55 protein-coding genes and 2 pseudogenes (1 of these 57 only partly in view) are annotated in these 56,162 nt (G+C 65.4%); 26 read left to right on the forward strand and 31 right to left on the reverse strand.

Annotated elements, in window-relative coordinates:
• Positions 1-904: the 5' portion of an NAD(P)/FAD-dependent oxidoreductase gene (locus BLS52_RS07560; protein ID WP_090585612.1), read on the reverse strand. It extends 317 nt beyond the left edge of the window; the window shows 904 of its 1,221 coding nt (coding positions 1-904); it begins with the start codon at positions 902-904; its stop codon lies off the left edge, out of view.
• 145 nt (positions 905-1,049) lie between these two features.
• On the opposite strand from BLS52_RS07560, the gene BLS52_RS07565 reads away from it, so the two are divergent.
• Genes BLS52_RS07565 through BLS52_RS07575 form a run of 3 tightly spaced genes read left to right on the forward strand, consistent with a single transcriptional unit; the run spans position 1,050 to position 4,329 of the window.
• Positions 1,050-2,093 carry an NAD(P)-dependent alcohol dehydrogenase gene (locus tag BLS52_RS07565; RefSeq protein WP_026544579.1) on the forward strand — a complete coding sequence of 348 codons (1,044 nt, stop codon included), beginning with the start codon at positions 1,050-1,052 and terminating at the stop codon, positions 2,091-2,093.
• Between the two features lie 41 nt (positions 2,094-2,134).
• A complete protein-coding gene (locus BLS52_RS07570; RefSeq protein WP_090585613.1) occupies positions 2,135-2,749 on the forward strand; it encodes a hypothetical protein in 615 nt (204 codons plus the stop codon).
• The gene (locus tag BLS52_RS07575; protein ID WP_090585615.1) at positions 2,746-4,329 is read left to right on the forward strand and encodes a GMC family oxidoreductase; all 1,584 of its coding nucleotides are present in this window, start codon (positions 2,746-2,748) and stop codon (positions 4,327-4,329) included. Before BLS52_RS07570 ends, BLS52_RS07575 begins: the two co-directional genes overlap by 4 nt.
• A 91-nt stretch (positions 4,330-4,420) precedes the next feature.
• On the opposite strand, the gene BLS52_RS07580 is transcribed toward BLS52_RS07575, so the two are convergent.
• Both BLS52_RS07580 and BLS52_RS07585 read right to left on the reverse strand, forming a co-directional pair.
• On the reverse strand, positions 4,421-5,215 hold the full coding sequence (locus BLS52_RS07580) for an IclR family transcriptional regulator (protein WP_090585617.1): 795 nt from the start codon (positions 5,213-5,215) through the stop codon (positions 4,421-4,423).
• A 112-nt stretch (positions 5,216-5,327) separates the two neighbouring features.
• Complete coding sequence (locus BLS52_RS07585) at positions 5,328-5,651, reverse strand: putative quinol monooxygenase (protein WP_090585619.1); 324 nt, start codon at positions 5,649-5,651, stop codon at positions 5,328-5,330.
• Between the two features lie 169 nt (positions 5,652-5,820).
• Here BLS52_RS07585 and BLS52_RS07590 point away from each other — a divergent pair, with 169 nt between their 5' ends.
• Positions 5,821-6,975, forward strand: a complete 1,155-nt coding sequence (locus BLS52_RS07590) for a glycerol dehydrogenase (RefSeq protein WP_090585621.1) — start codon at positions 5,821-5,823, stop codon at positions 6,973-6,975.
• A 34-nt stretch (positions 6,976-7,009) separates the two neighbouring features.
• Complete coding sequence (locus BLS52_RS07595; protein WP_090585623.1) at positions 7,010-9,817, forward strand: FAD-binding and (Fe-S)-binding domain-containing protein; 2,808 nt, start codon at positions 7,010-7,012, stop codon at positions 9,815-9,817.
• An 84-nt stretch (positions 9,818-9,901) separates the two neighbouring features.
• Here the strand turns inward: BLS52_RS07595 and BLS52_RS07600 are convergent, their stop codons facing one another.
• The 4 genes from BLS52_RS07600 to BLS52_RS07615 form a co-directional block, all read right to left on the reverse strand.
• Complete coding sequence (locus BLS52_RS07600; RefSeq protein WP_175460112.1) at positions 9,902-10,756, reverse strand: nuclease-related domain-containing protein; 855 nt, start codon at positions 10,754-10,756, stop codon at positions 9,902-9,904.
• 208 nt (positions 10,757-10,964) lie between these two features.
• Positions 10,965-11,639 carry a haloacid dehalogenase type II gene (locus tag BLS52_RS07605; protein WP_090585874.1) on the reverse strand — a complete coding sequence of 225 codons (675 nt, stop codon included), beginning with the start codon at positions 11,637-11,639 and terminating at the stop codon, positions 10,965-10,967.
• 160 nt (positions 11,640-11,799) lie between these two features.
• Positions 11,800-13,005 (reverse strand): glycerophosphodiester phosphodiesterase family protein, encoded by a 1,206-nt coding sequence (locus BLS52_RS07610; RefSeq protein ID WP_090585626.1) that lies wholly within the window; start codon positions 13,003-13,005, stop codon positions 11,800-11,802.
• Between the two features lie 182 nt (positions 13,006-13,187).
• Positions 13,188-13,922 (reverse strand): glutamine amidotransferase, encoded by a 735-nt coding sequence (locus BLS52_RS07615; RefSeq protein ID WP_090585627.1) that lies wholly within the window; start codon positions 13,920-13,922, stop codon positions 13,188-13,190.
• A gap of 121 nt (positions 13,923-14,043) precedes the next feature.
• Here BLS52_RS07615 and BLS52_RS18465 point away from each other — a divergent pair, with 121 nt between their 5' ends.
• From BLS52_RS18465 to BLS52_RS07630, 3 genes are all read left to right on the forward strand, one after another.
• Positions 14,044-14,583, forward strand: coding sequence for a hypothetical protein (locus BLS52_RS18465; RefSeq protein WP_090585629.1), 540 nt, complete (start codon positions 14,044-14,046; stop codon positions 14,581-14,583).
• A gap of 188 nt (positions 14,584-14,771) precedes the next feature.
• Positions 14,772-15,614: a glucose 1-dehydrogenase gene (locus BLS52_RS07625; RefSeq protein WP_245702750.1), complete on the forward strand. Its 843-nt coding sequence runs from the start codon at positions 14,772-14,774 to the stop codon at positions 15,612-15,614.
• 98 nt (positions 15,615-15,712) lie between these two features.
• Positions 15,713-16,777, forward strand: a complete 1,065-nt coding sequence (locus BLS52_RS07630) for a spore photoproduct lyase family protein (protein WP_090585630.1) — start codon at positions 15,713-15,715, stop codon at positions 16,775-16,777.
• A 181-nt stretch (positions 16,778-16,958) separates the two neighbouring features.
• Here BLS52_RS07630 and BLS52_RS07635 read toward each other — a convergent pair whose 3' ends face one another.
• Complete coding sequence (locus tag BLS52_RS07635) at positions 16,959-17,783, reverse strand: serine/threonine-protein kinase (RefSeq protein ID WP_175460113.1); 825 nt, start codon at positions 17,781-17,783, stop codon at positions 16,959-16,961.
• Positions 17,780-18,127, reverse strand: coding sequence for a hypothetical protein (locus BLS52_RS07640; RefSeq protein ID WP_090585633.1), 348 nt, complete (start codon positions 18,125-18,127; stop codon positions 17,780-17,782). The genes BLS52_RS07635 and BLS52_RS07640 overlap by 4 nt, the downstream gene beginning before the upstream one ends.
• Positions 18,128-18,310: 183 nt before the next feature.
• On the opposite strand from BLS52_RS07640, the gene BLS52_RS07645 reads away from it, so the two are divergent.
• Both BLS52_RS07645 and BLS52_RS18470 read left to right on the forward strand, forming a co-directional pair.
• Positions 18,311-18,820: a MarR family winged helix-turn-helix transcriptional regulator gene (locus BLS52_RS07645; RefSeq protein WP_245702751.1), complete on the forward strand. Its 510-nt coding sequence runs from the start codon at positions 18,311-18,313 to the stop codon at positions 18,818-18,820.
• 33 nt (positions 18,821-18,853) lie between these two features.
• Positions 18,854-19,021 carry a hypothetical protein gene (locus tag BLS52_RS18470; RefSeq protein WP_175460114.1) on the forward strand — a complete coding sequence of 56 codons (168 nt, stop codon included), beginning with the start codon at positions 18,854-18,856 and terminating at the stop codon, positions 19,019-19,021.
• 1 nt (position 19,022) lies between these two features.
• On the opposite strand, the gene BLS52_RS07650 is transcribed toward BLS52_RS18470, so the two are convergent.
• Positions 19,023-19,319, reverse strand: coding sequence for a hypothetical protein (locus BLS52_RS07650; RefSeq protein ID WP_090585638.1), 297 nt, complete (start codon positions 19,317-19,319; stop codon positions 19,023-19,025).
• Positions 19,320-19,393: 74 nt separating this feature from the next.
• Between BLS52_RS07650 and BLS52_RS07655 the strand changes: the two genes are divergently transcribed.
• Positions 19,394-20,740 carry a DUF2254 domain-containing protein gene (locus tag BLS52_RS07655; protein WP_090585640.1) on the forward strand — a complete coding sequence of 449 codons (1,347 nt, stop codon included), beginning with the start codon at positions 19,394-19,396 and terminating at the stop codon, positions 20,738-20,740.
• A gap of 76 nt (positions 20,741-20,816) precedes the next feature.
• Here the strand turns inward: BLS52_RS07655 and BLS52_RS07660 are convergent, their stop codons facing one another.
• On the reverse strand, positions 20,817-21,275 hold the full coding sequence (locus BLS52_RS07660) for a DUF3817 domain-containing protein (protein ID WP_090585642.1): 459 nt from the start codon (positions 21,273-21,275) through the stop codon (positions 20,817-20,819).
• 137 nt (positions 21,276-21,412) lie between these two features.
• Here BLS52_RS07660 and BLS52_RS07665 point away from each other — a divergent pair, with 137 nt between their 5' ends.
• Positions 21,413-21,862 (forward strand): hypothetical protein, encoded by a 450-nt coding sequence (locus tag BLS52_RS07665; RefSeq protein ID WP_090585645.1) that lies wholly within the window; start codon positions 21,413-21,415, stop codon positions 21,860-21,862.
• On the opposite strand, the gene BLS52_RS07670 is transcribed toward BLS52_RS07665, so the two are convergent.
• Positions 21,859-22,386, reverse strand: coding sequence for a DUF488 domain-containing protein (locus tag BLS52_RS07670; protein WP_090585648.1), 528 nt, complete (start codon positions 22,384-22,386; stop codon positions 21,859-21,861). The two genes, BLS52_RS07665 and BLS52_RS07670, sit on opposite strands and share 4 nt — an antisense overlap.
• A gap of 38 nt (positions 22,387-22,424) precedes the next feature.
• On the opposite strand from BLS52_RS07670, the gene BLS52_RS07675 reads away from it, so the two are divergent.
• On the forward strand, positions 22,425-25,670 hold the full coding sequence (locus tag BLS52_RS07675; RefSeq protein WP_090585650.1) for a DEAD/DEAH box helicase: 3,246 nt from the start codon (positions 22,425-22,427) through the stop codon (positions 25,668-25,670).
• Positions 25,671-25,700: 30 nt separating this feature from the next.
• Here BLS52_RS07675 and BLS52_RS07680 read toward each other — a convergent pair.
• Both BLS52_RS07680 and BLS52_RS07685 read right to left on the reverse strand, forming a co-directional pair.
• Positions 25,701-26,298 (reverse strand): annotated as a pseudogene (locus BLS52_RS07680) (malonic semialdehyde reductase).
• Positions 26,299-26,425: 127 nt separating this feature from the next.
• Positions 26,426-27,448, reverse strand: coding sequence for a DUF808 domain-containing protein (locus tag BLS52_RS07685; protein WP_090585653.1), 1,023 nt, complete (start codon positions 27,446-27,448; stop codon positions 26,426-26,428).
• A gap of 247 nt (positions 27,449-27,695) precedes the next feature.
• Between BLS52_RS07685 and BLS52_RS07690 the strand changes: the two genes are divergently transcribed.
• Positions 27,696-27,998, forward strand: coding sequence for a DUF4193 domain-containing protein (locus tag BLS52_RS07690; protein WP_090585655.1), 303 nt, complete (start codon positions 27,696-27,698; stop codon positions 27,996-27,998).
• Positions 27,999-28,279: 281 nt separating this feature from the next.
• A pseudogene (locus BLS52_RS07695) lies at positions 28,280-30,088 on the forward strand (APC family permease).
• A gap of 180 nt (positions 30,089-30,268) precedes the next feature.
• Here BLS52_RS07695 and BLS52_RS07700 read toward each other — a convergent pair.
• The 7 genes from BLS52_RS07700 to BLS52_RS07730 form a co-directional block, all read right to left on the reverse strand.
• Positions 30,269-31,714 (reverse strand): ABC transporter ATP-binding protein, encoded by a 1,446-nt coding sequence (locus tag BLS52_RS07700; protein ID WP_139186240.1) that lies wholly within the window; start codon positions 31,712-31,714, stop codon positions 30,269-30,271.
• Positions 31,711-32,466, reverse strand: a complete 756-nt coding sequence (locus tag BLS52_RS07705; protein ID WP_090585657.1) for an energy-coupling factor transporter transmembrane component T — start codon at positions 32,464-32,466, stop codon at positions 31,711-31,713. Before BLS52_RS07705 ends, BLS52_RS07700 begins: the two co-directional genes overlap by 4 nt.
• 3 nt (positions 32,467-32,469) lie before the next feature.
• The gene (locus BLS52_RS07710; RefSeq protein WP_090585659.1) at positions 32,470-33,312 is read right to left on the reverse strand and encodes a glycosyl transferase family 9; all 843 of its coding nucleotides are present in this window, start codon (positions 33,310-33,312) and stop codon (positions 32,470-32,472) included.
• A gap of 101 nt (positions 33,313-33,413) precedes the next feature.
• Complete coding sequence (locus tag BLS52_RS07715; RefSeq protein ID WP_090585661.1) at positions 33,414-34,454, reverse strand: nucleoside hydrolase; 1,041 nt, start codon at positions 34,452-34,454, stop codon at positions 33,414-33,416.
• Positions 34,455-34,652: 198 nt separating this feature from the next.
• Positions 34,653-34,895: a YegP family protein gene (locus tag BLS52_RS07720; protein ID WP_090585663.1), complete on the reverse strand. Its 243-nt coding sequence runs from the start codon at positions 34,893-34,895 to the stop codon at positions 34,653-34,655.
• A 63-nt stretch (positions 34,896-34,958) separates the two neighbouring features.
• Entirely contained in the window at positions 34,959-35,252 is a 294-nt protein-coding gene (locus tag BLS52_RS07725; protein WP_090585665.1) for a DUF503 domain-containing protein, read from the reverse strand.
• 6 nt (positions 35,253-35,258) lie between these two features.
• The gene (locus BLS52_RS07730) at positions 35,259-36,017 is read right to left on the reverse strand and encodes an SDR family NAD(P)-dependent oxidoreductase (RefSeq protein ID WP_090585666.1); all 759 of its coding nucleotides are present in this window, start codon (positions 36,015-36,017) and stop codon (positions 35,259-35,261) included.
• A 150-nt stretch (positions 36,018-36,167) separates the two neighbouring features.
• Here BLS52_RS07730 and BLS52_RS07735 point away from each other — a divergent pair, with 150 nt between their 5' ends.
• Positions 36,168-36,626 carry a DUF4383 domain-containing protein gene (locus BLS52_RS07735; RefSeq protein ID WP_090585668.1) on the forward strand — a complete coding sequence of 153 codons (459 nt, stop codon included), beginning with the start codon at positions 36,168-36,170 and terminating at the stop codon, positions 36,624-36,626.
• A gap of 212 nt (positions 36,627-36,838) precedes the next feature.
• A complete protein-coding gene (fdhA, locus tag BLS52_RS07740) occupies positions 36,839-38,056 on the forward strand; it encodes a formaldehyde dehydrogenase, glutathione-independent (protein ID WP_090585670.1) in 1,218 nt (405 codons plus the stop codon).
• A 117-nt stretch (positions 38,057-38,173) separates the two neighbouring features.
• Here the strand turns inward: fdhA and BLS52_RS07745 are convergent, their stop codons facing one another.
• Positions 38,174-38,641: an acyl-CoA thioesterase gene (locus BLS52_RS07745; RefSeq protein WP_090585672.1), complete on the reverse strand. Its 468-nt coding sequence runs from the start codon at positions 38,639-38,641 to the stop codon at positions 38,174-38,176.
• A gap of 324 nt (positions 38,642-38,965) precedes the next feature.
• On the opposite strand from BLS52_RS07745, the gene BLS52_RS07750 reads away from it, so the two are divergent.
• Complete coding sequence (locus BLS52_RS07750; RefSeq protein WP_090585674.1) at positions 38,966-39,622, forward strand: LysM peptidoglycan-binding domain-containing protein; 657 nt, start codon at positions 38,966-38,968, stop codon at positions 39,620-39,622.
• A gap of 208 nt (positions 39,623-39,830) precedes the next feature.
• Here BLS52_RS07750 and BLS52_RS07755 read toward each other — a convergent pair whose 3' ends face one another.
• The 3 genes from BLS52_RS07755 to BLS52_RS07765 form a co-directional block, all read right to left on the reverse strand.
• Positions 39,831-42,263 (reverse strand): Tex family protein, encoded by a 2,433-nt coding sequence (locus BLS52_RS07755; RefSeq protein ID WP_245702752.1) that lies wholly within the window; start codon positions 42,261-42,263, stop codon positions 39,831-39,833.
• Positions 42,264-42,309: 46 nt separating this feature from the next.
• On the reverse strand, positions 42,310-42,990 hold the full coding sequence (locus BLS52_RS07760; RefSeq protein ID WP_090585677.1) for a hypothetical protein: 681 nt from the start codon (positions 42,988-42,990) through the stop codon (positions 42,310-42,312).
• Positions 42,991-43,051: 61 nt separating this feature from the next.
• Positions 43,052-43,306, reverse strand: coding sequence for a hypothetical protein (locus BLS52_RS07765; protein ID WP_090585679.1), 255 nt, complete (start codon positions 43,304-43,306; stop codon positions 43,052-43,054).
• 3 nt (positions 43,307-43,309) lie between these two features.
• Between BLS52_RS07765 and BLS52_RS07770 the strand changes: the two genes are divergently transcribed.
• From BLS52_RS07770 to BLS52_RS07790, 6 genes are all read left to right on the forward strand, one after another.
• Entirely contained in the window at positions 43,310-43,573 is a 264-nt protein-coding gene (locus BLS52_RS07770) for a hypothetical protein (protein WP_090585681.1), read from the forward strand.
• Positions 43,563-43,688, forward strand: a complete 126-nt coding sequence (locus tag BLS52_RS18975; protein WP_281241689.1) for a hypothetical protein — start codon at positions 43,563-43,565, stop codon at positions 43,686-43,688. Before BLS52_RS07770 ends, BLS52_RS18975 begins: the two co-directional genes overlap by 11 nt.
• A gap of 9 nt (positions 43,689-43,697) precedes the next feature.
• The gene (locus BLS52_RS07775) at positions 43,698-44,834 is read left to right on the forward strand and encodes a type III polyketide synthase (RefSeq protein ID WP_090585682.1); all 1,137 of its coding nucleotides are present in this window, start codon (positions 43,698-43,700) and stop codon (positions 44,832-44,834) included.
• On the forward strand, positions 44,835-45,521 hold the full coding sequence (locus BLS52_RS07780; RefSeq protein ID WP_090585684.1) for a class I SAM-dependent methyltransferase: 687 nt from the start codon (positions 44,835-44,837) through the stop codon (positions 45,519-45,521).
• Positions 45,472-46,635 carry an FAD-dependent oxidoreductase gene (locus BLS52_RS07785; protein WP_425425031.1) on the forward strand — a complete coding sequence of 388 codons (1,164 nt, stop codon included), beginning with the start codon at positions 45,472-45,474 and terminating at the stop codon, positions 46,633-46,635. The genes BLS52_RS07780 and BLS52_RS07785 overlap by 50 nt, the downstream gene beginning before the upstream one ends.
• A 219-nt stretch (positions 46,636-46,854) precedes the next feature.
• Positions 46,855-47,445: a rhodanese-like domain-containing protein gene (locus tag BLS52_RS07790; protein WP_090585687.1), complete on the forward strand. Its 591-nt coding sequence runs from the start codon at positions 46,855-46,857 to the stop codon at positions 47,443-47,445.
• 132 nt (positions 47,446-47,577) lie between these two features.
• Here BLS52_RS07790 and BLS52_RS07795 read toward each other — a convergent pair whose 3' ends face one another.
• From BLS52_RS07795 to speB, 5 genes are all read right to left on the reverse strand, one after another.
• Complete coding sequence (locus BLS52_RS07795) at positions 47,578-48,204, reverse strand: FMN reductase (RefSeq protein ID WP_090585688.1); 627 nt, start codon at positions 48,202-48,204, stop codon at positions 47,578-47,580.
• 74 nt (positions 48,205-48,278) lie between these two features.
• Positions 48,279-48,482, reverse strand: a complete 204-nt coding sequence (locus BLS52_RS07800; protein ID WP_090585690.1) for a hypervirulence associated TUDOR domain-containing protein — start codon at positions 48,480-48,482, stop codon at positions 48,279-48,281.
• Positions 48,483-48,717: 235 nt separating this feature from the next.
• A complete protein-coding gene (locus tag BLS52_RS07805) occupies positions 48,718-49,725 on the reverse strand; it encodes a nitronate monooxygenase (protein ID WP_090585691.1) in 1,008 nt (335 codons plus the stop codon).
• Positions 49,726-49,738: 13 nt separating this feature from the next.
• Positions 49,739-51,421: a thiamine pyrophosphate-binding protein gene (locus tag BLS52_RS07810; RefSeq protein ID WP_090585693.1), complete on the reverse strand. Its 1,683-nt coding sequence runs from the start codon at positions 51,419-51,421 to the stop codon at positions 49,739-49,741.
• Positions 51,421-52,404 carry an agmatinase gene (gene speB / locus BLS52_RS07815; RefSeq protein WP_090585695.1) on the reverse strand — a complete coding sequence of 328 codons (984 nt, stop codon included), beginning with the start codon at positions 52,402-52,404 and terminating at the stop codon, positions 51,421-51,423. The genes BLS52_RS07810 and speB overlap by 1 nt, the downstream gene beginning before the upstream one ends.
• Positions 52,405-52,655: 251 nt before the next feature.
• Here speB and BLS52_RS07820 point away from each other — a divergent pair, with 251 nt between their 5' ends.
• Together BLS52_RS07820 and BLS52_RS07825 are read left to right on the forward strand one after the other, a co-directional pair.
• Positions 52,656-53,612, forward strand: a complete 957-nt coding sequence (locus BLS52_RS07820) for a carbohydrate ABC transporter permease (RefSeq protein WP_090585697.1) — start codon at positions 52,656-52,658, stop codon at positions 53,610-53,612.
• A 2-nt stretch (positions 53,613-53,614) separates the two neighbouring features.
• The gene (locus BLS52_RS07825) at positions 53,615-54,556 is read left to right on the forward strand and encodes a carbohydrate ABC transporter permease (protein WP_090585699.1); all 942 of its coding nucleotides are present in this window, start codon (positions 53,615-53,617) and stop codon (positions 54,554-54,556) included.
• A 96-nt stretch (positions 54,557-54,652) separates the two neighbouring features.
• On the opposite strand, the gene BLS52_RS07830 is transcribed toward BLS52_RS07825, so the two are convergent.
• The gene (locus BLS52_RS07830) at positions 54,653-56,035 is read right to left on the reverse strand and encodes an extracellular solute-binding protein (protein ID WP_090585700.1); all 1,383 of its coding nucleotides are present in this window, start codon (positions 56,033-56,035) and stop codon (positions 54,653-54,655) included.
• Positions 56,036-56,162 lie beyond the last annotated feature (127 nt).

Genomic DNA, 56,162 nt, shown 5'->3' on the forward strand with positions numbered 1-56,162 from the left:
ACCATACGGTCTGGTGGGTGATGTGTCGGAGAGTCTTCTTATCCACGGCGACGAAACCGTCGTCGTCGGCCAGTCCGGTGGCACTGATCCAGTCCGGAGCGGACTGCGGCGGTGCGGCGTGGAGGACGTCATACCGGAGTTGTTCTTCCGTGCCGTGCGCGTTGTTGCGGAGAGTGGCCGTGCGGTTGTCGGCGTCGACGGCGGTGAGCTCGGTGCTGCAGCGCAGCTCGATCCCATACTCGGCGATTTTCCGGTTCAGTTCCTGGTCAACGACGTCGACGCCGTAGACGGTCTGTGTAGGCACGGCGAGGATCACCCGGATGTTGTCGAGGACGCCCTGCGAGCGCCAGTAGTCGCACGCGAGGTACATCGGTTTCTGCGCTGCTCCGCCGCAGGTGATGGGCCCGTCCGGCATGGTGAAGATCGCCGTTCCGGAACGCAGGTTGCTTAGCAGCCGCCATGCTTTGACCGCGAGGTCGAGGCTGTAGTTCGTCGCGCCGTAGGGGGAATCATAGGCATCCTGCAGGCCGGGGATGCCGTCCCAGTTCTTCTGGATCCCGGGACACACCACGAGGTGTTCATACGTGAGGCTGCGGCCCGAGGCGAGGGCGACGGTCTTCGCGGCCGGGTCAATGGCCGTTGCCGAATCCCGGTGCCAGGTGACGCCTTTGGGCATCACGGATTCCTGCGCACGGACCGCAGACTCCGCCTTGGCGGTACCCCCGGCGATGTGGGAGAAGAACGGCTGGTACTGGTGCTGCTCCGATGGGTCAACGACGGCGATTCCCGTCACCCGGTAACGCTTCAAACGCGCCGCGAGAGAGATTCCCGCGTTTCCGCCGCCGATAATGAGGACCTGCGAGTGGGAGCTTCCCTGCCGCGGGTTGTCGTTGCTGCTGTGCATCAGGCACTCCTGTGTCCAACCGTTGCCGAACAGACCGAATGCCTCGACCCTACCGGCTTTCTCACCACGCGATAACGCTTCTTTGAATGCTCCGTGACCCGCCTCACACTCGAAGTCAGCACCGCTTCACTGTCGAGGGAGGACCATGAGAGCTGTCCGCGTGCACCAGTATCGGGAAGATCCACATCTCGATGACGTCGACGAGCCCACGGTCGTCGGCCCCTGGGACGTGATCGTGGAGGTCGGTGCCGCGGGGCTGTGCCGGACAGACCTCCACGTCATTGAAGGCCAGTGGGATCACATTCAGCACCCATCGCTTCCTTACATCCTCGGGCACGAGAACGCCGGCTGGGTACGGGAGGTCGGTAGCGCCGTCAGTAACGTCAGCGCCGGCGATACCGTGATCATGCACCCGCTGGTCACGTGCGGGCTGTGTCTGGCCTGCCGTGAAGGCCAGGACTCCCACTGCGGGAATGCGACCTTTCCAGGCCTCAACGTCGACGGCGGTATGGCGGAATTCATGCGGACCAACGCCCGCTCAGTGGTCAAGCTCGATTCCTCGCTCCAGCCGGCCGACATCGCCGCCCTTGCCGACGCCGGCCTCACCGCCTACCACGCGGTACGCAAGGCGGTGCAGCAGCTGCCTCCCGGATCCCATGCCGTGGTCATCGGCAGCGGCGGCCTCGGCCACATTGGAATCCAGTCCCTGAAGGCCCTCACTGCGGCGACCGTTACCGTCGTCGACCGCTCACCCGATGCGCTCGAACTGGCCGTCTCGCTGGGCGCGGACCATACCGTCAATGCCTCCTCCGACGGCAACGGCGACGCCGGCCGGCTGCTCGACATCACGGACGGCGGCGCACACGTGGTGTTTGACTTCGTCGGCGAGCACGGCACGGAATCGCTCGGCGTCACAGCGCTGCGCAACCGCGGCAGCTACTACAGCATCGGGTACGGCGGAGCGGTGAACATCGACACGATCGAGATCATCTCGCGGGAGATCAACGTCGTCGGAAATCTGGTGGGCACCTACACCGACCTCGTTGAGCTGATGACACTCACAGCCCAGGGCAAGGTGACGCTCCACACCCGGAAATACGACCTCGAGGATGCGGTCCAGGCCATGCACGATCTCGACAGCGGCGCCCTGGTGGGTCGCGGCATTCTCGTCCCCCATCTCAACAAGTAACTGCCACCAAGTACCGCATCTGAACCCGAAGGGTGATTCCCATGGCGTATCCCGCAAAGTATTCGGCGCTCAACGAGCTGCAGCTATCGGAGGAGGCACGGCGAACTCTCACGCGCATCATCCGCGTGGCCTTTCCGCATCCTGCGGTTCCCGACGGGCCGTACGAACGCATGACCGAGAAGATCGTGTCGGAGGCGCAGGCGTCCACGTGGTTCCGGGTGGCGCTGACTCAAGGCCTGCTCACCCTCGACTCGCTCACAGCGGAGCATTTCCTGGACCTTCCCGACGACCGCGCGCTAGCCGTGCTCAAGCGCATCAGCGACCTGGACTTCTTCGGCTTCATCCGGCGCACCACTGTCCTGAATTTCTACGACGATCCGGAAGTCTGGGACGTCCTCGGTTACGAGGGCGAGTCCTTCTCCAAGGGCGGCTACATCAACCGCGGATTCAACGACCTCGACTGGCTGCCTGAGCCACGCATCGAGGAGAGCGACGAGGACCTGACCGAGGTCGGCCCGTTGCCCTACAACATTGCCCAGCAGGCACCCGACCGCGCGGAACCGGCGGGCCAGACCGGGGGCGTGCCCTCCGATGAGCAGTTCTCGGACCTCTTCAAGGGCTCCGACACCGTCAACGAAGGGAACACAGCATCATGACCACGGCCGAATCCGCCCGTTTCGACCAGGACGAAGCCGACGTCGTCGTCATCATCGGTTCCGGCGCCGGTGGCGGCACGCTCGCCCATGAACTCACTGAGAAGGGTGTGAAGGTGGTCCTCCTGGAGGCAGGCGGCCACCTGACCAACGAGGATTACCACAACAACGAGTGGGAGGCCTTCAACCAGATGGCCTGGCTGGATCCGCGCACCACGTCCGGTTCGTGGCGGATTGCCCGCGATTTCCCGAACCTGCCCGCGTGGCTTGTGAAGGCGGTCGGCGGGACCACCACGCACTGGTCCGGCGCCACTCCTCGGTTCAAGGCCCACGAGTTCAAGACCCGCACCGCCTATGGGCGGATCGACGGCGCCAACCTGCTGGACTGGCCGATCACGCTGGGCGACCTCGCACCGTATTACGACAGGGCAGAACAGAAGATCGGCAGCACACATCGCCATGGGCGTCGGGCACTGCCCGCGAACAACAACTACAAGGTGCTCGCCGCCGGCGCCGAGCGCATCGGCTACCGCCACTATGCCACCGGACCGTACGGCACCAACGCGGAACCCTATGACGGCCGGCCCGCATCAATCCAGGACGGCTTCAACTTCCAGGGCGACAAGAACAAGTCCAAGTGGTCCGTCCTGGTCTCCGAGATTCCCAAGGCGCTCAGGACCGGGAAACTCGACCTTCGGCCCAACAGCCACGCCGTTCAGATCACGCACACCGCGGAGGGGCTGGTGGACAGCGTGCTCTATGTCGACGCCGAGGGGAACCTGCAGCGGCAGCGCGCCCGGATCGTCGCGGTAGCCGGCAACGCGATTGAGACGCCGCGCCTGCTCATGCTTTCGGGTTCGCCGATGTTCCCGGACGGTCTCGCGAACTCCTCGGGACAGCTGGGCCGCAACTACATGCGCCACACCACCGGATCCGTCTATGCGAAGTTCGACAAGCCGGTACACATGTACCGGGGAGAGACCATGGCCGGCCTCGTCGCGGATGAATCCCGGCACGACGTCGACCGGGGCTTTGCCGGAGGCTACTATCTGGAGACCATCGCGCTCGGTCCGGCGTTCCTCGCCAGCTTTGTGGATCCGGGAGCCTGGGGTCCCGGATTCGCGTCGCTCCTCGATGACTACGAGAACACGGCCGGGCTCTGGATCGTGGGTGAGGACATGCCACAAGAGACCAATCGGGTGACGCTGAACACCGCGGTCACCGACAGGCTGGGGCTGCCGGTGCCGAACGTGCACTTCGACGATCACGAGAACGACACCGCGATGCGCAACCATGGGTACCAGCAGGCATCACTGCTGTACGAGGCGGTGGGCGCCCTGTCTTCGCACCACACGCCGCCCTACCCGGCGACCCACAACATGGGCACCGCGCGAATGAGTGCCCGGCCGGAAGACGGTGTGGTCAATGGGTTCGGCCAGACCCACGATGTGAAGAACCTGTTCGTCTCGGACGGCTCGCAGTTCACCACCGGAGCTGCTGCCAATCCGACGCTGACGATCGTGGCGCTGGCGATCCGCCAGGCAGACTACATGGCACAGCAGATGGCCTCCGCCGCCATCTGACGTCCGGCCCCCTGAACCCTGGCGGTACGCTCCCCCGACCCCCCACCTGGGGAGCGTGCCGCCAGTTCCGGCTGTCAGGGTTGGGAGCCCCTCATTGGAGATGCGGCAACACTGATGTTGCACGCAACGCCCGACTGACCCGATCCGCTGTGTCCCGCAGCAGAACCGCGAGCTTCGCCGAGCGGGCGTCGAACTCACCGGCGTCCATCGATACGGCGACGGAGCCCACAATCTGGCCCGCCGCATTGCGCACGGGCGCCGCGATGCATGACGCCCCCTCGATGAATTCCTCACGTTCGACGGCGATGCCGCCTTCACGGACGCGCTCAAGTTCGGAATCGAGGTCGTCAAGGGTGCCGATCGTCTGGGACGTCATCGCAGGCAGGCCCTGCCGGCGCAAAAGCGTGGCGCGCTCTGCCGGTTCCATGCCGGCCAGGAGAATCTTCCCGAAGGCCGTCGCGTGGGCAGCATCATTGAAGCCAAAACCCATTGGTGTAATGCGTGGCCGCCTGGGCGAGTCGACAACATGCGCGACGACGATGTGGTCTCCCCGGTGGACGGCGTAGTACGCGGCAGCGTCACCGCGCGCGTGAAGTTCGAGGATGAGCCGCGCGACCGCCGTTGGCGTACCGATCTGCCGCCGGAGAGAGGTGTCCAGGGCGTGCAGTTTATACCCGAGCGCGTATCGGCTTTCCTTCTTGAGATGAACGAGGTGCTCGGATCCGACCAGCAGCTTGAGGAGACGATAGACGGTCGGCAACGGCATATCCAGCTTCGCTGCGATCTCCTTGGCGGTCAGCCCGCGCCGATCCGAGGCAACAACGTCAAGCAGAGCAAACGCCTTCTGGACCGAAGCCATGCCTCCGAGTGCGTCATTGCGTCCCATAGGCCTATCTTGGCCGGTGTCACCGGCTTATGCCACCTGGAACACGGATACATGACGCGTCGAAGCGTGAGCCCCGAGCTTCGCCGGTGCTCACGCTTGCGCGTCGTGCACGCTACTGGTTGACGCTGAGCTCGCCCATCCGGTTCCAGCCGTTTGCCGAAATCTTCTCGCTGATGATTTGCGGCGTTTCGACCAGCGCCTGCGGCATATCCTTCATCGCCTGCTGGAAGTGGTCGCTGTTGACGTGGTCGCCCGCGGCGTCGTCCTGAAAGGCTTCCACCAGCACAAACTCGTTCGGATTGTCCACGCTGCGCGACCAGTCGAACCACAGGTTGCCTGGCTCGGCGCGGGTGGCTTCCGTGAAGTCGCGGGTGAGGTCAAGCCAGCGGTCGCTCCAGTCCGGCCTGACGTTGAATTTGACGACGATGAAAATCATGCTGCTGCCTCTCGCTCGGGTGTGGTGTTCGATGTGGTCCCAGTCTGCTGCCGCGTGCGGCAGCGCGAAAGTCCGCTTTTCACAGGGTGAGAATGCGGTGCATGCTCCTCCGCTGACCGGACCTAGTCTGGGCACGTGCGCAGCACGCTTGCAATCAAAGGAGATTGAAATGACTGAGACCACACCGATCCGCACAGTAATCAGCCCCGCCCGGTACGTGCAGGGCAAAAATGCAATCACCCGGTTGGGTGAATTCCTCACACCGCTTGGCAACTCGCCGCTGCTGGTTGCTGATGACCTTGTCTGGGGCTTCGTAGGGCACGACGTCGAAGCTTCCCTCAGCGCGGCGGGTCTGCCGGTAATTCGGGAAGACTTCGGTGGTATTCCCAGTGCCCGCGAGGTGGACCGGCTGACCGGGCTCATCACGCAGCACAGCGCTGATGTCGTAGTGGCCGTCGGCGGCGGCTCCACGATCGATGCAGTGAAAGCGGCCGGTTACGCGGCCGGCATCCGCTGGGTAAGTGTTCCCACTGTCGCCTCAACAGACGCACCGACGTCGGCACTCGCCGTGATTTACACGGATGAGGGCGTGTTCGAAGAGTACCGGTTCTTTCCGAAGAACCCCGATCTGGTCCTTGTAGACACCCAGCTGGTGGCAAACGCGCCGGCGTCATTCCTCGCCGCCGGTGTGGGTGATGCGCTGGCGACGTGGCTCGAGGCCCGCGCCACGCGCCAGTCGAACGCCACCACCATGGCCGGCGGCATGGCCACCCTCACCGGCACCGCACTCGCGCAGCTATCCTGGGACGTCCTATGGGAAAACGCACTGCCCGCCATGGACGCTGTCCGGGACAACGTGGTGACTCCGGCCCTGGAAAAGGTCGTGGAAGCCAACACCCTGCTCTCCGGACTGGGCTTCGAATCCGGTGGGCTCGCCGCTGCACACGCCATCCACAACGGCCTGACCGCCTCAGACCAGACGCACGGGCTGGCGCACGGGCAGAAGGTCAACATCGGTTCGCTGACGCAGCTGGTGCTAGAGGGCGCTCCCACCGCTGACATCACTGACTTTATCGAATTCACCACACGCGTCGGGCTGCCCACCACGCTCACCGAGGTGGGGCTGACCCCAGACGACACCGACGACCTCCGCCGCATCGCCGAGGCCGCGACGGTGGGAGGCGAGACGATCCACAACATGCCGTTTGAGGTGTCAGTCGGTGATCTGACAAGTGCGCTCGTATCCATCGAGCGCCTGTCCCGCCGAGTACGATCCAACGCAGGGCTGCCCGAACCGGAACTGTACCAACCCCGGCACCACTAGCGCCGTCGTCGTCCATTGACCAAGGGAGGTACCCATGCTGACCGATTTCCGCGCCGCGGTCGCCGATCCGTCCCGGATCAGCGACCGGGCTATCGACCGCCACGCCAAGGCGCACGACGCATCGCACTTCCTGCTGATTCCAGAGGCGGTGGCAACGCCGTCGGACGCCGCGGAGGTCGGTCAACTGCTCCGCGCCAGCGCCGCCGCGGGAATGCCGCTGACTCTGCGTTCCGGCGGAACGAGCCTCAGCGGACAAGCAGTAAGCGACGGACTGCTGGTTGATGTGCGGCGTAATTTTCGGAACATCGAAGTGCTCGACGACGGCGCACGGGTGCGCGTGCAGCCCGGCGTCACGGTGCGGATGCTCAACACCCGCCTACTGCGTTACGGACGTAAATTCGGGCCGGACCCGGCAAGCGAATCCGCGTGCACCATCGGCGGCGTCATTGCCAACAATTCCTCCGGGATGCACTGCGGCATAGTGGACAACGCCTACCGGACCCTGGAATCCCTGACGGTTGTCCTGAGCAGCGGGACCGTCATCAACACCGCGGCGCCGGATGCCGACAAACACCTTCACGCGGCGGAGCCCGACCTTCACGAAGGGCTTCGGCGGCTGGCCGCGCGCGTCCGGTCCGACGCCGTATCAGCCGCGACGGTGCGGCGGCAGTTCGCCATGAAGAACACCATGGGCTACGGCCTGAACTCGCTTCTCGATTTCGAGCGTCCTGTGGATATCCTGGCGCATCTGATGGTCGGCAGTGAGGGAACGCTCGGTTTCGTGGCGGATGCGGTGTTCCGCACCGTACCTATCAGGGCGCATACGGCGACGGCACTGCTGGTCTTCCCTGATCTGGCGACCGCCAATTCCGCGTTGCCGGCGCTCGTGGAATCAGGCGCGGCGACAGCGGAATTGATGGACGCGCTGTCCCTTCGGGTCGGCCAGTCAATTTTTGGCACTCCCCCGGCGGTACGCGGCCTGTCCGTCGAGGATCACGCGGCACTGCTCGTCGAATACTCGGCCGATTCTCCTGAACAGCTCAGCGATGCGGTTGCCGGGGGCGCGGATGGCCTGAAGCCCTTCGGACTGACGATGCCGGCCAAGTTCAGCACCGACCCTGTTACACGGGCGGAACTGTGGCATCTGCGCAAGGGACTGTACGCGTCTGTCGCCGGTGCCCGTCCGCCGGGCACGACCGCACTGCTCGAGGACATAGTGGTTCCAGTGCCTTCCCTTGCCCGTACGTGCGGCAAGCTGTCCGAACTGTTCGACCGCTATGGGTACCGCAACAGCGTGATTTTTGGGCACGCCAAGGACGGCAACATCCATTTCATGCTGACCGACGGGTTTGCATCCGCCACCGAACTGGACCGTTACCACGCCTTCACCGAGGACATGGTTGACCTGGTGCTGACCGAAGGCGGGTCCCTCAAGGCAGAACACGGCACGGGCCGCGTCATGGCCCCATACGTCCGTCGCCAGTACGGCGACGCACTGTACGGGGTCATGCAGGAAATCAAGTCGCTGTTCGACCCTTCCGGAATGCTCAATCCCGGCGTCATCATCAATGATGATCCGCAGGCACATTTGCGCCATATCAAGACGGCGCCCGCCGTGGCCGAGGAGGTGGACCGCTGTGTCTCGTGCGGCTACTGCGAACCGGTGTGCCCCAGCAAGGACATCACCCTCACGCCGCGGCAGCGCATCGTGACCCTGCGGGCCATCGAGCAGGCCCGCATCGATGGGGATACGGCGCTGGTGGCAGCGCTGGAGAAGGACTACGACTACGAGTCGGTCCAGACGTGCGCGGTCGACGGAATGTGCCAGACCGCATGCCCGGTGGACATCAATACGGGCACCCTGGTCAAACGGCTTCGCGGGGAGGGCGCCAATCAGGTAGCCGCAAAGATGTGGGAGACCGCGGCCGGGCACTGGGGACCGGCAAGCCGCGGTGCGGCGGCGGCGCTCACGGTGGCGGGCAGGATCCCGACGCCAGTCATCCGTATTCCGAACGTGGCCGTCCGCGCTGTGCTTGGCACAGATAATGTGCCCCTCTACTCACCGGACCTGCCCATCGGTGGGCACTCCCGGCGTCGTCCGCGTCCGGAAACTGCGCCGGACGCGGTGTATTTCCCGGCGTGTGTGGGAACAATGTTCGGACCGGCTGAGCCCGGCGATGACGGCGTGCAGGCCAGCTTTGAACAGCTCTGCCGGTTTGCCGGGATCACTCTCCTGGTTCCGGCCGCCATCGACGGGTTGTGCTGTGGAACCCCGTGGTCGTCGAAGGGCATGGTTTCCGGTGCCCGCGCCATGCGCCGGCACGTCCTTGAGGAACTGCGGGAAGCCACCAACGACGGCGAGCTGCCCGTGATCGTCGACGCCGCCTCCTGTACGGAGGGGCTTCTGGCCACGTTGGAGAATGAGACGACGGCAGGAGGGCACCCGGCCCTGCGGATCATCGACGCTGTGGAATTTACCGCCGATCGCATCCTGCCGCTGCTCGGTCCCTACCGGAAGCTGGATTCGCTGGCGCTTCATCCGACGTGCTCATCTACACGTCTGGGTTTGAATGCACCCCTGCAGCAGGTGGCTTCCGCGGTGGCGGAAACGGTTCAGGTACCGGTGGCCTGGGGTTGCTGTGCCTTCGCCGGGGACCGCGGAATGCTCCACCCCGAGCTCACTGCCTCGGCGACAAGCGCACAGGCCGCAGAGATCCGCGCGTTTGGGGCAAGTGCACATGCCTCCTGCAACCGCACCTGCGAACTCGGGATGACGAGGGCTACCGAACGGAGCTACCACCACATCCTCGAGTTGCTGGCCGGGCAGGCGGGGAAGGGGTAGACGGAGGGGCAGCCGGTGGGTTGCGTCACTTGCGCACCTCACCACCTGGCTGCCGCTGCCTGTGTGCAGGCATATTGGCGGCGGTTAGCTGCCGTCCGGCAACACGGCAGAGGTCGGGATCGGCGCTGGAGCAGGGTCCGAGCGCTCTGTCACGCCGTCCATAATGTTGAGCAGCGTCATGATCCCAATCACCAGCAAAGACAGTTTGATAACGGCACCTGCGACTCCTGGGCGCTTCCTTTCCCTTCGCTTCGGGCTACGGCCGGACCCCGCGGACCTCGTTTGCGCCGGCCCGCCCGCAACTCCTGCCCGAGCCCCGACACGGCGGCGCTGGAGCGTTCGCGAAACCCCGCCGTCGGCTTCTTCGAGCTGACGGGTAGTCCATAGACCAGGACTCTGGTCACCGGCCAGTAGTTCCTCAAGGTGACGGGCAACAACGTCGATGGCAACGACATCCAGCACAGTCGGCAGGGAACGCAGCGCGGGAATAAGGGTGTCCGCACCTTCGATGCGGACACCGCTGTTGGAGCGTCCCGCCAGATCCGGCTGGCCGACCAAGCAGATCCAGCCCGCAGTCAGATGCCGATGCTGCGGCTCAAGCAATGCGGACACCGCGCTTGCCTGGTCCAGCACCCAGTCGATCCCCGCCGCCCGGTACCCGTTCTGACACAGTTCACCTCCGCGCAGCTCGACGGTTCCAGTCCAGTTCTTCGTGTCCAGAACGACGACGCCGCCGGGGCCGACGAGCACATGATCCAGGTTTGCTTTCGGGCGGCCGGGCCAGTGCACATCATGCAGGATCCGCCAGTGCTCCCCCTCGACTGCGGCGAGCCGTTCAGCGACGAGCCGCTCTCCCAATGCACCTGCCTCCCAGGCGTGCAACTGTTGCTCGGCGCGCGCCAGCTCCCGGCGTAGCTTCTCGACTCGTTCTTTGGCCATGCGCGCCTGATCTGTGGCGCCGCCCCCTGCTGTCATAACTCCCCCAATTCAGTCCTCTCAGGCTAGGACCGAATTCCAAGGGTCTGACCAGCAAAAGCGCAGAACTTGATCAATTCCAGGGGCGGGGAACCAGGCCCTCCTCTGAAACGGTGCAGGCACTGCTCTCATTGCATGCATTGCCTGCGATGCCTGCACCGTTTCGGAAGGACTATGCCACCCGAATCGCCCCTGCGAGCTCGGAAAGGCTGCCGGCCTCGAGGTCGGGCGCGTCGAAGTACCCGGGATAGGCAGTACCGGTCCGGTTGATCCAGGCAGTCCGGAGTCCTGCCCGATGTGCGCCGTGGATATCCCACGGATGAACGGCAACCAGCAGCAGCTCCCGCGGCTCCTGGCCGAGCTCCGCGGCGGCATAGTGGTACGCCTCGGCAGCCGGCTTCCACCTCGCCGCATCCGTGACGCTCAACAGCCTCGCGAAGCGCCCGCGGATGCCGGCGCGCTCAAAGAGCGCATCGGCCACCGAAGTAGCACCGTTGCTCAAGGTGACCAGCTCCGCACGGTGAGACAGCGCCTCAATGCCGGGGACGACGTCGTCGTGCACTGACAGGGAGGTCAGCGCGCCCATGATGTTTCCTACCGCCGCACTGTGATCACCCGGGCCCAGCGTGTCAGCGCACAGTCGCTCGAGGCTGTCCCTGGCGATGTCGGCGAACCCGGGATTGTCGTTGGTCGCAGTGAGGGCGAAACCGTCCCTCAGTATCCCGGCGAACCACACCCGGGCCGCGAGTGCAGGCAGCCCTTCTGCGTCGAACGCTTCGGCAAGCGGGCTCATGTCGGACAGGGTTTCATTGACATCGAAAACGATTGTGCGGGGAGTTTCAGTCATGGTGGCCACGTTCGCAGATTCGGGCGTCCGGCGATACCTCTGCAACGAACCCTCAACGGGATCTGCCCACCCGGCTCAACTGCTGGATGGGCAGGAACCGCGGGTGCCCACCGGGTACAACCACCCGGTGGGCACCCGCAGCGAGCCTGTGCGGACGGAGCTAGTTCGCGAAGACGTCCTGCAGACGCGGGCCGATCCAGAGGGCAACCGAATCGCCGCCGTTGTTCAGGACTGAAGCCGTGCCGCCGTTGTAGTACGCGTCGGCGGAATTGGTCCCCGGTCCGGTGTACACGCGGAGCTCGGCGCCGGGAGCCAGCACGTAGCCCGCTCCGACGGTGAGGATGTTGTTCGCTGCGTCGCGGATGATTGCACCACTCACGTCAACGCTCGCCGCGGACGTGTTCCGCAGCAGGACATACTCGCCGTTTTCGGGCTGGACGTCGTCTCCGGGCACGTTGTTCGCAGCATCGGCGATCTCTACGCCGGCGCCCGGGAACACGGGCTGGCCGTCGAGGAAGCGCTGGTTCTGAATGGGGAAGTCTGTGGTCACCGCGTCGACGCCCAGATCCAGTGAGTACTGGACGGCTTCGGGCGAGTTGACGGTGTAGACGCCGAGCACCAGGCCCGCATCCTTGACGTCCGCGACGTTCTGGGGCGTCAGGGTCCGGTAGTTGGTGCCCACCGAGTCGGCGAAGGTTGCCCAGGATTCCACGACTTCGCGGGCGGGCACAACGCTGGTGAGCTGCTGCAGCTCGATTTCGGGTGCTATGGCCGCGAAACGGCGGTTCGAAGCCTCGTCAAATCCGATGACCTGGATCTTGTCCGCGGCAACCAGCTGGGCCCACCGGGGGTCATTGCGGAGTTCGTCAGCGACAACCTGCTCGATGCCCGGCGAGTTCACCGGTGCCTTGATCTCGATGTACACGCCGGTCTTCACCGTCGCAATCCGGGCGGCGTCGTCGAGGTGCGGGATGCGCTCGCCCTCGTACTGGGCGCTGAAGTAGGAGCCGGCGTCGAGCTGCTGCAGTTCGGCCCAGGTGAAGGAGGTGATGGGGTCGTTCTCGCGGCCCGGGAACACCTCTTCGACGTTGGTGGTGCGTGCGGGCGTGTTGTCGTGGAAGAGGAACGGCACGCCGTCGGCGCTCAGCTGCACGTCGATCTCGAAGAAGTCCGCGCCGGATGCGCGTCCGTCCTTGAACGCCGCGACCGTGTTCTCGGGTGCGGTGCCGGCTGCGCCGCGGTGTCCGATGAGGATGGGCGCGTCCGTCTCGCTCTCCGGCGCGGCATGTGCGACGGCGGCCGGTGCGGTAGCGAGCATCAGGCCGGCGATGGCGGTGGAAATGGTCCTGGTCAGCCGTGTTGCCATAAGGTTCTGTCCCTTTCGGATGGAGTGTGGGTGATCCCCCATCCGATGCTTCACGCCGCCGGAGTCCGGGCGGTCAACGCGGAGTGAACGGCGGGTGAAAGCCGCCCCACACCCCGCGTTGAGTTGACAGGACACGCCGCTTTCCCCGCTCCATACGGGGCGCGTCCTGCCAACTCAACGGGTCAGGCGCGGGCGTACCGCCGCACAAAGCCGGCGAGGATGTGCGGCGGCCAGGTCACGGCCGAATCCCGTGCCCGCTCGATGACGCTCTCGGCCTGGTCCGGCGGGAAGTACCCGGCATGACGGTAGATGTGGATGCGCTGGATGAGCCCTTCGACGTCGAGCTCGGGATGGAACTGCGTAGCGTACAGATTCTGCTTCACCCTGAACATCTGCACCGGACACGAGGCTGACGACGCCAGCAGCACCGCGCCCGCCGGCAGCGTGGAGCACGCCTCCTTGTGGCCGACAAAGGCGTCGAAGCGCAGCGGGAGGCCTGCCAGCAGCGGGTCTGCCGCGCCGTCGTCGTTCACTGTGATTTCCACCGGTCCGATCGGCTCGGCAAAGGTCCGGTCGATCACCGCGCCCTGGTGCCGACCCAGCGTACCGACGCCGTAGCAGGCGCCCAGGAAGGGAAAGTCTGCGGCAACGACGCGGTCGAGCAGCTGACGGAGCTCGCGCTCGACGCGATGCTGCGTGGGTGACTTGGTGACTTCCGCATCCGACGAGTTGAACGGGCTCCCGCCGAGGAAGATCCCCGAGTAGTCCTCTAGCCGGAGCTGGGGCAGCGGTTCCTGCTCCACCCTGATGCGGTGAAGGTCCGACGGCGCCAGCCCGGTAAAGCGGAGGAAGCTGCGGTATTCGCCCTCGGCCGCTGCGTCCTCGGCCCGGGTGCCCAACAGCAGGAACGGAAGCATTCATTGATCGTACTGCCGGCACCTATTTCCTCTGATCACTCGCATATTGCTAAGCAGGCTGATAAACCTTTAAGGGAGCCGCAGTGAAACTGCGGCATCGTCAATGTCTAAGGAGAGCACCATGTCAGGAAACTCGTTTGTACGGTCCCTGCACGATCTCAGCGCAGCCGCGTGGTTCGGCGGATCCCTCATGGGCGCCGTCGGCCTGAACGGCGCGGCCGCCGAGGCCAAGGACCCCGCGGAGCGCACACGCCTGTCCACAGCTGGCTGGGCGCGCTGGACGCCGGTGCAGATTGCGGCGTTCGGTGCCCATGCAGTGGGCGGCATCGGCCTGATCGCCGCCAACAAGGGCCGCTTGGCCGGACAGCCGGGCGCCATGGCCAACACTGTGGTGAAGTCCGCTATCACCGTCGTCGGCATGGCAGCGTCCCTCTACTCCGGCATTCTCGGCAAGAAGGTCGGCGAGCTGAGCCGGCACGGCGGGGAGGGCGCAACGGAGCCCAAGCCGGGCGCGCCGGAGGAACTCGCCAAGGCACAGCAGCAGCTGAAGATTCTTCAGTGGGCACTGCCCGCCCTCAGCGGAGCGGTCATTGTGCTCGGCGCCCAGCAGGGTGAGCAGCAGCGGCCAAAGAACGTACTCAGCGGCCTCTTCGACCGCTAGGACCCGCAGCCCGGCCCGTCGTTTTCCCGAACGGCGGGCCTCTGCGGTTAAGCCCCTTTACAGAACACCAACCGATGGGAACTTTCGGGCAGCTATGGCGGGTTCCGACGTCGTCAAGCCGCCATGGCTGCCCGAAAGTTCCGAACACCACGATCAGTTCCGGACACCACGAGCCAACACAGGAGTAGATGATGGGCCAGCCAGCGCAGCAGCAGGACGTACCCGGCGTTCAGTCGGAGATGGATCCCACACCCGATTGTGGGGAGAAGAGCTACCGCGGAAGCGGGAAACTGACCGGCAAGGCGGCGGTCATCACGGGCGGCGACAGCGGGATCGGCCGTGCCGTGGCGATCGCCTTTGCGCGCGAGGGCGCGGATGTCCTCATCTCCTACCTCAGCGAGGACAATGACGCCGAGGAAACCGCCCGCCACATCGAGGAAGCCGGCCGGCGGGCCGTCACCGTGCGCGGCGACCTGTCGGACTCGCAGCATTGCCGGGACATCATCGAGCTGGCAGTGCAGGAGTTCGGCAAGGTGGACGTCCTTGTAAGCAACGCCGCCTACCAGATGAGCCACGATTCCCTCGATGAGATCAGCGAAGAAGAGTGGGAGTACACGTTCAAGGTGAACGTGTCGGCGATGTTCCACCTGGTCAAGGCCGCACTGCCGCACATGGCTCCGGGCTCCTCCATCATCGGCAGCTCATCGGTGAACTCGGACATGCCGAGCCCCGCCCTGGCGCCCTATGCTGCGACCAAGGCTGCCATCGCCAACTTCTCGGCCAGCCTCGCGCAGATGCTCGGAGAGAAGGGAATCCGCGTCAACAGCGTTGCACCCGGGCCGATCTGGACGCCGTTGATTCCCGCCACCATGCCGCCGGAGAAGGTGGAACAGTTCGGCGACGACACTCCCCTGGGCCGCGCCGGCCAGCCCGCGGAACTCGCCCCCGCCTACGTGCTGCTGGCGTCCGACGACGGCAGCTACATGTCCGGAGCGCGCATCGCCGTGACCGGCGGCCGGCCAATCCTCTGACCCCGGCACCGCGAATCCCTTGAGTCGGCAGGACACGCCGCTAATTCCCGCGGATAAGGGGAGTGTCCTGCCAATTCAACGCGAGGGAGCATAAACGCATGGACTTCAACCGGCTGCTGCAGATCCGGCGCATCTATGCCCAGCCCGCAGCGCTGGAGCTGCCGCGGGGCAAGGAAATCGTGGAGCGGTGGCCGGAGGCCGAGGTTGTTCCGGTAGACAACCACTGGAACATCCCGGAAGTCCACGGTGATGAGACCAATGTGCCCCGCTGGTCACGGATCAAGACCGAGGCTCTGGTGCTCGGGGTCAAGAAGGCTCTGACGGTCAAGCCGAACGGGCGGTCCGCCGATTTCATAGCGCCCTCCACCGCCAACGGCTGTGCGATGGCGTGCGCCTACTGTTATGTTCCGCGCCATAAGGGGTACAGCAATCCGGTGACGGTCTTCGCGAACATCGACCAGATCGCCGCCGCACTCGACAGGCACGCCACCCGCCAGGGCATGAAACTGGAACCGAACCAGTGTGACCCGGAGCTGTGGGTCTACGACATCGGCGAAAACAGTGACTGCTCCGTGGACGCCCTCATCAGCGACAACGTCGAAGACCTGGTCACGCTGTTTCGCGACCTTCCGACGGCCAAGCTGTCCTTCGCCACCAAATATGTGAACCCGGAGATGCTGAGCTGGGACCACGGCGGCCACACCCGGATCCGGTTTTCCCTCATGCCCGCGGACCTCGCGAAATCCATCGACATTCGCACGTCGCCCGTGGCGGAGCGCATGGCGGCAATCAACGACTTCGTCGACGCCGGCTACGAAGTGCATGTGAACTTCTCCCCCGTAATAGTCACGGAGACCTGGCTCAACGATTGGGAGGAGCTCCTCCGCCAACTCGATGCCGCACTGAGCCCTGCCGCCAAGGCGCAGCTCGCCGCTGAAGTCATCTTCCTGACCCACAACGAGCGGCTTCACGAGGTCAATCTTGGCTGGCATCCACAAGCGGAGAAAGCGTTGTGGCGGCCGGAACTGCAGGAGTCCAAGGTCTCCTCAAACGGCTTCACCAACGTCCGGTACCGTTCAGGTGCCAAGGCGCGCTATGTCCGGGAACTGACAGCACTCATCGAACGGATCACACCGTATATCCGGATCCGCTATGCGTTCTGAACGGGCGGCGTCTGGTCCGAGCAGGGCGCCCGTGGAAAGTCAGACAGCGAGCGCGAGGTGAGGCGCGGTACGTGAGCCGTGAGAAACGGCGTCAGAACCGGTGAGCGTGTCAGGGCCGGTGAGCATCTCAGGGCCGGTGAGCATCTCAGGGCCGGTGAGCATCTCAGGACCAGTGAGCACGTCAGGGCCCGTGAGCATAGCCAGCGCCCGTGAGCATAGCCAGCGCCTCGGCCGGTGTGGGGCGCAACGCCGGGTCCATGGAGGTCATGGCGCGGATGAGGCGCTGCCAGAACACCGGGACAGTGTCAGGAATGACCGGGTTGCGTAGCGTCCGGGCAACCAGCGACTCGATCGCCGGGAGGCAGAACGCCCGGTCACCGGTGAGGCATTCGAGCAGTACCAGTCCGAGGGAGTACATGTCACTCGCTGTGCCGACGCCTGAACCGCGCGCCTGCTCGGGGCTCATGTAGAGCACAGTGCCGCTGGAGGATGCGTCGTCGTCGGAATTCACGCCGCGGGCAGCAGTCCCGAAGTCAACCAGCTTGGGCTGGGGCGCCGGTGATCCTCCCGCGGTAAGCGGGATCATGATGTTCGACGGCTTGATGTCCCGGTGCACGATGCCCTCGGCAGCCAGGGACTGCAGCGCCCGGAGAAGCCCGTAGGCCCAGGCGGTCACATCGACGTTATGCGGGGTTGAACTCCGCAGCAGGTCGCGCAGGTTCACTCCCGGAACCAGTTCCTGCACAAGGTAGGCGCCGGCTGTCTGTCCGCTGTCACCAGCGACACCGGAATCCAGGACGCGCGCTACATACGGAGAATCGACCTGCGCCTGCAGCCGCGCTTCATCAGTGAAGGAATGGCCGGCGGAGCGCGCCACCTTGACCGCCACTGTCGTGTAGGTCTCACGGTCGGTGGCAGCCCACAGGACTCCGGCCGCACCGGAGCCGATGGCCCGCTGAAGCTCCCAGCGTCCCGCCAGCGTCGAGGAGGTGGGACCGCCGCTCACTGATGGCTGCGATCGGACCGGGCGGCCCACAGCATGGTGGCGACGTCCGCCCGGGCGAGCCCTGCGGATTCAGCAATTTCCTCGAGCGGGCAGCCGTTCGAAGCGGCCTGCTCAATGGCTTCCGTGAGAGCACTCTGCGCGCGGTCCAACTCCCATTCAAGCGACTCCACTGCTCCGGCAGCTGCGATGATCCGCTCTGTATGCGGCACGCCGTCGTGCATTGCATCGCCCAGGCCTTCTGGCAGCCACAGGCCGTCAAGAGAAGAGGCGTCAAGACAAGAGCCGTCGTGCGTCGCAGGAACCGGTGTCAGTGCGCCGCGCGATGTATGAGCGACTGTGGACATCAACTGCTCCGTTCGGTAGGTAGAATAGTATCTAGTTCAGCTAGTTATATACGACCTTAGCTTGAGGTGTCCACGATGAAAAACCGAAAAAATGAAGGCCTTCTTGAGATATCCTGAAAATAACGACCGTTCTTTAGGTTTCCTCGGTGTCCTAGCAAGTAGCGGAACTATAAAATGGTCGATATGGAAACTGCGATGAGCACCGAGGGCGCAGGGTACTGGTACGCCGACCAGGAGAACCCCGGCGGCGTTGACGTCCTTAACGCCCTGCGCGTCTACCGTGCGGCCGAGGCTGAGATGCGCCGGCGCATTCGGGAGTCCATGAATATGAACGAGACCGACCTGATGGCGATCCGGTATGCGATGCGGGCCCACAAAGCCGGGCACTGCATCAGTCCCAAGGATCTTTCGCGGATGCTGAACATCTCCACCGCGTCAACAACCGGACTGATTGACCGACTCGTGGCCAGCGGGCACCTCATTCGCCGGCCGCATCCGACGGACAGGCGATCGGTGGAGATTGTGCCGACCGGCAGCGCGGACATCGAAGTGCGGGAAACCCTGGGGGAAATGCACCAACGGATGATGGAGGTCGCGGAATCCCTCAGCCCGGAAGAGGCGCTGCACGTGACGCGCTTTCTCCAACGCATGACATCGGCAATCGAAAAACAGGACACCCATCACCACGCCTGAGGGCCGGGCCCGGGAACCCTTCCTTCGCAGGCGATGGAAGACGAGCAGTCATCGGATGGTTCGGACGCGGTCCTGAGGGAAGAGCTGATCGCTCACATCCGGGACCTTGGCGGGTTCCCCAAAGCGGCGGACCGGCGGCCCGAACTGCGGATGGTTCAGGCGGAAGATGAGCTCGCGGGACAGGACCTCACGGCGGGCTGACTCAACCCGCGAGCAGGCCTTCGCACCGTTCGGTAGCAGAATGCGTGGTGCGCGCCTCGAATAGCCGTGCATCGAGTTCCTCAAGGTCGCGGACCGCCGCAGAGATGAGACGCTGCGCGTGATCGGGATCACGCGACACCTCGCACGCCTGCTGTACATCCAGGAGGGTGCGCGCAAGCTGGACCCTCACCCGCTCCAGGTCGCGGACCCGGCGGGCTGATTCTCGCAGCTCTTCAGCGATGCCCGTCTGACTCTCGCAGTGGGCTGACGGCCGGGAACTCATTGACGACTGAAGCACACCAAAATCATAAGCAGGCTGTGTATCTTCCTGCAAACCGACACTCCGGGGATACGGCTTGTTAGGGTTCGACCATGGAACCCACGCGGCCATCCCGGCATATCGCCTCAAACCTGACTCCGGGCGTCATCCGGGATTACGTCCGGACGCAGCTCTGGCCCGTACCCCTTGCGGCCGTGATCGCCTCCGTGGCGCTGGCCCAGTGTGTCACCTGGCTGGACCACCTGCTCGACGACGACATGCCGCCGGCGCTTTCCGCCCTGCTGTTCGGCGGAGGCGCGCCCGCTGCCCGCTCACTCATGGAAGCGATCGCCGCCTCCACGATTACGGTCACCTCACTGACTTTCTCCCTCACTGTGGTCACCCTGCAGCTGGCGAGCAGCCAGTACTCCCCCAGGCTCCTGCGGACGTTCACCAGCGACCGGTTTGTCCACAACACCCTCGCGCTCTTCCTGTCGACCTTCGCCTTTGCGCTCACCGTCCTGCGGACCATCAGGGACGAGGACGGGCCCTCAACAGGCTTTGTCCCGGAAATCGCCGTCACACTCTCGTTCCTGCTTGCACTGGCAACGGTGGTGGGCCTGGTGCTGTTCCTCGGCCATCTCTCCCGCCAGCTCCGGGTGGAACGGATGCTGGTCGAGGTACGGAACGACTTCATGACGATGGTGGGCGGCGCCGGTTCCGAGTCCGAACCCCTTCACCATGTCCCCGAAGCCCCGCCGGGTGCAGTCGAACTTCGGGCAACGACATCGGGTTTCCTGGTGCAGGCCAACGAGCCGGCGCTGCTGAAGGCTGCTGAGCAGTTCAACGTCACCATCGCCCTGGATCGCCCGCCCGGGGATTTCCTCGTTGAAGGAACTCCCTTCGCACACGCCTGGCAACTCGGCGGCGACTCACCGGACGGGTGGAGCTCTGAGCAAACCGATGGACTACAGCAGGCGGTTGGCGATGCCCTGACCATGGGATTCGAGCGAAACTCGGTCCAGGACATCGGATTCCCCCTGCAACAGATCCTCGACGTTGCGGTACGGGCGATCTCCCCGAGCGTCAATGATCCGACCACCTGCGTGCACGCACTGGGCCACCTTTCAACGGGCCTGTCCGCGCTTGCCCGTGAGGGTCAGGGCCACCGGGTAATGACCGACGGTCAGGGGCGTGCCAGGGTTTTCCTTGCCCGGCGCACGTTCGCCACACTGTTGGACCTGGTGGTTTCGCAGATCTGCACCTACGGGATGGATGATCCGCGTGTGGCCCGCCGCCTGGTGGAGCTGTTGTCGGAGGTCGAGCACAATGATCCGGCCCACCGGCAGGCTGAACAGATCCGCAGACAGCGGCACCGGGTCTCCCGTGCCATCGCGGGAAGCCAGCTCGACCCCGTCGACCGGCAGGACCTCCTCGCGGAATGCGCCGCCAAACCCTGACGGACGGTGGTGTCAGCCCACCGAAAAGCCCCTTCGGGACAGGCGGCGGCGTCAGCCCACCGCTCCGGGAAGAGCGTCAGCCCACCGGAACGGGTGGCCCGGCGATCAGGAGCGCCGCAAAGACAACGCTCACGCCGATGATCGCCACCAGGACCGCCGGGAGCGGGTTGCGCAGCACCCAGGCCTGCACGTTCTCCACTGCACCGGCTGGGTGCTCTTTTCCGGACGCAAGCCGCCAACCGCCGTCGAGCTTTCCACGGCGCTCAAGCTGCCAGTCGAAAAGGACCGTCGCGAAGGGAACCACACCGGCGAGCAGCCCTAGGGCACCGGTGCCGGCGCTCCACCGCTGGTTCACCCAGACAAAAGAGGTGCTGACGAGGTATGCGAGGAACACAAAGCCGTGCAGCGCACCGCCGACGGAGACCAGCGCATCGGTGGTCCCGGCAACGTACTTCAGGTACATGCCCGCAAGGAGCAGCGCCCACGTGACAGCCTCCGCGACGGCGACGCTGCGGAAGAGGGTACGAGGGGTCATGGAGGTCTCCTGGTCAGGTGCGGGCGGTCCCTTAAATCTAGCGCAGCACCCGGCCGCCGACCCATTCCGGACGGACTCCCCGAGAACGGGAAAGCGTAGAATTGAGGCATCAGCCGGTGTATCGAGATTGGCCTCTGATGAACACTTCTGCCGCCGGGAACCGTGGGCTCTGGGAAGGGTCGGTCGGGCGTGTACCGATGCTTGCCGCAGCTTCTTCCGCTGCCACAACACTCCTGTTCATACCGATCCTGCTGCGCGGCCCGTCCACTACTGAGGCGCTGCCGGCATTCTGGCTGGTGGCGTTTGTCGCGGCCGCTCCCCTCACCGCCTATCTGCTCAACCGCCGCCTGCACGCTGACCTTGGCGTTGTGGAATCGTTGCTGGTCGGGTTGCCGCAACTGCCCGTGATCGTCCTGCTCTCGGTGGCGGGAGTGTGGCTCGATGTACAGCGGGGGTTCCTGCTGGCGGGCTCCGGCGAGGAGGCCATGTCCTACGGGATCGGGATCAGCGTCTCCGCCGTTGCCGGCGCGGTTCTCCTGGTCCTCGTCGCGGTTGCCGCCCGGCTGGGCGGGATTCGCCGAAACTAGTCCTGCACATCCCAGTACACGGCACCGCCGCAGACCCGTGCCCCGGCAGACGGCTCGTGCGGCGTCAGTCGGCCGTCCGGCATGAGATGCTGCACTTCGAACCCGTGCAGCATCATTAGGACATCCGCCACAATGCGCCGGTGGCAGCGCCACCAGACGCTCTCGCTGCACATGATTGCCGTGGTCCGCTCCTCGGCCGTTCCCCGCAGCAGCCTGAGCGCCGCAGTGAACTCCCCGGTCCTGGTGTAGGCGGCGTAGGCACGGAACTGCGCAACCCGCCACCACTGGTCCGTTTCCGGCTCACCGGCAGTACGACGACGGCGGCCGCCCAGGTCCTCCAGCCACACATAGTCGATCCCCTCGGACGGCAGCCACTGCTCGAGCGCTTCCTTCCGCGTGTCGTCATTGCGGCGGCTCCCCGGAAAGCGGCGCACATCCGCGAGCACCTCCACGCCGGCGCCGCGCAGCAGCGCGCTGAACTGCTCCCGGTCCGCTGTCCCATGCCCCACAGTGAGTAGTCGCATGGAGCCAGTCTGTCAGGAGCGCGTGAGAGCATAAATTCATGCCCGAATCCGCGTATCCCATGATCGATGTCGCCGACATCATCCGCATGGTGGGCGGCGCCGCGTTCCAGCGCGGTCAGGGCTATGCCAAGGACTCCCTGGTGCAGGGGCTCACCTTTGAACCGGACTCAACAACGGTGCACGCCCGGGTGATGGGCACCTCGCCGTCGCCGTACCGCACCCAGCTGTATCTGGCGCGCAAGGGTGACGGCCGGTACCACCTCCGGGACAGTGTGTGCTCCTGTCCGGTGGGGCTGGACTGCAAGCATGTTGCCGCCGTCGCGCTCCGGTCCAACATGGAGAACCTGCGCTCCAACGCGGAGCTGACGGCACCGGCGTCGCCCTCCCGCCCTGCGGGGTGGCAGGAGTCCCTCTCCGGGCTGCTCTCAACCCACCAGCACGACGACGGCGCGCTGGCCGCCGTCCGGACCACTCCCCTGGGCCTGCAGTTCGAACTCCGGCCCACCACCGTGTCCCGGTGGGAGAAGGGGCGCGCCTACCGCCGCTATAAGCTCGGCGTGCGCCCGGTGATCCGGAACGCCAAGGGCAACTGGGTCAAGAACAACCTGGCGTGGGGCAACATCAGCTACCAGACGTACGGGCTGAAGCTGGACCCGGATCAGCACCGCTGGTTCGCCCAGTTCCCGGCGCTGCACCGCGGGACCGGCGTCACCTACTTCGGCAATAACGATTCCTGGCTGCACCTGGATGATTTCAGCAATCCCCTGCTTTGGCAGTTGCTGCAGGAGGCGCAGCGGCTCGGGATCGCCTTCGTCGGGTCGAAGAAGAGCGTGACCGTGCAGTTGGCGTCCCAGGCCGTGCTGCTGCTCGATGCCACCACCACCGACGGCGCCATCCAGCTCTGCCCGGCCATCAACATCGACGGGGAGAACCACCCGCCGCAGACGGCGCACGTGATCGCCAACCACGGCGTGTACACCGTGTCGGAGGACGGCGTCATCACCCTGGCCCCCACCACCCGGAAACTCACCGACCACAACCGCGAGCTCCTGGAGCGCACCCGGCCGGTCCGCATTCCGGAGGCAGAGAAACAGGAGTTCCTGGCCGGCTTCTATCCGCGGCTCATCCAGTCCATCGACGTGGTCAGCAGCGACGGCTCCGTTGCCTTCCCGGAAATCATCCCTCCCGTCCTGGTGCTCACCGCCACCTTCAGCGATGACCAACTGGATCTCTCCTGGGACTGGGCCTACCGGGCCGGGGACACCGAGACCCGCAAACCGCTTAAGAACGACGACGACGACGGCTACCGGAACGCTGCAGCCGAAAGCGCCGCCCTCCAGTCGGTCCGCGAAGCGCTCGGCGGGCGCATGGTCAAGGACCGCACGTTCACCGGCATGGACATGGTGGACTTCACGGAAACCGTCCTTCCCCGGGTGGAGCGCCTCGACGCGGTCCGGGTGGACATCATCGGGAGCAAGCCCACGTTCGAGGAACTCACCGAGACGCCGCAGCTCCTCATCACCACGGTGGACACCGAAGACCGCGACTGGTTCGACCTCGGCGTGCTCGTCACGGTGCAGGGCCGGAAAATCCCGTTCGACCACATCTTCACTGCCCTGGCCAAGGGTTCCAACCGGATCAAGCTGGTGGACAACAGCTACCTGTCCCTGAACCAGCCCATCTTCGATCAGCTCCGTGAACTCATCGATGAGGCCCGGATGCTGAGCGAGTGGGAGACCGGCCTGCGGATCAGCCGCTACCAGGCGGGGCTGTGGGCCGAGTTCGAGGACCTGGCGGAGGAAACGGAGCAGGCGCAGTCCTGGCGTGCAGCGGTGAATGGGCTGCTGGAACTGACCGAGGTGGAGCAGACCCCCCTGCCGGACGGGCTGCAGGCCACGCTCCGTCCGTACCAGGTGGACGGTTTCAACTGGCTCGCGTTCCTCTGGAACCACGGCCTCGGCGGTGTCCTCGCCGATGACATGGGGCTCGGCAAGACCCTCCAGACGCTGGCGCTGCTGACCCACGCGAAGGGCAGCGGCGAGCAGCGGCCGTTCCTCGTCGTCGCGCCTACCTCAGTAGTGCCCAACTGGATCGCGGAGGCGCAGCGCTTCGCTCCGGGGCTGGCAGTCCGCGGTATCGCGGACACCCAGGCCAAAAGCGGCACACCGGTGGCGGAGCAGGTGGAAGGCGCCGACGTCGTCATCACCTCCTATGCCCTCTTCCGGCTGGACCATGACGCCTACAAGTCGCTCGAGTGGGCGGGGCTCATCCTGGATGAGGCGCAGTTCGTGAAGAACCATGCGGCAAAGGTGCATCGGTGCGCCAAGGAGCTGGACGCGCCGTTCAAGCTCGCCATCACCGGTACTCCCATGGAGAACAACCTGATGGAGCTGTGGGCGATGTTCAACATCGCCGCTCCGGGGCTTTTCCCGTCGTCGCGCGCGTTCACCGAGGAGTACCGCACTCCGATCGAGAAGCAGGGAAACACAGAGCGGTTGCAGCGGCTGCGTCGGCGGATCCGCCCGCTGATGATGCGGCGCACCAAGGAGGCGGTCGCGTCGGACCTGCCGCCGAAGCAGGAGCAGGTTCTGGCCGTGGAGCTGCACCCGCGCCACCGGAAGATCTACCAGACGCATCTGCAGCGGGAGCGGCAGAAGCTGCTGGGCCTGATTGATGACCTCGACCGGAACCGGATGATCGTGTTCCGTTCGCTCACGCTGCTGCGGATGCTCAGCCTCGACGTGTCGCTGGTGGAGCCCGAGTATGAGGGGGTGCCGTCGGCGAAGCTGGATGTCCTGTTCGAGCAGCTGGAGGACGTCCTCGCTGAGGGGCACCGCGCCCTGGTGTTCAGCCAGTTCACGTCCTACCTCAAGCTCGCCGCCGCGCGCCTTGAGGCCCAGGGGGTCGAGTTTGCCTACCTCGACGGCTCGACACGCAAACGCGCCGAGGTCATTGACTCGTTCAAGAACGGCAGCGCGCCGGTGTTCCTGATCAGCCTGAAGGCCGGCGGTTTCGGGCTGAATCTCACCGAGGCCGACTACTGCTTCCTGCTGGACCCGTGGTGGAACCCCGCCACGGAGTCGCAGGCGGTGGACCGGACACACCGCATCGGACAGACCAAGAACGTCATGGTCTACCGGATGGTCTCCACGGACACCATCGAGGAGAAGGTGATGAAGCTGAAGGAGCAGAAGGCCCGGCTGTTCAGCTCGGTTATGGATGACGACGCCGTCTTCAGCTCAGCCCTGACGGCGGACGACATCCGGGAACTGCTCGCCGGATAGCCGCCCGCCGCGGGCGGGGTGAGGTTCGGCTCAGACGGTGCGGACGACGTCGTCATAGGCGAATTTGGGCTTGGCTTCGCCCCAGGCTTCCTCTCCCGGCCGGCCGATGTTGACCACAAGGAAGCTCTTCTGGTCCCCGGCGGGGAAGAAGGCGGCGTCGATGGCGTTGAAATCCGCGCCGGTCATGGGACCTGCCGCAAAGCCGAGGGAACGCACCGCGAGGATGAAGTAGCCGGCCTGCAGGTGCGCGTTGTTGTTGGCGGTCGCTGCGGCCAGCTCAGGATCGGCGTCGTACATCGCCTTGGGCGCGTTGTAGCCGGGAAGGAAGCTGTCCCACCGCTCGGCCCAGTGTGTGTCATAGCTGAGAATGGCAACCAGCGGAGCGGCCGCGGTCTTGGCCTTGTTGCCTGCCATGAGTGCGTCGACGAGGTCGGCCCGGGCTGCTTCCGAGCGCACGTAAGTGACGCGGAGCGGCTGCGAGTTGAACGCCGTGGGGCCGAACTTGGCCAGCTCGTAGATGGTCTGGGCCTGCTGCTCCGTCACCTCACCGGTGAAGGAATTGGCGGTGCGTGCCTTGGGCGTCGACGGCGGCTGAATCGATGACTGCTTCTTCGTGGGCAATGGTCACTTGGCTTACCTCTCGCTCAGCCTCCACGAATCATGGCGGCTCCTGTGCTTCCGTAAGGTTGCAACCTGAACTATCCGGGTGGTGTTCCCCGTGGCGCGGTGATGCTGGTCACGGTTGTGGCGGAGACCTAAGGGGTGGGCTCAGCCGGATGCTTTTTTGGCCGGTACCCTGCAATGGCGGCGCGGACGTCACCCTCCTCATGTGCACCCTTGTCCTTGCCGAACGGCAACGCCTTGAGCACCGGATGCAGGATGGCCATGACAAGGAGCCCCCAGCCGAGCCCGAGCACGGCCGAGCACAGCGTGTTCACGAGCCAGGCAAGGAGACCTCCAACTACCGGGATCCCCACGAACGGCGCCTCGAGGGCGTGGACCAGGTCATACGGCAGGTGCCAGCCGAGGTCGTATGCCCCCTGCAGCATGATGTGACCGCCGACCCAGAGCATGGCAATGGTACCGATCAGGGTGATGGCCGCGAGCACGGCCGGCATGCCTTTGACGAGCAGCTCGCCGAAGCGTTTGGAACCGGCGGAGTCCTTGGTGGTGAGATGCAGACCGATGTCATCCATCTTCACGATCAGGGCGACGGCCCCGTACACGAGCACCGTGATAGCCAGCGCCACCACCACCAGGATGATCGCGCGGGACCAGATGGATTCAGCGGCAACCTCGTTCATGGAGATGACCATGATCTCGCAGGACAGGATGAAGTCGGTGGTGATGGCGCCCTTGATGACCTTCGCTTCCGCTTCCGGCCCGCGTTCCACCGCCGGAGCTTTCTCATCCTTATGGTCGCCGCGCAGCTTGTGCCACACCTTCTCGGCGCCTTCAAAGCAGAGATAGGTACCGCCCAACATCAGGATGAACGGAATCAGCCAGGGAACAAAGGCGCTGATGAGCAGCAGCGCCGGCAGGATGATCAGCAGCTTGTTCCGGAGCGAGCCCCAGAAAATGCGCTTGATCATGGGAAGCTCACGGGACGGGTCCGACCCTGACACGTACTGCGGGGTGACTGCGGCGTCGTCGATCACTACGCCGGCAGCCTTGGCTCCCGCTTTGGCGGCGCCGGCAGCGACGTCATCCACGGAAGCGGCCGCGATGCGGGCCAGCGCTGCGACGTCGTCCAGCAGAGCGACGAGACCGCCGCTCACAGGTCAGCCCCGCGCTGCTTGAGGGTGGAGGGCTGCGCGTGGAAGCGTCGGTCTGGGCGCGTGATTGGCATGTTCGAATTATATGGCGTTGGACTGACCGCCGTCAGGGGAGCTGCGCGGCTTAGAGTCTGAGGATCCCCGTGTAAGCCCCGGGTCACTATTATGCGTGGGAACAAAGACGTGCGATTCTGTGTTGCACCCTTGCTCTAGTAATAACCGCTCACGGTCAGGAAGAAGTACACCTAAATTGGCAACCGATTACGACGAAGTCCGTTCCGACGTCAAGGAATCCCAGGACCGATCCCTCGAGGCACTGCAAGCCGCCAACGCCCCCGATGCGCGCAGCGTCGTAACCGAGCTGGACGAAGCCGATGTGCTTGACGAAGGACTCACGCCCGGAGGGGAAATAGTCTCTGAAGAGTTGATCGTCCAGGTCGTTCCGCAGGGCGCCGATGAGTTCACCTGCTATTCCTGTTTCCTGGTGCGCCACCGGTCCCAGAAGGCGCGGGAAAGCAACGGGCATGCCTACTGCGTCGAGTGTGAGGGCTAGCCCGCCAACTACCTGAGGTTGTGGGACGGCCGCCTGATCGCGTCGCGGCGAGGGCGGGCCAGCGCCTTGTTTGAATAGACGTAAAGGAAACATCAAGAACCGGGATCACTCACCAGGACCGGGCGTACGTTGAGCTCGTGAGTGCAACACTCGATCATCTCGTTCATTCCCGCCGTGCCCGTAGGCTGGGGCACTGGTTGCTGGATGACGAGAACCAGCGCAAGCGCAAGCGCCCTGTCAAGCCCGGTAGGAGATCCGCCGTTAGGCCCTGGTGGAAGGTAATGTGCCTGACCGGTGTCGATTACTTCTCGACGCTCGGCTACCAACCGGCCATCGCGGCCGCCGCTGCGGGCGCACTTGCTCCCATAGCCACCCTGATCCTCGTTGCCGTTACCCTGTTCGGAGCGCTCCCGATCTACAGGCGGGTAGCCCGGGAAAGTCCGCACGGCGAAGGTTCCATCGCGATGCTCGAGCGGCTCCTGCCGAAATGGAAGGGCAAAATCTTCGTCCTCGTCCTACTGGGCTTCGCTGCGACCAGCTTCACCATCACCATGACACTCTCCGCCGCGGACGCCAGCGCCCACCTCATCGAAAACCCCTTCGCACCGTCATGACTGGAAGACCAGGAAATCATCGTCACCCTGGTCTTCCTGCTGCTTCTGGCCACCGTCTTCTTCAGGGGATTCCGGGAAGCCATCGGCATCGCTGTCGTGCTCGTCGCCGTTTTCCTCGCCCTGAACCTCGTTGTTGTCGCGGTGTCCGCTGCGGAAGTCTTCGCCGATCCCGAACCAATTACCGACTGGTGGACTGTGCTGACAACCCAACACAGCAACCCGATTGCGATGTTCGGCGTGGCCCTGCTGGTCTTTCCCCGACTCGCCCTCGGCCTCTCGGGATTTGAGACCGGCGTCGTTGTCATGCCCCAGATCGAGGGAGCACCCGGGGACACACCGCAGCGGCCGGAGGGACGGATAATCGGGGCGCGGAAGTTGCTGACCTCAGCCGCTGTGATCATGAGCGGCTTCCTGATCTCATCCAGCTTGGTGACGACGCTGTTGATTCCCGCAGCCGAATTCGAGGAGGGTGGCGAAGCCAACGGGCGCGCGCTGGCCTATCTGGCCCACAAATATCTCGGAGAGGGTTTCGGCACGCTCTACGATGTCAGCACCATCGGCATCCTCTGGTTCGCGGGCGCCTCCGCCATGACCGGACTGCTCAACCTCGTACCCCGGTACCTGCCCCGCTACGGGATGGCACCCACCTGGACGCGAGCCGTTCGACCCATGGTGATTGTGTTCACTATCGTTGCCACTGTCGTGACCATAGTGTTCAAGGCCGACGTCACCGCCCAGGGCGGCGCCTACGCGACCGGCGTGCTGGTCCTGATCACATCGGCAGCGGTAGCCGTCACACTGTCGGCGCGCCGCTGCGGTCAGCACACCGCCGCGCTCGGATTCGGCGTCATTTCGTTGATTCTGATCTGGACTGCCCTCGCCAACGTTTGGGACCGGCCCGACGGCGTCGGCATCGCCGCCCTCTTCATCGTCGGCATCATCCTCGTGTCCGTCATATCGAGGGTGCGGCGCGCATTCGAACTGCGCGCGACCTCCATTACACTCGATGACGAAGCACTGGGTTTCGTCGCGGCACAGGACGCCGGAGAGGTCCTGCTCATCGCACACGACCCCGAGCGGCTCAGCGCTTCGGCATACCGCCGGAAGCTCGAGCACGCCTGCACCGTCAGCCACCTTAGCCCAGCAGACAACCCGCTGTTCATCGAGGTGACCGTTGATGACTCATCGGATTTCGAAACACATTTGCTCGTTCGTGGAGTCACCCGCCACGGCTTCCGGATCCTCGAAGTTCACAGCTCCAACGTGCCCAACACCATCGCCGCAGTAATGCTCCACATCCGGGACATCACCGGACTCATGCCACACGTCTACTTCCGCTGGACCGAGGGCGACCCACTGGCGAATCTCTTCAAATTCCTCATCACCGGAGAAGGCGAAATCGCACCGGTGACCCGGGAAGTCCTCCGCGAAGCCGAACCGGACGTCACCCGACGGCCCTGGGTCCACGTCGGCTGACCGAAGACCGCCCAACCGGGCACTGGCCAACCCCAAAGGTCCGGCTATGAAGGATTCTTGCCGGGGCGTTTTCGACTGCGGGATAGCGCCAGCGCGCTTCCTCGCCGAGGTTACGGGGCCCAGTTCCTTGGACGCCATCCATTGGGAGGGCAGGCCGCACGGAAACCAGTCGAGGCATACCTACCCGGCAGCCGCCGCCGCACCGAGCCGGAACATCCGCGAGCACACCGCCTGGGCGAAGACTTCGTCATGCGTGGCCATCATGAGGATTCCGCCGTCGCGGATGTGCCGCCGAAGAAGCCCGGACAAGACCTCACGCCCGCGCAGGTCCAGGCCCACCGTCGGCTCATCGAGCACCCACAGGCGGGGCCCGGTAGCCATCAGTGACGCCAGTGCAACGAGCCGCCGGTCGCGGAAACTCAGGTCGTGCGGGTGATGGTGAACCGCATCCGCAAGCCCGACGGCGGCCAACGCCTGCAGCGCGCACCGCTCAGCCTCCTTCCGGGAACGGCCAGCAGCCCTCGGGCCGTAGGCAACCTCGCGCAGCACGGTGTGCTCGAATAGCTGCTGGTCGGTGTCCTGAAACAGATGACCGACCGTGGAGGCAAGCGATCCCACGGGCCGCCCCCGAAGGTCCTCACCGTACAACTGGACCCTTCCCGCTTCCGGCCGGAGCAGTCCGTTCAGATGCTGCAGCAGGGTCGACTTCCCCGACCCGTTGGGCCCGAGCACCGCGACCGCCTCACCGCTGGAAACAGCAAGGTCCGCCACGGACAGGACCGGTTCCGCGCCGTACCCGAAGCTGAGGTCGCGGATCCGGATGGCCGGTATCCGGTCCTCGCCAACAGCGTGCGCCAACGGAGCGGAGTTTGCAGCCACCCCTTCAACACCGACCCCATACCTGCCCAGGTCATCGCTGCCAGGGACGTCCTGATCAACAGGAACCATCGAACCGCCGGAGAGCACCAGCACCCGGGTCGCCGGACCTGCGTCACGGGGAAGCATCGGCTCGAACAGCAGAATGGCGGTTCCGCTCTCCCCCAGCGCAGCCAGCAGCGACTCGAGATCGCGTCGCCCAGCGACATCGAGACCCTTGAACGGCTCATCGAGCACCAGCACCGCAGGATTACCGACGACGGCGGCCGCGATAGCGACACGCTGCAGCTCACCCCCGGATATCCGCCGCGGATCCCGCTCCAGCAGGTCGGTCAGCCCAAGCCGCGCGGCAGCCAGGTCAACGAGCACATGCATCCGCTCGGCGGGAACACCGCGATTCGCCAGCCCGAACGCAATTTCCTCGGCCACGCTCGCGCAGACCATCGACAGGTGCGCATGCGCCCGCTGCCCGACGTACCCGACATGCTGCGCCCACGCCGCAGGATCAATCCGCGGATCCGAACCGGAGCCGGCGAAGACAAGCTGCTCCCCCGCAACCGACAGTGTGCCGACGAACCGGTGGCCCTGACCGGCGTCGAGCTGTCCCGCCAGCACGCGCGCCAGGGTGCTCTTCCCGGAGCCGGAGGCTCCGACCACCAGTGCGCGCTCCCCCGCGCCCAGGCTGAAAGCGATGTCAGCCAACACAGCGCCGTCGTCGTAGGCGAAGCTCTCCAGCTCAAGGGAAATCACGTGTGCCTCCCGACATACCACCAGGAGGTGAAAACGACGACGACGGCAAGCAGCCCCCAGCGGACGGCCCGCTGGGCTGCGGTGTCGGTGTCGGCGCGGTAGCTGGTGCGCGGGCCGGTTCCGGCGAAGCCTCGCGCGTCGAGGGTGCGGGAGCGGTCCGCCGCGTCGGTGAGGAGACCGGCGATGAGCGGACGGCCCACCATGACCAGCGCCCGGAGCTTCGAGAGTGGGCTGCGGGTCACCACCAGGCCGCGCGCCTGCTGCGCCCTGGTGATCTGCGCGGCCCGGTCCGCCACGAGCGGCGCAAGCCCCAGTGCCGATCCGAGCACATACACGAGCTTGCGGTTCCAGCCGCGGTGGGTCAGGGTCTCGAGTAGTTCGGAGACCTCCAGAGACAACGCGGCCGTGAGAAGGAGGCCGGTGAAGGCAGCAACGCGGGTGCCCATCTCCAGCGCAAAGAGCAGCCCCTCCGCGGTGACGGCGGCCGGGCCGAGATCAAGCAGGACCCTCTCCCCTTCCGGGTAAAACAGCCCGTGAAGGAGGAGGAGAAACATCAGCATCGGCCCCGCCAGCACACCGAAGGCGACGGCGATGTGCACGGCCCGCCCGGACGTTGCCGCGGCGGGAAGAACCAGCAGCAGGAGAACGGCGAGAGAAAAGCGCCAGTCGTCGACCACCAGCACCAGCACCACCAGCAGTCCTGCGATGGTCAGCTCGGTGAGCGGGTTGAGGATCCGGCGGCGGAACCGCACCGGTTACTTCCTTTCGGCGGCGCTCTCGTCCCGGCTGCCCGAGTCACCGGATGACGCACCCAACAGCACCCGGTGCCGCCGGACAAACGTGAATGCGTTCCGGGTGCGGCGCGGCAGTGCGTACACGATCAGCGCCACCACGGTGAAGATGATCAGCTTGTCGATGGTGTCTGACGTCAGCCCCTGCTTGGTCGCAGCGACCAGCAGCGTATCCCCCATGGCGCGGAACGCGGCGACAATGGCGTTGGTACCCATGGTTCCGGCGGCGCCGAACATGAAGGCAGCCACCGGAGCGGCCAGCAAACCGCCGACGACGCCGGTCAGCAGCCCCGCGACCGGCACCAGGTAGAGGCGGCGGAACATGCCCCAGCGTGCTGCCAGGCCCGCAAGCAGCCCAATCACGGCCGAACCAGCCGCGAACGGCAGGGCGAACGGGTTGAACAGACCCCAGATCGCGTTGCTGAGCACCCCGGTCGCGGCGCCGGCGGCGGGGCCGGCGAGGACACCGATCAGCACGGTGCCGAGAGCATCAAGGTAGATCGGCAACCCGAGCGTGCCGGCAAGCTGCCCGAAGGAGATGTTGAGCGCGATGCCCACCGGCATCAGCACCACGGCCTGGGTGTTCAACCCGGGCAGGATACCCGCCACCAGCAACGCGCCTCCCCCCAGGAAGCCCAGGAGGGTGGTGAGCCCGGCAGGTGTGCCCGCCCCACCGGCGATTTCGGCGGGCTGGACGAGAACCAGGTACAGGTAGGTGGCGGCGATGACCACGGCGCCCGCAATCAGAAGAATCCGGCGCGTCGATGGCGCAGCGGTCCCGGAGGGCAGCGTCAGGGAGGAGTTCATGGCGATCCTTACGCAGGGAAAGCATTGACGTGGGAAGCGCACCTCATGTCACCTCGGCGCAGGCCGGCGGAGTCCGCCGGCAGCTCACCATTCTACCGGGATCAAGCGGGAGATGCGCTCCACGCCAGGGACGCGATGCGGGAAATCATCAGGTCGAAGACCTCCTCGGGGTGATTTCCAGTGACCACGCGTGCGTTCGGCGGGAGCTTGCGGAAGCCGGCAAAGTCGCCCACTGTCTGGGCAAAGGTCAGCGCTGACTCGGTTTCGACATCGACGTGCGCCTCCCGTGCGGTGTAACGCGCTTCCCCGGTAGCAACCATGGCCGCAAAAAGGTCGTGAAGGTGCGCAATGTAGCCCTGGTTGTAGAGCCGGTGAAACTCCATATAAAAGCGGAGCGCGTCAGACAGGAAAGCAATGACCGGGTTGGGCGAGGCACTGCGCAGCCCGTCGGCGTCGTCGGTGGAAAGCAGTTCCGGCACCTGTCCTGCCGCGACGGACAGCCGCTCAAAATGTTCCGGGCGGCACTCGATGCGTTCGGTTGTTTCAAGGGCGCAGATGATCGGCAGCCTGTCGACGGGCACGCCTTCGTACGCTGCGTAGACCTCGCGGGCGGCGTGCGGGTCCACATGCGTGTTCCACTCCGCCACCGGTGTGGTATTTCCCTGGTAATTGAACGAGCCGCCCATGATCACCAGCCCTTTGAGCAGGCGCGGCAGGTCCGGTTCCTGACGGATGGCGAGCGCAAGGTTGGTGAGCGGACCGGTGACGAGTCCGGTGAGTTCGCCGGGGTTGGCCCTCGCCGCCTCCACCCAGAGATCGACCCCCGAGCGGGTTGATACCTGCTGCCGGGCCGGCGGAAGCACCGCGTACCCAAGTCCCTGGTCGCCGTGGGTTTCCTCGGTGGTGACCAGCGGAATCTCCAGTGGTGTTTCCCGTCCGGTGGCCACCTCAACCCCAGTTACCCCAGCGAGTTCGAGCACAGCGAGCGTGTTTGCGGCGACCTGCTGCGCTGACACGTTGCCGGCTGTGCAGGTGATTCCCTCGATGTGCACATCCGGTACACCCAGCAGGTAGAGGAGGGCGACGGCGTCGTCGATTCCGGTGTCAACGTCGAGGAGGAGCCGGGTGGGTCGGGCAGTCATGCGTTTACCGTAGCAATGCGACGGGCCTTCAACGCCACCGTCAAGGCTTAAAGCATGGTGCCGGCAGCCGCACGAATGGGGGATGCGTGCGGGTGCCGGCACTTACGCACCGGTTGGGGGGCAACCGGCGCATAACAACTGTACAGATAACTTAGGCCTGTGGGAAGCCCAGAAGTTCGGCGGACGCCTCCGTACACATCAGGCCGGAATACGCCGTCTCGGCGCCCGATGGTCGCTCTGCTCCCGATGGGAGTGGTCCTTGCGGGTATGGTCCACGACCGGACCGGTTCCGGCGATCTCCCGAATGGCGTCGATACCCTCCACCGCGGATTGCTTGGTGGGGAAATAGGCCGAAACCGCAATGAGGGTTCCGTCATCGGCCATCAGTTTGAGCCGATAGCCGTGATCATGGGCGTCCACCAACTTGAAATATCCAGACACGCTCTTACCTCCTTGTAAGTACGCCTCGACTTACCCATGGTAGTAAGCGCGCTTGCTGTATGGTTAGTCCTCGCTGGTCACAATTCGGCGTCGAGCACTCAAAAGTTCAAGTTCCGGTCTACCGGCAACGAGCCGCTCCACAGCATCGAGAACCTCCACCACATGCCTGCGGTCCCCCGCCACCAGCCCCACACCGACGGTCGCGCGGCGATGCAGCTCCTGTGAATCGACCTCGGCAACGGACACGTCGAAGCGGCGCCGCACTTCGGCAACCAGCGGCCGGACCAGCGACCGCTTACCCTTCAGCGAGTGCACGTCTCCCAGCAGAAGGTCGAATTCAACAAAGCCCACCCACACAGCCGCTCACCGCCCACGCGCTGCAAGAGTGGCAACCAACGACGACGGCGCATTCCTCGCGATGAAAGCCAGCACCCTGTAGCGCCGACTGGGAATGGAAATGGCCTTTCCGGCGGAGAGGTCCTTCAGCGCCGCGCGGACTACGTCCTCTGTATGGAGCCACATCCATCTGGGCACCGACGCCTTATCCATGCCCATGCGCTGATGGAATTCGGTGTGGACAAGGCCGGGGCAGAGCGCCATCACCGTGACCCCGCGTTTACGGTACGTGAAGTTGGCCCACCGGCTGAAGTTGATCATCGCCGCCTTCAGCGCGCTATAGCTGCCGCGCGGGGTGAAACCGGCGACACTGGCTACATTCACTATCCGGCCGGCTCCCCGCGCCAGCATCCCCTGCAGGGCAGCGTGACTGAACGCCAGGGGCACGGTGAGGTGGATTGCCGCATGCTTCAGTTCATCTTCCAGAGAGTTTTCCTCGAAGGAGTGGGGCAGTCCGTACCCCGCGTTGTTGACCAGGGTGGACACCGGATCCGAATCATCACGGAGGCGGGCGAGAACGCGGCGGATGCCGTCGTCGTCGTGCAGGTCCGCAGCCAGCACCTCGACTGAGACGCCGAAACGGGAGCGGAGTGCAGCGGCTTTTTCCTCGAGCCGCTCCGCATTCCTGGCCACCAGCACCAGTGCGCTTCCCTGCGCTGCGAGCTGCTTGGCGAACTCCGCTCCCAGCCCTGCAGTGGCGCCCGTGATTAGTGCTGTATCGGCCATTGTTTTCCCTTATCAGGCGTGTATTCCAGCAGTAAACTGTAAGTGCTGGTTGAACGCGTTTTGCGTTCCTCCAACGGCGGTGCCGGCGGTGCGCCTCTCCTGACGCCTCGCGGCACAGCGAAGAGTCATATTCACACACTAGGAGGGGAGATGACTACCGCATCACACCACGCGCATGATTTCCATGTGACGCGCGACCACGTTCGCAGCGCATCGATGGGGATGGGAGTAGTTTTCCTGCTGGTGGGGGTTCTCGGGCTCATTCCGGGCATCACCACCCAATACGATTCCATGGCGTTCGCCTCCGGATCCGAGGCAATGCTCCTGGGCGCTTTCCAGGTGTCCGTCCTGCTCAGCCTGGTGTATCTCGCCATGGCGGCTGCCGGCATCTGGATGAGCCGTGGAGTCAACCAGGCGCGCAATTTCCTGATTGGAAGCGGCGTGGTCCTGCTGGTCATGTGGCTCTACGGACTGATCGTTGGCGATTCCGCTGCCAACATCCTGTCCACGAACGCATCCACCAACTGGCTGAACCTGATCCTCGGCGTCGTTGCCGGCGGGCTCGGAATCGCGTACATGGTACGGCACCGGGGAGGCCGCGCGCTATAGCTACGGCAACTGAACTCCCCGCGAAACACGCCCCACGATGAAGCCCCGTGGGGCGTGTTTTTGTACGAATGGAATGTTAATCAAATCGGTATACTGATTCGCTTTCCCGACCTAGACTGGCGGCGGGGCCCACCGCTGCCGAACGGGGTAGGCCGGGCCTTGCGGAACGGACGTTCGATGACGAACGCCCGCCAAAACTCGGAAGGATCACCATGTCAGGAAACAAGGCTGTGGCCTACAAGGGCCCCGGCAAGGTCGAGATCATCGATACCGATTACCCCACGTTCGAACTCAAGGACGGCCCCGGCGTCAATCCCGCCAACGTCGGCAGAAAGGTGAACCACGGCGTCATTCTGAAGACCGTCGCAACCAACATCTGCGGCTCCGACCAGCACATGGTCCGAGGACGCACCACCGCCCCGGCGGACTTGGTACTCGGCCACGAAATCACCGGCGAAGTGGTCGAGGTGGGCAGCGATGTCGAGTTCATCAAGAAGGGCGACATCTGTTCGGTTCCGTTCAACATCTCCTGCGGCCGGTGCCGCAACTGCAAGGAGCGCAAGACGGGCATCTGCCTCAACGTCAATCCCGACCGGCCGGGCAGCGCCTACGGCTATGTGGACATGGGCGGCTGGGTGGGAGGCCAGGCGGAGTACGTCCTCGTGCCGTACGCAGACTGGAACCTGCTGAAGTTCCCGGACCGGGACCAGGCACTGGAGAAGATTCTTGACCTGACCATGCTGTCCGATATTTTCCCCACGGGTTATCACGGCGCGTACACGGCAGGGGTCACCACCGGGTCCACGGTGTATATCGCGGGCGCCGGTCCCGTCGGACTTGCGGCTGCGCTCTCCGCGCAACTGCTGGGTGCCGCCGTCGTCATTGTGGCTGACCTCAATGAGGAGCGCCTGGCACAGGCACGCAGCTTCGGCTGCGAAACGGTGGACGTCTCCAAGGGTGACCCCAAGGACCAGATCGAACAGCTTCTCGGAGTGCCGGAAGTGGACTGCGGTGTTGACGCCGTTGGCTTCGAGGCGCGCGGTCACGGCAAGGACGCCTCCCACGAGGCGCCCGCAACGGTCCTGAACTCGCTGATGTCGATCACCGCCGCCGGCGGAGCACTCGGCATTCCGGGCCTTTACGTCACGGGTGACCCGGGCGGCATCGACGAGGCTGCGAAGGTCGGCTCGCTGTCGCTGTCCCTCGGAACCGGCTGGGCGAAGTCGCTATCCTTCACCACCGGCCAGTGCCCGGTCATGAAGTACAACCGTGGCCTCATGATGGCGATCCTGCATGACAAGGCGCACATCGCCAAGGCCGTCAACGCGAAGCCGATTCCGCTGGATGAGGCTCCGCAGGGCTACGAGGAGTTCGACAAGGGTGCGGCCACCAAGTATGTGCTGAACCCGAATGGGTACATCGCTGCCTGACGCCCAACCCTCTCTCGTTGAGAACCCTCTCTCGTTGAGAACCCTCTCTCGTTGAGTTGGCAGGACACGCCGCTAATGCACGGGGCGTGTCCTGCCAACTCACGGGAAGAGACTCGCTCACGGGAAGAGACTCGGCCCGATGTAGGGAGCCACCTGCCGCTTCTGCTCAGGAGTGATACGCAGCAGGGATCCCGACCCACCTTCGACGAAGGCCAGGGTGGTCTGCGCCTTCACGCACAGCCGGTCGGTGTGCGGATCATGGATGCGATACGCGATATCCAGGCTCGCCGCTCCCAGATTGGCAATCCACACCCGGATTTTCAGCGGCAGGTTCCGGTAATCAAGGGTCGCCGTATATTTGATGCGATGCTCCACCACCAGTGCCTGCACGCCCGCCGCCACCGATGAGAACAGCGGAACCGGCGGATCCTGACCCAGCGCGGCCGTCCCTCCCGGCGGGCCGAAGGCGTGGATGCGGGCCTCCTCGAGCAGCCGCACCACCTGCACGTTGTTAATGTGCCCATAGGCGTCCATATCTCCCCATCTCATGGGGATTTCACAGGTGATGATCTGGTGCGCGTCCATTCCTATGTTTTACAGTGGACGGCGTGGTTTGGCCCACCCGCCTTGGAAAAGGTGCCGATTGCTTTTCGTCAAGCACCGAAACATCTCGATTTGGAAACGATTAGTAATTCCTCTAGGGTGGATGGGTACCCTTTTTGGGAAATCACAAAGCAGGCGGCGTTGTGCACGTCTGCCACATAATGCCCTGGTGCTGCCCCTCCACCGCACGTTGCTCGTCCGGCAGACACCACAGACAAGACCACTGATCAGTCAAGGGTGAGCAACGGCGCAAAGATGTCCGGGGACGGAACGAGTGCAGGTGGCCTTTTGGAGCATCGTACCCACATGAAGAACCAGAAACTTACTCTTAACGCGCGCCGCGGCCTTGCAGCTGCCGCCCTCGTCGGTGTTGGTCTCGGTGCATCGGCCGGTGCAGCCAACGCTGCTCCCGCCAGCACCTGGGACGCCCTTGCACAGTGCGAGAGCGGCGGTGACTGGGGCATCAACACCGGAAACGGCTTCTCCGGCGGCCTGCAGTTCACCCCGTCCACCTGGGCCGGCTTCGGCGGCACCGGCGCGCCTCAGGATGCCACCCGCGAGCAGCAGATCGCTGTTGCAGAGCGCGTGCTGGCAGGCCAGGGTTGGGGCGCATGGCCCGCATGCTCGGCCAAGCTCGGCCTGACCGCCGGCGCCAACCCGACGCCGATCCCCGCCGCGCCGGCACCCGTCCAGGTCCAGGCTGCATCGCAGGTCCAGGCTCCCGTCCAGGTCCAGGCTCCCGTTGTTGAGGCCCCTGTTGTCGAGGCCCCGGCAGCTCCTGCAGCTCCCGCCGTTCAGCTCTCCGGTGACACCTACACCATCGAGTCCGGCGACACGCTCAGCACCATCGCCGAGAAGCTCGGCATCGAAGGTGGCTGGCAGGCCCTGTACCAGGCCAACGCCGACACCCTCATCCACGCCGACCTCATCTTCACCGGCGACGTTCTGCAGCTGCCTGCCTAAGGCCAGCTCCGCGAAGAGCCCCGCAACCTTCTTGGTTGCGGGGCTCTTTCGTATCTGCGGCTTTGTTGGAGGGCGTCCGGGAGTAACCTGGTCCGCGGTGAGCCGGCACGCCGGGGAGCAACCCGGACAGGATCGCGAGCAACCCGGTTCGGGGTGAGGGAAAAGTTGCTCACGCGTGTCCGGGTTGCTCCCCGAGTGCACCGGTCGGCTACTCCCGAGGCGCCAGCCCTGCAGCCCGCAGTGCCTCGGCCATCGCGCTGTTGGCCGGTGCCGGCTTACCTGCGGGCTTCGACCTGCCTCCCGATGTGGCGCCGGTTCCCGGTTTTGCCCCGGCCCCCGGTTTCTGAGCGCCGCCCGGTTTTGCCCCGCCGCCCTGCTTCTGAGCGATCTGGCCTCCTCCGGAAGAACGACGGCGGTCCTCGCCGGCCCCGCCCTGGCTACCGCCCGCGGGCTTGCCGGCAGACCGAATCACACGGCCGGCGTCGTCCTTCAACCGCAGGGTGAGGGAGATGCGCTTGCGGTCCGGGTCGGCTTCAAGCACCTTGACCTTGACCACCTGGCCGGATTTCACGATCTCGTGGGGGTCGCTGACAAACCGGTCGGCCATCGCCGAGACGTGGACCAGCCCGTCCTGGTGTACGCCGACGTCCACAAAGGCACCGAAGGCCGCAACGTTCGTGACCACGCCGTCGATGATCATTCCGGGCCGCAGGTCGGAGATTTTCTCGACGTCAGCAAACGACGCCGTCACAAACGCCGGACGCGGATCCCGCCCCGGCTTCTCAAGCTCGGCAAGGATGTCCTGCAGCGTGGGCAGCCCGACAGTGTCATCCACGTACTCGGCAAGATTCAGCGACCGGAGCGAGCCGCCGGCATCGTTCACCATCCGCCGTGCCACCGGGTAGGCCTCGGGGTGCACGCTGGAGGCGTCCAAAGGCTCCGGGCCACCAGGGATCCTGAGGAACCCCGCGCACTGCTCGAACGCCTTTGCGCCGAGCCTCGGAACCTTCAGGAGGTCCTTCCGGCGGGCGAAGGGTCCGTTGGCATCGCGGTGGGCGACGATGTTCTCGCTCAGCAGCGCGCCCACCCCCGCCACCCGGGTCAGGAGCGACGGGGAGGCAGTATTCACATCCACGCCGACCGCGTTCACGCAGTCCTCGATCACGGCGTCGAGGGAGCGTTCCAGCTTCGCCGGGCTCACATCGTGCTGGTACTGGCCCACGCCGATGGACTTCGGATCGATTTTCACCAGCTCGGCGAGCGGGTCCTGCAGCCGCCGGGCGATGGACACCGCACCGCGCAGGGACACATCAAGCTCCGGCAGTTCCGCGGATGCCAGCGCTGAGGCCGAGTACACAGATGCCCCGGCCTCGGACACCACGAGCTTATGCATGGTGCGCCCGGACATCAGCGAGATCAGCTCCGTGGCCAGCTTGTCCGTCTCCCGCGAGGCGGTGCCGTTGCCGATCGCGATAAGTTCGACGTCGTGGTTGTCCACCATCCGGGAGAGTGCCGCGAGCGCCTCGTCCCACTTCCTGGCCGGTGCGTGCGGGTAGATGGTTGCTGTTTCGAGGACCTTGCCGGTTCCGTCCACCACGGCCACCTTGACGCCGGTACGCAATCCCGGGTCCAGCCCGATCGTGGTCCTGCTCCCGGCGGGCGCGGCGAGCAGCACGTCTCGCAGGTTGGCGGCGAAGATGCGCACGGCTTCGGTTTCGGCCTCCTGGAAGAGGCGGACACGGAGATCGATCGAGAGCTTCGCAAGAAGGCGGCGCCATGCCTGCTGGGCGGTGGCCAGGAGCCAGGCGTCGCCCGGGCGACCATGGTCGGCCACGCCGAGGAATGCGGCCACGGAGTTCTCGAAACGCCGCCGGGCGCGCAGGGCAGCCTCGGCATCGGCGGGGTCGGCCTCAGCAAGCGTCAGCTGCAGCACGCCTTCCTTCTCGCCGCGCAACAGTGCCAGCACCCGGTGTGACGGCATACCGGACGGTGACTGCACAAAGTCGAAGTAGTCGGCGAACTTCTGGCCCTCGGCTTCCTTGCCCGACACCACCTGCGAGCGCAGCTTCCCCTGCTTCCACAGGCGTTCACGCAGGTCGGCGAGCAGGTCAGCGTCCTGGCCGGCCCTTTCCACCAGCAGTGCGCGGGCTCCTGCCAGCGCGTCATCCGCTGTGGGAACGGCGTCGTTCAGGTAACGGGCTGCCTCGACGGTGGGATCGAGGGACGGATCGGCGAGGAGCGCCTCCGCGAGCGGTTCAAGCCCGGCCTCGCGGGCAGCCTGCGCCTTGGTGCGCCGCTTCGTCTTGAAGGGGAGGTAGATGTCCTCGAGCCGTGCCTTGGTGGTGGCGCCGACGACGGCGGCACGCAGCTCATCGGTCAGCTTGCCCTGCGCTTCGATCGCCTCGAGGACGGCCTCACGCCGCTCCTCCAGCTCGCGCAGGTACCGGAGCCGCTCCTCCAGCTCGCGCAGCTGGGCGTCGTCGAGGGTGCCGGTGACTTCCTTGCGGTAGCGGGCAATGAAGGGGACCGTGGATCCGCCGTCGAGCAGTTCCACGGCGGCCTTGATCTGCCACTGCCGGACGCCGAGCTCCTCGGCGAGTTGCTCGAAGATGTTGGGCGGGGTGGTACCGGGTGCGTTCACGCCTGTTATTGTGGCACTGACAGGCGCGGGGCTCTAAACCAGGCTTCTAGGCGCAGCCGTCGCGGGTCAGTTCGACCACCAGCGGGTGGGTTCCCGTGAATTCCTGCCCTCCGGTGGAGTAGACGACGGTGACGCCCTGCGCAGTACCGGCGTCGGCGCCCTCGGCGATGGAGACTGCCACTACCAGGTTGACATACTCGTGGGTGCTCACGGCGTATCCGTCGGCCGGGACGGGCTCCACCGGGCCTGCCGGTTCCGCCGCCGCTGGAGCGGTTATGGAGGCGGCTGCCGGCGCAGGCTCCGCGCCGTGCGTCCCGTGACCACCGTCGTCGCCATCTTCGGCGCCTTCGTCTCCTTCGCCGTGAGCCTTGTGGTGGCCCTCGCGGTTCGCCGGGGAAACCTCGGCGCTCACCAGGGTGAGTCCGTCGGGATCCTTCAGGGTGACGTCGTCGAGCGTGAAGGTTTCCAGCGCCTCGTTGTGGACCAGGACGGTGAACTCCTGGAAGCCGATGCCGGGCTGGGTGGAGCAGAGGGTGGCGCCGTTCTCGGCGAGATTCAGCGGATCATCGCCGACATCAGCGGTAGCGGGCTGCTGCACCGCGCTCGCGTTTTCCGGCATCCGGGGAGAATTCACGTCCAGCGGGTTGGCCTCGACGGCCATGCATCCGCTCGCGAGGAGTGCCGTGAGCACGGCTCCGCCCATCAGTGCTGCCGATCGAACCGCCATGCTCCACCATCCTCGTTGTCTGCCGTACCCTGTGTTCGCCGCCACAGAGCCGGCGGATGGGTCACTCGTACAGGATGTACTCCGGCTGCGGAACCAGGGCGAGGACCTCGGGCGGCGTCATCAGCGGGCCAGGCACCGCGTCCTCCTCGAAGAACAGCTTGAAGCCGGCGTGGACCGTGGACGGCAGGTCCTTCATCAGCAGGGCGTAGGTTTCGATCTTCATATGGGGCGCACCGATGCCGTCAACGCTCCGGATCACCTCCACACCCTCATACTCCCGAATCGCCGCCACATTGGAGACGACGCCGGGAGCCACCTGATGGAAGATCAGCGGCTTTTGGGGAAGATTCTTCCTGTTGACGAGATCATCGAGGTACGCCGCGATCTCATTGATTTCCTCTCCGGTGATGTGCCCGCAGGCGCGGCCCGGAAGCTGCTCGCCGGTGACGTCGTCGGACGTGCGTGTGCGGTATGCCCCGTCATCACGCGGAGCTGCTGCACGACGACGGCGATCAGCTCCAGCACAGGCATCACCGTCCTGCCGCCCGCCAGCTCCGCCCCGCGGAGTAGGTGTGTCCGCTGAATCCGACGAGCCGGTACTCGTGCTCCGTGCAGACGGCGCGAGGCAGAAACCGCAGGAGGCAGCGGAGGAGGCCGGCAGCCTGCTTCGTATTGTGTTCGGTTATCCGCTCCCCTAAGAATGAACTATGACAGTGCTGATGAGGTCCCTTGAAACCGCTGTACCGACTACCGTCATGGTCCAGTCGGAGGTGCGGGACGTCTTCGCCGCCCAGCCCGGGCTCAGCCGGCTGGGAAAGCGGCTGGTGACGGCGGCGTTCGATTCCTCCGGCATTGACACCCGCTATACCGCTGTGGACGAGATGACCCTCGAACGGCACAGCGAGGAACCGGTGTTCTTTGATTCAGCCACCATGGCCATCCTCAGCCCCGGGACCAAGGTCCGCAACGAGGTGTACGCCGAGGCCGGCACCAGGCTGTTCGTCGAGGCTGCACGGAAGGCGCTCGATGCGGCAGAGGGGGTCGAGGCCGCCGACATCACGCACGTGGTCACAGTGTCCTGCACCGGTTTCTTCAACCCCGGGCCGGACTACAAGATTGTCCGGGCACTGGGCCTGGACCCCTCAGTTCAGCGGTACCACCTCGGATTCATGGGCTGCTACGCCGCGTTCCCTGCCCTGCGTGCGGCAAAATCGTTTTGCGAGGCGGATTCCAGGGCGGTAGTCCTCGTGGTCAGCGCAGAACTGTGTTCGCTCCATGTGCGTACCTCGAACAACCCGGACACCATTGTGGGGACGTCACTCTTCGCCGACGGCGCCGCGGCGGCCGTAATCAGCGCCCGCAGCGACCTCCCGCAGCCGTCCGCACCGGTTCTCAGCCTCGATTTCTTCGAGACCACGCTGACCCCGGTCGGCGAGGAGTCCATGGCCTGGAACATCGGCGACGAGGGGTTCGAGATGGTCCTCGGAACCTACGTCCCGCATATCATCGACGAGCACATCGTCGGGGCACTTGCGCCCCTGCTGGAACGGGATGAGTCCCTGATCGGACTCGAGCACCGGGACATTGAGCACTGGGCCATCCACCCGGGCGGCCGCAGCATCCTCGACAAGGTGCAGGCCAAGCTCAAGCTCAGCGACAGCCAGCTAGTCCCTGCCCGGGAGACCCTGCGGAACTATGGGAACATGAGCAGCGCGACGGTGATGTTTGTCCTCAAGCACATCCTCGACCAGCCGGCGGGTGAGGCCGATGAACGCATCTGTTCCATGGCGTTCGGTCCCGGGCTGACGGTGGAGACTGCCCTCCTCACCAAGACCTCGGCCTGAATGGCTTTCCTCACCCACCGGGACCTCACCGCCGTCGAGGAGATGGACAAACCCGGTTGCAATCCCGCCATGCTGGAGCGCACCTACGCCCAGTTCGGGCTGGTCAACCGGACTGTGGCAGGTTGGCACCACACCTGGGCACGGCACGTCCGGCCGGTGCTGCGGACCTCGGGCACCAACACCCTCCTCGACATCGGCTCCGGCGGCGGCGACGTACCCCGGGCGTTCGCCCGCTGGGCGGCCCGCGACGGCTTCCGGCTGGACATCACCGCAATTGACCCGGATGAACGCGCCCACGCATACGCAAACAGCCAGCCGACGACGCCGGGAGTCACCTTCCGGCGCGCCTTCAGTTCCGAGCTGGTCGCCGAGGGCGCGCGGTTCGACGTCGTCACCTCCAACCACGTGCTGCATCACCTCTCTCCCGGCGAACTGCGCGGACTACTGGCCGACTCCGAACAGCTGGGGACCCGGTTGGCGCTGCACAGCGACATCGTGCGGACCCGGGTGGGGTTCGCACTGTTCGGTGTGGCGACGCTGCCGCTGCGCGGGTCCTACATCCGCCGGGACGGGCTGACCTCGATCCGCCGAAGCTACCTCGCGGAGGAGCTGCGCGCCGCGGTGCCCCCCGCCTGGCGTGTCGAGCGGCAGTTCCCGTTCCGCAACCTGCTGGTGCACCGTGCCTGAGGTTCTCATTGTCGGCGGCGGCCCGGTAGGGCTGTTCACGGCGATCCTCCTGGCGCAGGCCGGGGTGGACGTGGAGGTCTTGGAGCGCCGCACCGAGCGGAGCCCGCACTCCCGCGCCATCGGGATTCACCCGCCGGCACTGGCGGCGCTGGAACAGGCCGGGGTCGTTGACCAGCTGCTCCTGGCGGGTGTGAAGATTCCGGGCGGGGTTGCGCGCAGCCTCGGGCGGACGGTCGCGGAGCTGTCCTTCGAGCGTCTCCCAGGCCGGCACCGCTACGTGCTCGCGACCCCCCAGGAGCAGACCGAGCGCATCCTGTCCGAGCGCCTTGCAGCGCTTTCCCCCGCAGCGCTCCGCCGCGGGGAGACGGTCACGGCGGTGCACGATCTCGGGAACGAGGTGCTGACCGTCACGGGCAGCGGCGCGCACCGGTCCGCGCTGCTGATCGGTGCCGACGGCGCCCGGAGCACTGTGCGGGATGCTGCCGGCATCCGTGCCGTAGTGCACCCCTATCCCGACGCCTACGTCATGGGCGACTTCCCCGACACCACCACGGACGGAAGCACCGCCGCGCTCTACCTGGAGCCCGACGGGATTGTGGAGTCCTTTCCGTTGCCCGGCTCGATTCGGCGCTGGGTGGTCCGGATGCCGTCGCTGGTTCCGGACCCCACCGCCGGGACAGTCGCAGGCCTGGTCACCGAACGCACCGGAGTGTCCGTCGACACTCTGCACAATACGATGCTCAGTTCCTTTGCGGTACGGCGGCGGATCGCGGACCGGTTTGTGCAGGGGCGCATCGTGCTGGTCGGCGACGCCGCACACGAGGTGTCACCCATCGGTGGCCAGGGGATGAACCTGGGGTGGCTTGATGCCGCCCGGCTGGTCCCGCTGGTGGTCGCTTCACTGGCGGGCACCGACGTCGGGCTTGGGCTTCGCCGCTTCAACGAGGAGCGGCGGCGGGCTGCCCTGGCGGCAGCCCGCCAGGCTCACATCAACATGATCCTCGGGCGCCCCTTGCCGGGCCCGGTTCTTGCTGCGCGGAACCGTCTGATGGGCGGGATGGCCGGGGTGCCGAAGGTGCACGACGCCGTCGCGCGCACCTTCACCATGCACTGACCGGTGCACTGTGCTGTGCCGTGAATTGTGCCAGCCCTCCCAGTGAGTCGCCGTTTCCAGTGGGGATACGCTGCTCCCTCCCACTGAGACATCGCTTTCAGCGGGTGAGCGCAGGCCGGCTGGGCCGTATATGTCGCCGCGTTTCATTCCTCTGGAAGACAGCCGACCACAGGTGCCACACTGAACGTCCACCCATATCCCTGTCTGAAAGGGAGCCCCTTGGCCTCCGCGAGCAGCACCGTGACCACCCTGGAACCGCCCGTCCTGCAGGAATGGATAAGCGAACACGAGGACCTCGTCATTATCGACGTCCGGTCCGCCGCCGAATATGAGAACCTGCACATCCGCGGCTCCTACAACGTGCCGCTGCCGCTCCTGGCGCAGCACGCAGCCCAGGTGAAGAACCGGCTGGGCGGGCGCGTGGTGCTGGTATGCCAGTCGGGAGTGCGCGCCGAGCAGGCCCGTCAGCGTCTGGCGTCAACCGGCGTTGATTCAGCGTTTGTCCTCACCGGCGGCGTTCCCGCCTTCGCACAGGCCGGCGGAGAGGTTACTGAGGGGGCGCAGCGCTGGGCCCTGGAGCGCCAGGTCCGGATGGTTGCCGGGTCGCTGGTCCTCACCGGGCTCCTTGCCGGCAGATTCATCTCTCCGAAGCTGCAGCTGATCGCCGGAGGCATCGGCGCCGGCCTGACCTTCTCGGCTGCCACCAATACCTGCGCCATGGGCACGGTGCTGTCAAAGATGCCGTGGAACCGTTCAGCGACGGAGCCCACGCTGGAATCGGCGATCAGCCAGCTCCCGTCCCTTAACTAGCCACGAACCTTGTGCCACGCGTGGCGAGTGCGTGCTCCGTCCCATTGAACAGCGGGATTCAACGGGAATGTCCACACTTTCCCAGCGAAACCCGCGATTCAGTGGGCAGGTTCGACGGCGCGACGCGAAGAACTAGCGGCCCTGCACCTGGGCCAGGAGCTCCTCGAACGGCAGGGATGCTTCCGGACGCTGCCGGCGCCGCACCGCCGCGGTGCCTTCGACCATCCCGGCGAGTTCGCCGGCGGCGCGCGTGACGCGCTGCTCCAGCGCGTCGGCCCCCCTCGATCCGGTTCCCCAGTCCTCGGGGCCGGCGTAGACGGCGGTGGAGACAACCCGGGCGCGGAGGTAGATGAAGAGCGGACGCATGGCGTGCTCGAGCATGAGGGAGTGCCGCACGCTGCCGCCGGTCGCCGCAATGAGCACCGGCATTGACTCCAGGGCAGTGTTGTCGAGGACGTCGAAGAAGGACTTCAGCAGGCCGCTGTAGGAGCCCGAGAAAACAGGGCTCACCACAATGAGGGCGTCCGCCTCCGCCACGGACTTCAAAGCATCGGCGAGCGCGGGCGGAGCGAAGCCCGTCACCAGGTTGTTCGCGATGTCGACCGCGAGTTCGCGCAGCACGATGGTGGTGACGTCGGTGTGAACGTCGGCGCGTTCGAGCTCCCGGCGGGTCGCCTCCCCGAGCTGGTCCGCGAGCATCCGGCTCGACGACGGCGTTCCCATTCCGCCTGACACCACTACTACCCGGCGCGTTTCCATTGCCCGTCCTCCAGTTCGCTGCTATTCATGCGTTTGCATCTAGTTGAACGGGCTACGGACGGGAAACATTCCCGTTACTGCCTCTCGAGCGCGCTTTCCTTGTGGGCGGCCTGCTTGCCCGACTTCTCGCTTTCCACGATGTAGTAGGGCTCATCCTTCGATGCGTTGAACTTCTGCCCCTCGAAGCTGAACTCCTTTTCCTTCTTTTCCATGACCGTGCCGTGGGTCTCGCCCTGCGACGTGTTCCAGCTGACTTTGGTTCCCTTGCTGTATGCCATTGCCCCAGCGTTTCACCCCGCTGCAGCGGGCGCCACCCGATCAGCCGGCAGGTATCCACGCGCGCATGCCGCCCGCACTATGCCAGCGCGATCGTCGACCAGGCAGCGTGACGGTGAGGACACCGCCGTCGCGCACTGCACCGTTGAGGTGCTGCAGGCCGACCCGGGTCTGGTCCTCGCGGGTTGCTGGACGCTATTCCGCCATCCTGCGCCCTGCCCATTTGTTCCACCCGAGTTAAGCGAGCGCCTCGACAATCTTCGCGGCCGGCTCCGGCCGTGCCGACGCGAAGCCGGTACCCGCCCAGAGGTGTGCCACATCGGCGTTTCCCTGGGCCACCGCCGCCTTCCGCAGCGGTGCCGTCGCATAGTGCAGGTGCGGGTAGCCGGCAGGCGCGTCGGAATGCTCAAGGATGAAACGGTTGGTGAGCCCGCGTGCGTACCGCCCTGTGTACGCCCGGGTGAGCGAGGTTCCGGCAAACTGTCCCCCGGCGAGCACGGCCCGGTGCAGCGGATTGGTACCCGCCTCATCGGCGAGGAGGAGGGCTGTGCCCACCTGGACGGCGTCGGCTCCGGCGCCGCGCAAACGTACGACGTCGCTTGGTCCGGACACTCCCCCGCCCGCCGCCAGCGGCACCGCCGTCACCGACCGCACGGCGGCCAGGGTGTCTTCCAGCCGGTCATCGGTCGGAACGGACCGCTGGTCGAGGGTTCCGCGGTGCCCGCCCGCGCCGGGCCCCTGAACCGCGAGCGCCCGGGCACCGGCGGCAACAGCGAACTCCGCCTCAGCAGAAGTGGTCACGGTGACGATCGGCAGAATCCCGGCGTCGGCCATCCGCTTGAGGACCTGGCTGTCCGGGCAGCCGAACGTGAAGGAGACGGCCGCGGGCCTCGCGTCGAGGACCAGCGAAAGCTTGGCGTCCCAGCCGTCGTCGTCGTACCGGGGTTGTCCGACCTCCACCCCGAGGGCTTCCGTTTCCGGGCGCAGCGAGGCAACGTACGCGTCCAGCAGCGCGGGATCCGGCTGGAACGCGTCGGGCACAAACAGGTTCACGCCGATGGGCCCGCCGGTGAGCGCACTCACGGCCGACAGTTGCGCTGCCAGATCCTCCGGCGTCCGGTACCCGGCGGCAAGGAATCCCAGGCCGCCGGCGTTGGTCACGGCCGCGGCGAGCTCCGGCGTGGAGGGACCGCCCGCCATGGGAGCTCCGATGATCGGCCGGTCGAGGTCCCGAAAATCAAACATGCTCCCAACCTACCTACAGGTGCGTCGGAGCGAAGAGCCTCAGCAGCGTTTCAACAACGACGACGTTGGGGCCTTCCGCGGCGAAGCCCGCCTCCAGCGCCTGGCGCACATTCTCCGGCGCCACGCGGACCGCGGGAACGCCGAAGGACTCCGCCAGCTTCACGAAGTCCGGTCGCGTGAGCTCGGTTGCGGTGGCCTTCCCGAACGCGCCCTCCATGTATTCGCGGAGGATGCCGTAACCGCCGTCGTCGACAATCAGCCAGGTCACCGGGAGATCATGCTGGCGTGCGGTGGCCAGCTCGGCGATCGAGTACATCGCGGAACCGTCCCCGGACACCGCGAGCACCCGTGCCGGGAGTCCCTTTGAGGCAAGGCCCACCGACCCGCCGATTGCGCTCGGGAAGCCGAAACCCAGCCCGCCGGCGCCCTGCGCGGAATGGAATTCGCCGTCCCGGGAATCCCAGCAGCTCCACGCCCAGTAGGCGGCGATGGTCATGTCCCAGAAAGTCTGCATGTCATCCGGGACGGCGGCGCGGATATCCGCCATGAACGTCCGTTCCTTGCCCAGATTCTGCGCCTCGAGGCGCGCCTGCACTTTGACGAGGGTCTCGGCCACGAGCCGGCGCGGATCAAAGTCGCCGGTGCGGCGGTCGACGGGTTCGAGGGCTTCGTCCAGGGCCGCGAGGGCCTGGCCGGCGTCGGCCCGGATACCGAGCGCGGGCCGGTTGGACTCAAGGACCCGCGGTTCGGCGTCGATCTGGATGATCCGGCCGCGCGGCTCAAGGGTGAAGTAGTTGGATGTCACCTCGCCGAGGGAGGAGCCGATGACCAGCAGCACGTCCGCGTCCTCGAGGACCTCGGTGACGTAGCGGTCCTCCACCCAGGACTGCAGCGAGAGCTCATGGTTCCACGGAAACGCACCATTGCCGCCGGGTGAGCAGACCACAGGCGCGTCGAGCTTTTCCGCCAGCGAGAGCAGTTCCTTCTCGGCCCTGCCGCGACGGGTTCCGCCGCCCGCCACGATCGCGGGGCGTTTCGCTTCCGACAGCCATTTGACCGCCTCACGGACCAGCTCCACACGCGGCGGATTGTCGAACGGTTCCGCGAGCGCATCCTCCACCCTGGGAACGACGACGGCGTCGAGGAGCACATTCTGCGGAACCTCCACCCACACCGGACCCTGGGGTGAGGAGACCGCTTCGGCCCACGCGTCCTGGATGGCCGACGGGATGCCGGAGGCGTGCTGGATCAGCCGCTGGCTCTTGGTGACGTTGGCGGCGGAGGCCTTCTGGTCGTCAAGCTGGTGCAGCATGCCCTTGCGCCGGGCGCCGAGGCCCTCGAGCGGAATCTGGCTGGCGATGACCACCATCGGCACCCCGGTGGCGTAGGCCTCCTGAAGCCCGGCCAGCGAGGTGAGCGCGCCCGGCCCGGTCGAGAGGAAAAGGACACCCACTTCACCCGTCGCCCGGGAGAACCCGTCGGCGGCGAATGCGGAGTTGTTCTCCACCCGGGAGGACACAAACTGGAGGTCGGAACGGGACAGCGCGTCGAAGAGGCCGAGCGCGTGCTGACCGGGGATGCCGAACACGGTGGTGGCACCGAGCGCGCTCAGCGTCTCGACCACCAGGTCACCGCCGTTGCGCGAACCCGTGACCGGCTGTGGGGGAACGGTGGCGTCACTCTCAACGGACTGCATCAGGCGTCCTTCCTCGTGGAAATTTCATCGGCCATCAGACTCACCAGATCGTAGGCGACGTGCGACGCCGCCACACCGGTGATCTCCGCGTGATCGTAGGCGGGGGCCACTTCGACCACGTCGGCACCCACCAGGTTCATCCCGCGCAGGCCGCGCAGGATCTCGAGGAGCTCCCGGCTGGTGATCCCGCCGGCTTCAGGGGTGCCGGTGCCCGGGGCGTGGGCCGGGTCGAGGACGTCGATGTCGATCGAGACGTAGAGCGGCCGGGTGCCGATCCGGTCGCGAAGCCTGGCAACAGTCTCGTCGACGCCCTGGCGGAAGACGTCCGAGGACGTGACAATCCCGAAGCCGAACCGCCGGTCGTCCTCCAGGTCCTTCACCCCGTACAGCGGTCCGCGGGTACCGACGTGCGAGATCGCTTCGGTGTCGAGGATCCCCTCCTCCACAGCGCGACGGAAGGGTGTGCCGTGTGTGTACTCGGCACCGAAGTAGGTGTCCCAGGTATCCAGGTGGGCATCGAAGTGCAGCAGCGCAACCGGTTCTCCGGCGCGCTCCGAGGCAGCGCGCAGCAGCGGCAGCGCAATTGTGTGGTCACCACCGAGTGTGACCAGGCGGGCGCCGTCGTGCGTGAGATCCAACGCGTTCTGCTGGATGGTTTCAATGGCCTCGTTGATGTTGAAGGGGTTGACCGCCATGTCACCGGCGTCGGCAACCTGCACGCGCTCGAAGGGCGAACAATCCATGGCCGGGTTGTAGGGCCGCAGCAGCCGGGACGCCTCTCGGACGTGATTGGCACCGAACCGCGCCCCCGGCCGGTAGGACACCCCCGAGTCAAAGGGAACACCGACGACGGCGATATCCGCCTTCGTCACCTGGTCCATCCTTGGGAGCCGGGCAAAGGTGGCCGCTCCGGCATAGCGCGGAATGCGGGCCGAATCGATCGGGCCGAGATGACCGCCTGCCGTAATGCGCAGCTCTTCCACTGGACTCCTTCGCTTTCCCCGTGCGGGCGCACGCGAGTTGCCTAATAGGCATCAACTGTTTAGCGAAAGGCTAATTTGTGGCAAGCGTCTCAGTCAAGCGGCCTTGGGAGGGATGCCGCTCAGGCTACCGCGACTGCCTTCCCGGCGTATAGCCCATCGCTTCTCAAATTGGAAGATTTCCGCCCGAAACAAAGCAGGCTGATGGCTTACTCTTGTCAGAAGCAACCCTGCCGACAGCAAGGAGGTGCAGCATGGCCACAGTGATCGACTCCCAGCAGAAGACTCGATTACGGCGTCCCCGCTGGATCAAGGAGCCCTTCAACCGCGAAGCAAGGGCAGGGTACCTGTTCATCCTTCCCTGGGTGATCGGATTCCTCGTCTTCACGCTGGGCGCCATGGTGTACAGCCTGGTCATCTCTTTCACCAACTATGATCTCTCCACCGACACGGCCACCCCCGTGGGCTTCAGCAACTACGAACTGCTGTTCAAGGATCCGAAGGTCATGACGTCGCTCGGTAACACGCTGTACTATGCCGTGCTCTCCGTGCCGCTCGAGATCTGCTTCGCCCTGCTGCTCGCGTACCTGCTGCACCGCATTCCGGACCGCGGCGCAGGGATCTTCCGGATCATCTACTACCTGCCGAAGATGACGCCGTCGGTGGCCGCGGCGTCGATCTTCCTGCTGCTGCTCAACGGCAATTCGGGAGCGATCAACGGATTTCTCGGGCTGTTCGGTATCGACGGGCCGCAATGGCTGATCGACCCCGACTGGATGAAGCCGTCCATCATCATCATCGGCCTCTGGAGCGTCAGCGGAACAATGCTGATCCTTCTCGCGGCCCTCAAGAACGTGCCCAAGGACCTGTACGAGGCCGCCGCTATCGACGGTGCCGGCTCACTCCGGCAATTCTTCTCCGTCACCCTGCCGATGATTTCCAACGCGCTGTTCTTCTGCACCATCGTCCTGACCATTGCGGCTCTCCAGGTCTTCGACCAGGCGTTCCTGCTGTTCTACCGCGACACTGCCAGCGGCTCTCCCGATGCCGCCCTCTTTGTCGGCGTGTACCTGTTCCAGCAAGCCTTCCAGCAGTTCAACATGGGCTTCGCCGCCGCGATCGCGTGGTTGCTGTTCGTCATCATCCTCCTGATCACGATCTTCCAGGTCCGCTTCGGGAACAAGTTCGTCTACTACGAGGGAGGCCGGTAGCCATGGCGTCAGTCGTGAACTCGCAGCCGCAGGCAGTTGTCGAGTCGGATCCGCGGGACAGGTCCGCTGCCGCCCCCAGCCAGGCCTTCCCCTGGTACAAGCCCCGCAGCATCGGGGGCAGGATCGTGCTCTGGACGCTGCTGCTCGGCTTCTCCGCCCTCTTCATGTACCCGTTTGTCTGGCTCCTGGCCGCGACCTTCAAGCCGCGCCAGGACGTGTTCGACAACAGGCTCATCCCGGAGACCTGGGTCTTCACCAACTACGTCGAGGTGTGGGAGCAGCTGCCGCTCCTGGCCTGGATCTCCAACAGCCTGATCATCGCGCTGCTCGCCGCCGGCCTGGTCACGTTCTCCAGCTCGCTGGTGGCCTTCGGGTTCGCCTACTTCCGCTTCCCGTTCCGGAACCTGCTGTTCGGCCTGGTCCTGGGAACCATGATGCTGCCCGGCGCGGTGACCATGATTCCGGTCTATCTGATCTGGAAGGAACTCGGCTTCCTCGGCACCACCGTCCCGCTGTGGGGCGCCAATCTTTTCGGGTCCGCCTTCTACATTTTCCTGCAGCGCCAGTTCTTCCTCGGCCTGCCGCGGGACATCTTCGAGGCGGCCCGGATCGACGGGTGCAGTTACTTCGGGCTGTTCCGGCGGATAGCCATGCCGTTGTCCATCCCGTCCTTCATCATCGTGTTCATCTTCGAGTTCCAGGCGAGCTGGAACAATCTGCAGGCGCCGCTGATCTACCTGAATTTCGGCAGCCCCGACCAGTACACGGTGCCCCTGGGCATCTCCTACGCGATGACGCTCTTCAGCCCCACCTCGGGAGGGCAGGCGGACTATCAGTACGTCATGACTGCGGCCCTGCTGGTGACGCTGCCCATGCTGGTGCTCTTCGCGTTCGGTCAGCGCTACTTCATCGAGGGCCTGGCCGGTCAGGGCCGGAAGGGCTGACCCCACCGGCGTCGAGTTGGCAGGACACACCCCTTCTGGAGGCTGGTAAACGGCGTGTCCTGCCAACTCGACGGGAGCATAGAACGACGGCGGCGCCTACTGAGCGCCCGCGGTCGCCTGCTCGTACACCAGCATTGCTGCGGCCTGCGCGTCACCGAGTGCTTCCTCGATGGTCTTGTCACCCGACATCGCCGGAGCCATCGCATTCTGCAGCTCGGTCTGGATCTCCAGCCCGGCCGGTGAGGAGCCGAGGGGAACACCGTTCTCGAGCGCCTGGTAGTAGGTGTCGATCAGCTGGTCGAAGCCCTCGTTGCCGGTGGGCTGCAGGTATTCTTCCTTGATCATCTGGTCCGCGGTCTGCGATCCGGTGAAGATGCCGGTGAAGATGCCGCCTTCTTCCAGGCCGGACACGCGTGCCTCAGCCGCTGCCATCCAGGCTTCGTCCGAGGTGTTGGTGATGGCCCACTTACAGGCGGCCGCCTTGTTCTTGGCGCCCGTTGGGATCACGTAGGACTGTCCGCCGGCAACCGCGATGGCGTCGCCGGCCTGGTTCCGCAGCGGAACACCGGAAATCTCAAGCTGGTCAGCGAAGTCCGAGAGGACATTCGGGTACCACTGGGCGTACAGACCCGCGCCGACCTGGTCAGCGACGAACTGGTTGTTCTCGCCGAAGAAGTCCCAGGTCTGGCCGAAGCTGTAGGCGGTCTCATAGCCGCCCTGCGCGTCGTAGATGTCCTTGAGCCAGGTCAGCGCTTCGATGTTGGCGGGATCATCAAGGGTCGGCTTGCCGGTCTCGTCCATGATTTTTCCCCCGAAGGCGGCAAACCAGACCGGGGCCTGGGACGGCATCTGCGGGTCGAATCCCAGGCGCGTGGGGGTATCGCCGTCTGACTCGTACATCTTCTCGGCGGCAGCGAGAACGGCCTCGGGGTTGGACGTGTCCAGGTCCTCGGCGGTGACGCCGGCTTCCTCCATCACGCGGGTATTGGTGATGATGGACCACGGCTGCCAGAACTGCGGGATGCCGTACACCTTGTCGTTGTAGGTGACGTCCTGGAGCACCGCCGGGTAGTAGTGCTCCTCGGCGTTGACGTCGTGGGTGGTGAAGCAGTCATCAACGGGCTCGATCAGGCCCTTCGCCGCATAGGTCGCCACATACTGGCGGTCCATGACCACGAGGTCCGGAAGGGTTCCGCTGGCGGCCTGCGCGGCGAACCGCTGGGGATCGAAATTGCTCTCATTGATCTCGACTGTGACGCCATCCTCTTCGAGGGCGGCAGTGGCAAGGTCCGCCCGGGATGTTGCCACCTCGTCACCGAGGGTAAAGCCTCCGGTGGTGAGGGTCCCTGAGAGTTCCGCTCCGTAGTCCACCGCCTCGGCCGTATCGGCGGCGCCCCCGCCTCCTCCGCCACAGGCGGTGGCGGTGAGTGCGATGGCCGTAGCCGCCGCAAACCCTGCAGCTGTCCGAGAAGTCTTCATTGCTCCAGTCCCTTTCCAAGCTAGCGCGCCGGCTCCGGCGCGGGCGGATCGTCGAGGCACCGAGGCATTCAACCGGCACCTGCAAACTGGCCTTGTTGGCGGCCACAACAGCTGCCGGTCGGTCCAG

Origin of the sequence: Arthrobacter subterraneus (assembly GCF_900099735.1) — a bacterium.
In the GTDB taxonomy this organism is placed as follows: Bacteria; Actinomycetota; Actinomycetes; order Actinomycetales; family Micrococcaceae; genus Arthrobacter_D; species Arthrobacter_D subterraneus.

Excerpts from the sequence above, each read along its gene's own strand:
- BLS52_RS07565 (WP_026544579.1), top strand. The coding sequence starts at position 1,050 with ATGAGAGCTGTCCGCGTGCACCAGTATCGGGAAGATCCACATCTCGAT.
- BLS52_RS07570 (WP_090585613.1), top strand. The coding sequence starts at position 2,135 with ATGGCGTATCCCGCAAAGTATTCGGCGCTCAACGAGCTGCAGCTATCG.
- BLS52_RS07575 (WP_090585615.1), top strand. The coding sequence starts at position 2,746 with ATGACCACGGCCGAATCCGCCCGTTTCGACCAGGACGAAGCCGACGTC.
- BLS52_RS07580 (WP_090585617.1), bottom strand. The coding sequence starts at position 5,215 with ATGGGACGCAATGACGCACTCGGAGGCATGGCTTCGGTCCAGAAGGCG.
- BLS52_RS07585 (WP_090585619.1), bottom strand. The coding sequence starts at position 5,651 with ATGATTTTCATCGTCGTCAAATTCAACGTCAGGCCGGACTGGAGCGAC.
- BLS52_RS07590 (WP_090585621.1), top strand. The coding sequence starts at position 5,821 with ATGACTGAGACCACACCGATCCGCACAGTAATCAGCCCCGCCCGGTAC.
- BLS52_RS07595 (WP_090585623.1), top strand. The coding sequence starts at position 7,010 with ATGCTGACCGATTTCCGCGCCGCGGTCGCCGATCCGTCCCGGATCAGC.
- BLS52_RS07600 (WP_175460112.1), bottom strand. The coding sequence starts at position 10,756 with ATGGCCAAAGAACGAGTCGAGAAGCTACGCCGGGAGCTGGCGCGCGCC.
- BLS52_RS07605 (WP_090585874.1), bottom strand. The coding sequence starts at position 11,639 with ATGACTGAAACTCCCCGCACAATCGTTTTCGATGTCAATGAAACCCTG.
- BLS52_RS07610 (WP_090585626.1), bottom strand. The coding sequence starts at position 13,005 with ATGGCAACACGGCTGACCAGGACCATTTCCACCGCCATCGCCGGCCTG.
- BLS52_RS07615 (WP_090585627.1), bottom strand. The coding sequence starts at position 13,922 with ATGCTTCCGTTCCTGCTGTTGGGCACCCGGGCCGAGGACGCAGCGGCC.
- BLS52_RS18465 (WP_090585629.1), top strand. The coding sequence starts at position 14,044 with ATGTCAGGAAACTCGTTTGTACGGTCCCTGCACGATCTCAGCGCAGCC.
- BLS52_RS07625 (WP_245702750.1), top strand. The coding sequence starts at position 14,772 with ATGATGGGCCAGCCAGCGCAGCAGCAGGACGTACCCGGCGTTCAGTCG.
- BLS52_RS07630 (WP_090585630.1), top strand. The coding sequence starts at position 15,713 with ATGGACTTCAACCGGCTGCTGCAGATCCGGCGCATCTATGCCCAGCCC.
- BLS52_RS07640 (WP_090585633.1), bottom strand. The coding sequence starts at position 18,127 with ATGTCCACAGTCGCTCATACATCGCGCGGCGCACTGACACCGGTTCCT.
- BLS52_RS07645 (WP_245702751.1), top strand. The coding sequence starts at position 18,311 with ATGGAAACTGCGATGAGCACCGAGGGCGCAGGGTACTGGTACGCCGAC.
- BLS52_RS18470 (WP_175460114.1), top strand. The coding sequence starts at position 18,854 with ATGGAAGACGAGCAGTCATCGGATGGTTCGGACGCGGTCCTGAGGGAA.
- BLS52_RS07655 (WP_090585640.1), top strand. The coding sequence starts at position 19,394 with ATGGAACCCACGCGGCCATCCCGGCATATCGCCTCAAACCTGACTCCG.
- BLS52_RS07660 (WP_090585642.1), bottom strand. The coding sequence starts at position 21,275 with ATGACCCCTCGTACCCTCTTCCGCAGCGTCGCCGTCGCGGAGGCTGTC.
- BLS52_RS07665 (WP_090585645.1), top strand. The coding sequence starts at position 21,413 with ATGAACACTTCTGCCGCCGGGAACCGTGGGCTCTGGGAAGGGTCGGTC.
- BLS52_RS07670 (WP_090585648.1), bottom strand. The coding sequence starts at position 22,386 with ATGCGACTACTCACTGTGGGGCATGGGACAGCGGACCGGGAGCAGTTC.
- BLS52_RS07675 (WP_090585650.1), top strand. The coding sequence starts at position 22,425 with ATGCCCGAATCCGCGTATCCCATGATCGATGTCGCCGACATCATCCGC.
- BLS52_RS07710 (WP_090585659.1), bottom strand. The coding sequence starts at position 33,312 with ATGAACTCCTCCCTGACGCTGCCCTCCGGGACCGCTGCGCCATCGACG.
- BLS52_RS07715 (WP_090585661.1), bottom strand. The coding sequence starts at position 34,454 with ATGACTGCCCGACCCACCCGGCTCCTCCTCGACGTTGACACCGGAATC.
- BLS52_RS07730 (WP_090585666.1), bottom strand. The coding sequence starts at position 36,017 with ATGGCCGATACAGCACTAATCACGGGCGCCACTGCAGGGCTGGGAGCG.
- BLS52_RS07735 (WP_090585668.1), top strand. The coding sequence starts at position 36,168 with ATGACTACCGCATCACACCACGCGCATGATTTCCATGTGACGCGCGAC.
- fdhA (WP_090585670.1), top strand. The coding sequence starts at position 36,839 with ATGTCAGGAAACAAGGCTGTGGCCTACAAGGGCCCCGGCAAGGTCGAG.
- BLS52_RS07745 (WP_090585672.1), bottom strand. The coding sequence starts at position 38,641 with ATGGACGCGCACCAGATCATCACCTGTGAAATCCCCATGAGATGGGGA.
- BLS52_RS07750 (WP_090585674.1), top strand. The coding sequence starts at position 38,966 with ATGAAGAACCAGAAACTTACTCTTAACGCGCGCCGCGGCCTTGCAGCT.
- BLS52_RS07760 (WP_090585677.1), bottom strand. The coding sequence starts at position 42,990 with ATGGCGGTTCGATCGGCAGCACTGATGGGCGGAGCCGTGCTCACGGCA.
- BLS52_RS07770 (WP_090585681.1), top strand. The coding sequence starts at position 43,310 with ATGGAAGATCAGCGGCTTTTGGGGAAGATTCTTCCTGTTGACGAGATC.
- BLS52_RS07775 (WP_090585682.1), top strand. The coding sequence starts at position 43,698 with ATGACAGTGCTGATGAGGTCCCTTGAAACCGCTGTACCGACTACCGTC.
- BLS52_RS07780 (WP_090585684.1), top strand. The coding sequence starts at position 44,835 with ATGGCTTTCCTCACCCACCGGGACCTCACCGCCGTCGAGGAGATGGAC.
- BLS52_RS07795 (WP_090585688.1), bottom strand. The coding sequence starts at position 48,204 with ATGGAAACGCGCCGGGTAGTAGTGGTGTCAGGCGGAATGGGAACGCCG.
- BLS52_RS07800 (WP_090585690.1), bottom strand. The coding sequence starts at position 48,482 with ATGGCATACAGCAAGGGAACCAAAGTCAGCTGGAACACGTCGCAGGGC.
- BLS52_RS07805 (WP_090585691.1), bottom strand. The coding sequence starts at position 49,725 with ATGTTTGATTTTCGGGACCTCGACCGGCCGATCATCGGAGCTCCCATG.
- BLS52_RS07810 (WP_090585693.1), bottom strand. The coding sequence starts at position 51,421 with ATGCAGTCCGTTGAGAGTGACGCCACCGTTCCCCCACAGCCGGTCACG.
- BLS52_RS07820 (WP_090585697.1), top strand. The coding sequence starts at position 52,656 with ATGGCCACAGTGATCGACTCCCAGCAGAAGACTCGATTACGGCGTCCC.
- BLS52_RS07825 (WP_090585699.1), top strand. The coding sequence starts at position 53,615 with ATGGCGTCAGTCGTGAACTCGCAGCCGCAGGCAGTTGTCGAGTCGGAT.
- BLS52_RS07830 (WP_090585700.1), bottom strand. The coding sequence starts at position 56,035 with ATGAAGACTTCTCGGACAGCTGCAGGGTTTGCGGCGGCTACGGCCATC.